The organism is Streptomyces ovatisporus (assembly GCF_042653885.1).
Taxonomy (GTDB): Bacteria; Actinomycetota; Actinomycetes; order Streptomycetales; family Streptomycetaceae; genus Streptomyces; species Streptomyces ovatisporus.
The window spans coordinates 340,946-397,947 of sequence record NZ_JBHSFH010000015.1; the positions used below are offsets into that span (position 1 = coordinate 340,946).

Below are 57,002 nucleotides of genomic sequence, written 5' to 3' on the forward strand. Positions count from 1 at the left end.
GCGGCGGCCACATCTACCTGGTGCCGCGCACCAGCGGTGAGCTGGTGATCGGTGCCACGAGTGAAGAGATGGGCTGGGACACCACCGTCACGGCGGGCGGCGTCTACGAACTGCTGCGCGACGCCCACGAACTCGTCCCCGGTCTGACCGAACTGCCGCTGACGGAGACTTGCGCCGGGCTGCGTCCCGCCTCGCCCGACAACGCACCGCTGCTGGGGCCCACGGCCCTGCCGGGTCTTCATCTGGCGACGGGGCACTACCGCAACGGCGTACTGCTCACGCCGGTCACCGGCGACGCCATGGGCGAACTGCTGACGACGGGCGAACTCCCCGAGCAGGTACGACCGTTCACACCCGCACGGTTCACACAGCGGCGTCCGGAGCGCACACCGCAGACAGCACCCGCATCCACCTGCAGCGAACCACAGGAGCAGTCAGCATGACGACCTCCCCGTCCCCCTCCGCGACAGTCACCGTCTCGGTGAACGGCGCGTACCGCGACGTCCCCCGCGGTCACACCCTCGGCGAGTTGGTCGCCTCGTTCACGACGGCGCCCTCCGGAGTCGCCGCCGCCGTGAACGAGGCCGTCGTCCCGCGCGGACAGTGGCCCGCACGGGAGCTCGCCGAAGGCGACCGCGTAGAAGTACTGACAGCCGTCCAGGGAGGCTGACCCGCCATGACAGACACCGCTTCCTTCCCCACGGCCGGCCCGGCCGCCCCGGCGTCCGGTGCGGCCGCCGGCCCCGCCGAGGACGCCGTAGCCGCATCCGCTGCCGGGGATCCGCTCGTCATGGGCGACCGCTCCTTCACCTCCCGGCTGATCATGGGGACGGGCGGCGCACCCAGCCTCGACGTCATGGAACGGTCCCTGCTGGCGTCGGGCACCGAGCTGACGACGGTCGCGATGCGCCGCCTCGACCCGGGCGTGCAGGGCTCCGTCCTGTCCGTCCTGCGGAAGCACGGCATCCAGGTCCTGCCGAACACCGCCGGCTGCTACACGGCCGGGGACGCCGTCCTCACCGCCCGCCTCGCCCGCGAGGCGCTGGGCACCGACTGGGTCAAGCTCGAAGTCATCGCCGACGAGCGCACCCTGCTGCCCGATCCGGTCGAACTCCTGGACGCAGCCGAGACGTTGGTCGACGACGGTTTCACTGTGCTGCCGTACACGAACGACGATCCGGTGCTGGCGCGCAAGCTGGAGGACGCCGGCTGCGCGGCGGTCATGCCGCTGGGCTCGCCGATCGGGTCGGGGCTCGGCATCCGCAATCCGCACAACTTCCAGCTGATCGCCGAGCGTGCCACCGTCCCCGTCGTGCTCGACGCAGGCGCAGGTACGGCCTCGGACGTCGCCTTCGCCATGGAGCTCGGCTGCGCGGCCGTGATGCTGGCCTCCGCGGTGACGCGGGCGCAGGAGCCCGTGGTGATGGCCGAGGCCATGCGACACGCGGTGGAGGCGGGCCGACTGGCCCGCAGGGCCGGGCGCATCCCGCGCCGCCATCACGCCGAGGCGTCCTCGCCGACGGAGGGCGTCGCGTCCTTCGACCCGGAGCGGCCCGCCTTCGGCGGCTGACACCCCCGCTGCGTGGACGCGCGGCACCTCCCACCGTTCTCCGCCGGGCGCCGGGCGCCGGGCGCGGGCGCCGGGCAGTCCGGCCTGCGCGCAGTGGGCAGCCGGTGGCCGACGAACATCGCTCGCCGGAGAATCCCTGCGGGCCCGGGAGGACCAGAAATCCCAGACGCCACGGAAGCGCTTTTCGGGCTTGAAACCCAAAAAGGGCAATACGGACTATCCGTGTCACCGTTCGGCTTCATTGCCCGTTCTGCGGCTCTCCGCGGATTTTCGTCCCCGGCGTGACTCGTAGACTCGTCGCGATGGATACGAGCCTTCAGGACCACTCCGGAGCGGCTGGGGAGACCCCGCCGATCGGCCAGGTGCTCGACGGCCGCTACCGCGTCGAGTCACGCGTCGCCGTCGGCGGCATGGCCACGGTCTACCGCGCCGTGGACCTCCGCCTCGACCGCGAGCTCGCCCTGAAGGTCATGCACCCCTCGCTCGCGGCGGACGCCGCCTTCGTGGACCGCTTCATCCGCGAGGCCAGATCCGTGGCCCGGCTCGCGCACCCCAACGTCGTCGGCGTCTACGACCAGGGCGCGGACGGCACGTACGTCTACCTGGCCATGGAATACGTGTCGGGCTGCACGCTCCGCGACGTACTGCGTGAGCGCGGCGCCCTGCAGCCCCGCGTCGCCCTCGACATCCTGGAGCCGATGCTGGCCGCGCTCGGCGCCGCCCACCACGCCGGGATGGTCCACCGCGACATGAAGCCCGAGAACGTGCTGATCGGCGGCGACGGCCGCGTCAAGGTCGCCGACTTCGGGCTCGTACGGGCCGTGGACAGCCAGACCTCCGTCGGAACCGACTCCATCCTCGGGACGGTCTCCTATCTCGCCCCCGAGCAGATCGAGCAGGGCACAGCCGACACCCGCACGGATCTCTACGCGTGCGGCGTGATGCTCTACGAGATGCTGACCGGCACGAAACCGCACGCGGGCGGGACGCCGGCCCAGGTCCTGTACCAGCACCTGCAGGAAGAGATGCCCGTCCCCTCGGCGTCCGTGCCGGGTCTCGCCCCCGGCCTCGACGCCCTCGTCGCACGGGCCACGGGACGCGATCCCGACAGCCGTCCGGACGACGCGGGCGCGATGCTCTCGGAGACCCGCACCATCCGGGCAGCGCTCGGGGACGACGAACTGGACGCCGTCCCACCGCAGGCCACAGGCGCCGGAGCGGGCCATGCCGGCCCCGAGGAGCGTACGAGCGTGCTCCCCCGCCCCGCGGACCGGTACGGGCCCTACGGCCGCGGCCCCGACGACGAACTCAACCGCACCGCCCGGTACGCCGCTCCCCCGCCCGTGGACCCGCCGCACGCCCACCACCACGGCGCACCCGAAGGCCGGCGCGCCGGAGGACGGGTCTTCCTCGTGACGCTCGCCGTGGTGCTGCTGATGCTGGTGGGAACAGGGGTCTGGTACATCAACTCCGGCCAGTTCACCCGGACTCCGGCCGTGCTGGACAAGACCGAGGCCGAGGCGCGGAAGGTGATGGACGGCTCCGGCCTCGACGTGAAGATCAGCAGGGACTACAGCGAGCGCATCGAGCGCGGGCACGTCATCGACACCAACCCGGACCCGGGCTCCCGCATCCGCAGGACGGGCACCGTCACCCTGGTCGTCTCGCGCGGCCCGGAGGTCGTGAAGGTCCCGGACCTGGCCGGTACGCCGCTGGCGGAGGCCAGGAGCAGGCTCAAGGACGCGGGCCTGGAGCCCGGCGTCGTGAAGCGGGAGTTCAGCGAGGAGACCGCACAGGGAGCCGTCGTCAGCACACAGCCCGGCATCGGCTCCGAGCAACGCCCCGGCTCGCCCGTCGCGCTCACCGTCTCCAAGGGCACCCCTGTCGAGGTGCCGGACGTGGTGGGGGACGACGAGGACCGTGCCCGCGAGGACCTCGAGGAAGAGGGGCTGAAGGTCCGGGTGGCGGACAGCCGCGTCTTCTCGGAGGAGGACGAGGGCACGGTCGCCCGACAGTCCCCGGCCGAGGACAGCGAAGCAGCCGAGGGCGACACCGTCACGATCACGATCTCCAAGGGCCCGGACCTGGTGGAGGTCCCCGACGTGGAGGACCTGGGCAAGGACAAGGCCCGCCGGAAGCTGAAGGACGCGGGCTTCGAGGTCACGGTGCGCCGCCTCTTCATCGGGGACAAGGTCTTCAACCAGTCGCCCGACGCCGGTGAGGAAGCTCCGCGCGGCTCCCGCGTGACCCTCTGGATGCGCTGAACCCGGCCGTACGCGCAGTGCGCGGACCGGGCCGCGGGCACCCGCCACTCCCCCGGTTCCGCCCCGGGGAACCGTGCCGTTTCCCTCCCAAGAGGCGGAAAAACGCCGCACACATGTGACACCCGACATAGGGCCCACATCACGTACGAGGGGCTTTAGTGCCTCCGCCGTCCCCCCATCTCGCCCGCGGAACACGGAAATGAGCGCCTTCCCGGCTCGGAACGCATCCCGGAAAAACGAGCCGGGATAGTACGTCACACCTTTGTGTTGTCTTTTACGAACCTCTAAGAATTGCCTTCGGTCGCACACGCCGGGGTCCCGAACCCGGCGTACACCGCCTTTCCCGGCCTCTGCGACGCACGCAATGTTGAAAGGTTCGCTCACAATGCCCAGCATTCTCGGCTACGTCCGCAACCCCAAGTTCACGCGTATCTCCGCCGCAGGTATATCGGCCGCCGGTGCGGCAGCCCTCGCCTTCGCCGTCGTTCCGGGCTCGTCGGACGCGGGCGACAAGTCCCAGTCCGCCGCGAAGAAGGTCACAGCTTCGCAGAGTTCCTCCAGTCCCGGCTCGCCCAAGGACAAGGCCGAGCTCGAGGCCGCCAAGCAGGGCACCCTGGACTCCGACGTCCAGCGCGCGGGCGACGTCGTCGCCGCCCAGAAGGAAGCCGTCGCCAAGCAGAAGTCCGTGGCCTCCGAGCGCGCGGCCGCCGTCGAGGACCAGGCCGCCAAGAAGGTCGCCGCCGCCGAGAAGGCCGAGCGGGAGCGCAAGGCCGAGGCCAAGGCCAAGGCCTCACGCGCCGCCAAGCGCGCCGCCGCCAAGCCGACCTACCCGAACAACCTCGACGGGTGGATCCGCGAGGCCATGGCCATCATGAAGAAGCACAACATCCCCGGCTCCTACGACGGCATCAAGCGGAACATCATCCGCGAGTCCGGCGGGAACCCCAACGCCGTCAACAACTGGGACATCAACGCCCAGAACGGCACCCCGTCCAAGGGCCTGCTGCAGACCATCAAGCCGACCTTCGACGCCTACCACGTCGAGGGCACCTCCTGGAACATGACGGACCCCGTCGCGAACATCGTCGCCGCCTGCAACTACGCGGCGGACCGCTACGGTTCGATGGACAACGTCAACTCGGCATACTGAGGGTGTGACGGACAAGCGACAGCGCAATCCCATTGGCGGCCACGTCCCCGTAGCAGGGGGGCTGGCCGCCTCTGGCATTTCTTACGCGGACGACATCGGCGCGGAAGCAGTTCAGGTATTCGTCGCCAACCCGCGCGGCTGGGCGACGACTTCCGGAAAACCCGACCAGGACGAGAAATTCCGCGGCGCCTGCCGCGAACGCGGAATTCCCGCATACATCCACGCGCCCTATCTCATCAATTTCGCATCGCACACCCCGGCGACGGCGGCCAACTCCGTCTCGTCACTGCGCCATTCGCTGCGCCGCGGCAGGGAAATCGGAGCACGGGGCGTCGTGGTGCACACCGGCGCCGCCACGGGCGGCCGCGCCCGCGAAACAGCGCTCGCCCAGGTGAAGTTGCTCCTTCGCCCGCTGCTGGACGGACTGACGCACGACGACGATCCGTGGCTGCTGCTGGAGCCGACTGCGGGGCAGGGAGCCTCGCTCTGCTCCCAAGTCGGCGACCTGGGGCCGTACTTCGAGGCCCTCGGTCATCACCCGCGGCTCGGCGTCTGCCTCGACACCTGCCACGTCTTCGCCGCCGGGCACGACCTGGCCGCACCGGGCGGAGTCAAGCGGACGCTCGACGAACTGGAAGCCGTGACGGGCCCCGGGCGCCTCAGGCTCATCCACGCGAACGACTCCAAGGACGTCGTCGGTGCGCACAAGGACCGGCATGCCAACATCGGCTCCGGCCACATCGGCACGGAGGCGTTCGCCGATCTCATGACGCACCCGTCGACCGAGGGCGTCCCGCTCGTCATCGAGACCCCCGGCCGGAAAGAGGGCCACGCGGCCGATGTGGCGCGGCTGAAGGAACTTCGGGGAGGCCGGGGCTGACCGGGCGGAGCAGGGTCGCGCGGTGGTGCACGCCTGACCCTGAGGGCCGGGGCGGGACGCCCTACAGCTCGGGCCCGTCGCCGGCTTCCTCCTGGTAGGAGTAGCGCTGTTCCCTCCACGGATCACCGATGTTGTGGTAGCCGCGCTCCTCCCAGAAGCCACGGCGGTCGGTGGTCATGTACTCCACGCCGCGCACCCACTTGGGGCCCTTCCACGCGTACAGCTGCGGGACCACGAGCCGGAGAGGGAAACCGTGCTCGGCCGTGAGGAGTTCGCCCGCGCGGTGGGTGGCGAAGAGCGTGGTGCCCGCCTCGAAGTCCGCCAGCCGCAGATTCGAGCTGAAGCCGTACTCGGCCCAGACCATGACGTGGGTGACGTCGCTCGCGGGCGGCGCCAGCTCCAGCACCTCACGGGCGAGCACACCGCCCCATTCGACGCCCGTCATGCTGAACTTGGTCACGCAGTGCAGATCGGCGACCACGGTCTCGTACGGCAGAGCCGTGAACTGCTCGTGGTCCCAGGAGTGCTTCTCGCCGTCCGCCGTCGCCCCGAAGACCCGGAAGTCCCACTTCTCGGGCCTGAACTTCGGCACCGGACCGTAGTGCGTGACCGGCCAGCCGCGCTGGAGACGCTGCCCCGGAGGAAGCGGTTGCTGCTCCTCCTCGCGACTCTCCGGCTGGCCCATGCCCCCATGGTGACAGACCCCGCCGCAGCCGCTTGCGCGCACCCCGTCCGCACGCTGTTCGACGCGTTTCCGCACGCCAATTCGGGCGAATTCGGTAAGCCTTCTCTTACTGGACCACGTCGCTGCACGGTGCGAGGATGCGCAGGCGCGCGCACGTACGTGATCTTTCTCCGATCCCTGGAAGGAGCCCGCAGCCATGCAGGGCGATCCCGAGGTCATCGAATTTCTCAATGAGCAGCTGACCGCGGAGCTGACGGCCATCAACCAGTACTTCCTGCACGCCAAGATGCAGGAGCACCACGGCTGGACGAAGCTCGCGAGGTACACCAGGGCCGAATCCTTCGACGAGATGCGTCACGCCGAGCGCCTCACCGACCGCATCCTCTTCCTCGACGGGCTGCCCAACTATCAACGGCTCTTCCATGTCAACGTCGGCCAGACGATCACCGAGATGTTCACGGCGGACCGGCAGATCGAGGTGGAGGCCATCGACCGCCTGCGGCGCGGCGTCGAAGTCATGCGAGCCAAGGGGGACATCACCTCGGCGAACATCTTCGAGGACATCCTGGCCGACGAGGAGCACCACATCGATTACCTGGACACCCAGCTCGAACTGATCGAGAAGCTGGGCGAGCCGCTCTACATCGCGCAGCTCATCGAGCAGGAAGCGCCGTCGGAAGGCTCGTCGGCAGGCTGAGCCGCGCAGACGGCCGAGGCCGGCGCCGGGCTGCGTCCGTCCCGCAGGGCTTCACGGACGAGCGTCCCGTGTCCGTCAGGGCACGGGACGCAGTGCTGAGCACCGCGGTCTATGCGGCTTCGGCGACTCCCGCCGTCTCCTCCTGGGCGCGGTAGGTGTCCGCCGTGATTGCGGCGGACGCGGCCACCGGCGCGGCCCCGGCGCCCTCCAGCTGCCTGCGCGGGCAGCCGCCGCGTCCGAGGAGGCCCTGGATGCGGCGTACGCACGATCCGCAGTCGGTTCCGGCCTTGCTGGCCGAGGCGATCTGGCGCGGTGTACAGGCTCCGGCCTCCGCATGCTCGCGGACCTGCCGCTCCGTGATTCCGAAGCAGGAGCAGACGTACACGCAGATCTCCCTTCCCGGGCCGACCGGGCGGCCTCGACTACCGCACCGGCTTAATGAGGTTAACCTAACCTTACCTGCCGCGCGCTGTCCAGAAACGCGGAATGGGGCCCGCATCACAGTGATGCGGGCCCCTCTCGGTGTGCGATCGTCACTGGTCCCGGTACATCTCCGCGACCAGGAAGGCCAGATCGAGGGACTGGCTGCGGTTGAGGCGCGGGTCGCAGGCCGTCTCGTAGCGCTGGTGCAGGTCGCCGACGAAGATCTCGTCACCGCCGCCCACGCACTCCGTCACGTCGTCACCCGTCAGTTCGACGTGGATGCCTCCGGGGTGGGTGCCGGAGCCCTTGTGGACCTCGAAGAAGCCCTTGACCTCGTCCAGGACGTCGTCGAAACGGCGGGTCTTGTGCCCGCTTGCCGCCTCGAAGGTGTTGCCGTGCATCGGGTCGCACACCCACACCACCTGCGCGCCGGAGGCGCTCACCTTCTCCACGAGGGTGGGCAGCCGGTCGCGGACCTTGTCGGCGCCCATGCGCGTGATGAAGGTGAGCCGTCCGGGCTCGCGGTCCGGGTCGAGACGGTCGATGAGGGTGAGCGCCTCTTCCGGTGTGGTCGTCGGGCCGAGCTTCACACCGACCGGGTTGCGCACCTGCGAGGCGAACTCGATGTGGGCGCCGTCCAGTTGACGTGTGCGCTCACCGATCCACACCATGTGCCCCGAGACGTCGTACAGCTTTCCGCTGCGCGAGTCCGTACGGGTCATGGCCGACTCGTAGTCGAGCAGGAGCGCCTCGTGCGAAGCGAAGAACTCGACGGTCTTCAGCTCCTCGGGGTCCGTGCCGCAGGCGTGCATGAACTTCAGCGCCTGGTCGATCTCGCGCGCCAGTGCCTCGTACCGCTGCCCGGACGGGGACCGCTTCACGAAGTCCTGGTTCCAGGCGTGCACCTGGCGCAGGTCTGCGTAGCCGCCGGTGGTGAAGGCACGCACCAGGTTCAGCGTGGACGCCGACGCCTGGTACATCCGCTTCAGCCGCTGCGGGTCCGGCCTGCGGGCCTCCTCGGTGAACTCGAAGCCGTTCACCGAATCGCCGCGGTAGGACGGAAGGGTCACGCCGTCACGCGTCTCGGTCGGCTTCGAACGCGGCTTGCTGTACTGCCCCGCGATGCGGCCGACCTTCACGACGGGGACGGACCCCGCGTAGGTCAGAACGGCGCCCATCTGGAGCAGCGTCTTCAGCTTGTTGCGGATGTTGTCCGCGCCGACCTGGTCGAATGCCTCCGCGCAGTCGCCGCCCTGGAGCAGGAACGCCTCGCCTCGCGCGACGGCACCCAGACGGGCACGCAGCTGGTCGCACTCGCCCGCGAAGACGAGAGGCGGATAGGACTCGAGCTCGGCGACGGTCTCGCGCAGAGCCTCTTGGTCCGGCCAGTCGGGCTGCTGCGCCGCGGGAAGGTCTCGCCAGGTGCGCGCACCGGCGTCGGGGTTGGCGTTCACATTCACGCGCCCCAGGTTACGGGGTCGTCCCGGCGGTTCCTCCGGACTGCCCGAGTGCTGAGACGGAAAGCACCCACGCGGCACGTCCTGCTGTAGGCTCCGCGCCATGCTCGCGCAGACCCTCCCCCTGCTTCCGCCGGAAGCACTCCCGACCGACTGGTGGTGGACCGCTCATCCGGCGGCCCACTGACTGCGCGCGCACCACGACAGACTGACGACGCGATGGCCGCCCGAGGGCGGCCATCGGTGTGTCTGCGGCCGTTCCTCCCCTGCCTGACATCGCAGTGACCAGGAAGGAACGAGGGTATGACCCACTCCACCGAGGTGCCCGGCTCCGCCGGGGAAGCGGACGGAGCCGTGAGCGGTCCCGCGGGCGGGTCCGCCGCCGCGGCCGAGCTCGTCCAGCGCCTGACGCACGAGAACGCTCCGCCCTTCGCGCTGCTGCGCCGGCGTACTCCCGGACGCGACGCGGAGACCGTCGAGGTCCTCACGGGACCGGTGCGGGAAGCGTCCCGGCTCGCCGAGATCCCCGACGGCGACCTGGGCGCCCTCGCGCTGGTGCCGTTCCGGCAGATCCGCGAACGCGGCTTCGGGGTCCGCGACGACGGGACGCCGCTGGCCGTCCTGCTTCCGCAGGAGGTCCACGAGCTGCCCGTGCGGGACGTCATGGCGGCCCTGCCCCGCGGTCCCGTACGGGTGGAGGACGGGGCCTTCGACGTCACCGACGACGCCTACGCGGAGACGGTCCGCCGCGTCGTCGAGGAGGAGATCGGCACGGGTGAGGGCGCCAACTTCGTGATCCGGCGCACCTACCGGGGGCGCGTCGACGGCTTCGGACGCGGCCACGCCCTCGCACTGTTCCGGCGCCTGCTGAGCGAGGAGAGAGGCGCGTACTGGACGTTCGTCGTGCACACCGGCGACCGGGTCCTGGCCGGCGCGAGCCCCGAGGTCCACGTGCGGGTGAGCGGCGGCACCGTGGTGATGAACCCCATCAGCGGCACCTACCGCTATCCGCCCGGGGGGCCTTCCGTGGAGGGCCTGCTCCGCTTCCTCGCCGACCGGAAGGAGAGCGAGGAGCTGTCGATGGTCGTCGACGAGGAGCTGAAGATGATGTGCGCTGTCGGAGACATGGGCGGGGTGGTGGTCGGCCCGCGCCTGAAGGAGATGGCGCACCTGGCGCACACGGAGTACGAGCTGCGGGGGCGCAGCACGCTGGACGTACGGGAGGTGCTGCGCGAGACGATGTTCGCCGCGACGGTGACCGGCTCCCCCGTGGAGAACGCCTGCCGCGTCATCGGACGTCACGAGCGGGACGGCCGGGGCTACTACGGGGGTGCGCTCGCGCTGGTCGGGCGCGACGCGGGAGGTTCGCAGACCCTCGACTCGCCCATCCTGATCAGGACGGCGGACATCGACGCCGGCAGCGGGCTGCTGCGGGTTCCCGTCGGTGCCACGCTCGTACGGGCCTCCGACCCGGCGGGCGAGGTCGCCGAGACGCACGCGAAGGCAGCCGCGGTGCTGAGCGCGCTGGGCGTACGCGAAGCACCCGCGACCAGGGGGCAGGAACCGCCGCGGCTGGCCGGCGACGCGCGGGTGCGGGCGGCGCTCCAGGCCCGTCGAACGGATCTCGCACCGTTCTGGCTGCGGATGCAGACCGCCGGAAGGCCGGGCCCGGTGAGCGCCGACGTACTGGTGGTGGACGGGGAGGACACCTTCACCTCCATGCTCGCCCACCTGCTGCGCACCACGGGCGCCCGCCGTCGAGGTGCGGCGGTACGACGAGCCGGGGCTGGTCCGGAGCGCACTCCGGCACGCGGGCCCTGTGGTGCTCGGCCCCGGTCCCGGTGATCCCCGTGAGACGTCCGGGCCGAAGATGCGTGTCCTGCGCGGACTGGCCGCCCTGCTGCTGCGCGAGCACCGGCACGGACTGCTGGGGGTCTGTCTGGGGCACGAACTGCTCGGCGCCGAGCTGGGGTTGGAGATCGTACGGAAGTCGCGGCCGTATCAGGGGGCGCAGGAGGAGATCGACCTGTTCGGCCGGCCGGAGACCGTGGGCTTCTACAACTCCTACGCCGTGCGCTGCGGGCCGGAGCACGGCGGAGGAGCGGCACCGGCCGGGGTCGAGATCAGCCGCGACGCGGCGAGCGGCGAGGTGCACGCGCTGCGCGGGCCGGGTTTCGCCGGTGTGCAGTTCCACCCGGAGTCGGTGCTGACCCTCGACGGACCGGGGATCGTGACGGAGCTGCTGCTGGGGCTCGTACCGGCCGTCCGGTCGGGCGATCGCTGAGGAGCGGGCCGGGCTCCGGTCCCGCCGCCGCAGCGAACCTGCGGCGGCGGGACGGCGGAGCGGCGGGACGGCGGAGCGGTGGCGGGTCCCGCGGACAGTCGGAGACAGCCGCCGGAAGCCGGAAGACGGCCGCCCGGCACCTCCGGCGTACGGAAGCCTTCCGCGCCGCGCTCAGCCGAAGAAGACGCTGGCCTCCTCGTACAGCTCCGGGTCGACCGTCTTCAGCTGCGCCGTCGCCTCCGCGATCGGAACCCGGACGATCCTGGTGCCTTCGAGCGCGACCATCTTCCCCCAGTCCTGGTCGCGCACCGCGTCGATGGCGTGCAGCCCGAAACGGGTGGCCAGCCAGCGGTCGAAGGGCGTCGGGGTGCCCCCGCGCTGGATGTGGCCCAGCACTGTCGTACGGGCCTCCTTGCCGGTGCGCCGCTCGATCTCCTTCGCCAGCCACTCGCCGACGCCGGAGAGCCGTACGTGGCCGAAGGAGTCGTGCGAGTCGTCCTTGAGGACCATGTCGCCGTCCTGGGGCATGGCGCCTTCGGCGATGACGACGATGGGGGCGTAGCTCGCCTTGAAGCGGGACTCGACGTAGCCGCAGACCTCGTCCACGTCGAAGCGCCGCTCGGGGATGAGGATGCAGTTGGCGCCGCCCGCGAGGCCGGAGTGCAGCGCGATCCAGCCCGCGTGCCGTCCCATCACCTCCACGACGAGGACCCGCATGTGGGACTCGGCCGTGGTGTGCAGCCGGTCGATGGCCTCGGTGGCGACGGTGACCGCGGTGTCGAAGCCGAAGGTGTAGTCGGTGGCGGACAGGTCGTTGTCGATCGTCTTGGGCACACCGATGCACTTGACGCCGAACTCGTCGGTGAGGCGGGCGGCGACGCCGAGGGTGTCCTCGCCGCCGATCGCGATGAGGGCGTCGATCTCGAGCTTGGCGAGGTTCTCCTGGATGCGGCGTACCCCGTTCTCCTCCTTGAAGGGGTTGGTACGTGAGGAGCCGAGGATCGTGCCGCCGCGGGGCAGGGTGCCGCGCACCGCCGGGATGTCGAGCGTGACGGTGTCCCCCTCCAGCGGGCCGCGCCAGCCGTCCCGGAAGCCGAGGAACTCGTAGTCGTACTTCTGGACGCCCTTACGGACGACGGCCCTCATGACGGCATTGAGCCCGGGGCAGTCGCCGCCCCCGGTCAGCACTCCGACCCGCATGGGATCTCCCTTCTCACCGCCGCGCGATGCGCGACTCCGTACGCAACTGCGCACACGCTAGCGGTGATCCACATCACATGGGATGGTGCGGCGTGGATCTTTTGCCGCCGGAAACGGAACGGGGCACCGGAGACCGGGAGCGGCACGCCCACGCCCCTCCACCGCGCGGCGGCGTTCCCGGGGCACACCGGCCGTACGGGCGGAGAGGGCTCATTCCTCGTCGAGACCCCGCTGGATCGCGTACCGCACCAGCTCGACGCGGTTGTGCAGCTGAAGCTTGCCCAGGGTGTTCTGCACGTGGTTCTGGACCGTGCGGTGCGAGATGACCAGACGCTCGGCGATCTGCCGGTAGCTCAGCCCCTTCGCGACCAGCCGCAGCACCTCGGTCTCCCGGTCGGTCAGGTGGGGCACGGCGGGCTCGTCCGGCCCGGCCGGCGGCGCCGGATCGGAGGCGAGCCTGCGGTACTCGCCGAGGACGAGCCCTGCGAGACCCGGAGTGAAGACGGGGTCGCCCACGGCGGTACGGCGTACCGCGTCCTGCAGCTCCTCCATGCTCGCCGACTTCACGAGGTAGCCGGTGGCGCCCGACTTCACCGCCTCCAGTACGTCCGCATGCTCGCCGCTCGCGGAGAGCACCAGCACACGCAGTTCGCTGCCCGCGCCGACCAGCCGGCGGCAGACCTCGACGCCCGGCAGGCCCGGCAGGTTCAGGTCGAGGACGAGGACGTCGGGTGCCGCGGCCCGCGCACGCCGCACCGCCTGCGGGCCGTCGCCCGCCGTGGCCACGACGTCGAAGCCGGCTTCGCCGAGGTCGCGGGCGACCGCGTCCCGCCACATCGGATGGTCGTCGACGACCATCACCTTGACTGGGCGCTGCTCCGGGCGCTGCTTCTCTTCTCCGTGCGCCTTGTCCGTCTTCTCCATCGTCCTGTCCCCCGACGTCGTCGCATCGTTCATGATTCCGCGGAACCCCCGGCCGCCCTCTTCGGCAGCCGCAGCTCCACCTCCGTGCCCTGACCGGGCACCGACACCAGCTCGGCGCTGCCGCCCAGCTCACGCATGCGCCCTCGGATCGACAGCGCGACGCCGAGTCTGCCCTCGGCCTCCGCGTCCGCCAGCCGCCCCTCGGGCAGTCCGGGGCCGTCGTCCCGTACGGTCACGAGCACCGCGTCCGGTTCGTCCTCCAGCGAGATCCACGCATGTGCGGGCCCCCCGGCGGGGGCCTTCGCATGGTGCCGCACATTGTCGAGGGCGGCACTGACAGCGGCGGCCAGTTCCCGCGCTGCGGGCTCGGGCAGCGGTACGGGCGCCCCCGGCTCGACGAAGGTGACACCGGCACCGGCGTGCCGGGAGAGCAGCGGACGCAGATCGCACTCGGGTCCGCCGGTGACGCCGCCCGCGCCGGTGCCGCCGGTGCCGCTGCCGCCGGTGCCGCCACCGCGGCCCGGACGGCGCTTCACCGACGGGCGGATTCGCCGTCCGCCCCCGCCGGAACCGCCCCGTGCGGCCCCCGCCGCCAGCGGCTCGTCCTGCTCCCGGCCGGGCGGGGAGCCCTGCGCCGGGACGAGGCCGCTCGATACGAGCGTGCGCAGCGCGACCTCCTGCTCCCCGGCCATCCGCCCCAGCTCGGCCGCCTCGCCGCCGAGGGCCGTGCCGCGGCGCTGCACCATGGCCAGGACCTGGAGGACGCTGTCGTGTATGTCGCGTGCCAGACGCTCCCGCTCGCGGGTGGCGGCCTCGATCTGCAGCGCCTGGGCCAGGGTGCGTTCACTCGCGCGGACGACCTCGACGACGTAGCCGATGCCGACGCTGGCCACGCAGACCAGCAGCACGTTGTGCAGGGTGGGCCGGGTCACTTCGCCCTGTTCGAGGATGTTGGCGATGCCCACCAGCACCGATGCCGCGCCCCCCCAGCGCCAGCCGCCCTTGAGTGAGAACGCCAGGACGGGTCCCGCCACCCAGATCGTCGGGATGGTCGGGTTCACCGCCCCCGCGGCGTCCACGTACACCGACAGCAGGATGCCGACGACCCCGAGGGCGATGTCGACTGCGAGGAAGCTCTTCGTGCAGCGCCGCGCCGAGGAGACCCGGGACAGGGTCGCCAGCGTCCAGACGGTGAGCACGCCCAGGTAGACGGCGCCCGGGACGGGGTGCCGGAAATGGTCGAGGGCCCACACGTAGACCGTGATCGCGTAGCCGACCGCCAGCAGCCGATAACCCGTCAGCGCATGCCACAACGGCTGTTCGACAGACATTCTGGTGACCAACTTCGCTGCCCCGCCCCCTGGTTGTGCCTGCTGTGCCGTCGTCCGCTCGCGTCGTTCCGTGTGCCGCTGTGCCGGTGTACCGGCTGTGCCTCTGTGCCGTGTGCGTGCGTCCTGCTGAGCCGCGAGCGGCACGTGCGCGTCCTACGCCGCTCTGTCCCGCTCGTTCCGCCGGGGCCCCGCTGCCGACGGGCCGCTGCTCGGCGAGTGTCCGGGCCCGGGGTTCGCCGGAGGCCCGTCGCTCTCCGATTCTCCCTGCCCGGGGCTCGTCCCGGCCCCCTCCGCCGTCTCCGTCTCCGTCCCCGCCGCCTCAGCCTTCGCCGCCTCCGCCTTCCGCCTGGCCTCTTCGGCCAGTTGCCGCTTGGCAGCGGTGGCGTACATGTCGACGTACTCCTGACCGGAGAGCCGCATGATCTCGTACATGACCTCGTCGGTGAGCGCCCGCTGGATGTAGCGGTCGTTCTCCATGCCCTGGTAGCGGCGGAAGTCGAGCGGCCTGCCGATGCGGATGCCCGGCCGCATCAGCCTGGGCACCACCTGACCGGGTGGCTGGATCTTTTCGGTGTCGATCATCGCGACGGGAAGTACGGGAGCTCCCGACCGCAACGCGACACGGGCCAGCCCTCCGGGCCTGCCGCGGTAGAGCCGGCCGTCCGGGGATCGCGTGCCCTCCGGGTAGATCCCGAACAGCTCGCCGCGGGAGAGGACTTCGAGCCCGCTGAGGATGGCGGCCTCCCCTGCGCCCCGCGCACCCGAGCGGTCCACCGGCAACTGCCCGACGCCTTTGAAGAAGGCCGCCGTGAGCTTGCCCTTCACGCCGGGGGAAGTGAAGTACTCGGCTTTCGCGATGAAGGTGACCTTGCGGTCCAGGACCGCGGGGAGGAAGAAGGAGTCCGAGAAGGACAGATGGTTGCTGGTGAGAATCGCCGGCCCGTCCTCCGGGACGTGCTCAAGCCCCTCGACCCAGGGCCGGAAGGCAAGCTTGAGCCCGTTGCCGACCGACAGTTTCATCGCTCCGTAGAACAACCGAGGACCTCCTGTTTCCGACATGGCGACCCTATCTCGCCATCCCGGAAGCAGCGCTCCTCCGTCAGGCACAGCGGAACTACCCGGTCTCCCGCCCCCGCGCGTAGGCTTGCAGAACCCGGCCCCAGGGGCGGGCGCCGTACTGCAGCACCGCACCGAGACGCCGACCGACTCGAGACCGACCGGCTGGAGGCCGACGTGTCCATCCTTCCCGGAGCCGAGCCCATGCGACATGACGGATCGGAGACGGGCGTCCTGGTCTGCCACGGCTTCACCGGCTCCCCGCAGTCCGTACGCCCGTGGGCCGACCATCTGGCGGCGCAGGGGCTGACGGTCTCGCTGCCGCTGCTGCCGGGGCACGGCACGCGCTGGGAGGACCTGGCCGTCACGGGCTGGCAGGACTGGTACGCGACGGTCGACCGCGAACTGCGGGACCTCGGCCGCCGCTGCGAACAGGTCTTCGTGTGCGGCCTGTCCATGGGCGGTGCCCTGGCCCTGCGCCTGGCGGCACGTCACGGCGACAAGGTGAGCGGCGTCGCCGTGGTCAATCCGGCCGTGACGTTCCCGCGGCTCCAGGGGTACGCGCTCCCGCTGGGCCGCTACGTGCTCCGCTCGGCCAAGGGCATCGTGAGCGACATCGCCAAACCCGGTGCGCAGGAGGTGGGTTACGAGCGGGTGCCGACCCACGCCGCGTACTCCGCACGGGACTTCTTCCGCCGTGTACTCGGCGAACTGCCGCAGGTCACCCAGCCGCTGCTGGTCATGCACAGCCGCGTCGACCACGTCGTGCCGCCGTCCGACTCGGCGCTGGTGCTCAGCAAGGTCTCCTCCAGCGACGTGACGGAGACCGTCCTCGAGGACAGCTTCCACGTGGCCACACTCGACCACGACGCGGAGCGCATCTTCGCCGACTCCTACGGATTCATCACCCGGCTCGCAGCGAGGAAGACAGCACGTGATGGAGCGTAATCCCGACGCGGAAGACCACGGCCCCGGCGAGGATCCCGAGACCGGACGGGATGATCCGGAGGCGGCGCTGCCGCTGGACGAGGCGGCCGCCTGGGAGCAGATCGTCGCCGGATACGGCGAGGCGCCCGAGGCCGGCGACCTGGCACCCGCGGGGGACGCCGGCGGCGATGCGCGAACCGCGGCCAGGCCCACCTCCAACGCGGGCTCCGGTACGGGCCCCGGCTCGGACGGTGAGGGCGACGGCGACGAGGGCGGCAAGGCCGTGCGCAGCTTCACCGTCTACTCGGCAGGGGCGGGACCGCGGGACTGGACGGCACCGGCGGCCGACGACGAGGACGGCAGCGGGAGCGCGGACGACGACGAGGGCCATTTCGTCCCGCCGGAGCCTCCGCCGCTGCCCCGGACGGACCCCACGACGAAGTTCGCGTGGCTCGGCGTCCTCGGCGGCCCCCTTCTGCTGATCTTCACGATCCTGTTCCAGCAGGAACTCACGTGGTGGATCACGACCCTCGGCGTCGGCGGCTTCCTGGGCGGCTTCGCCACCCTCGTCGCCCGGATGAGGGACGGCAGCGAAGAGGACGACTGGGACGACCCGGGGCGTGGCGCGGTGGTGTGACCGCGCAGCCGGAACGCACGCCCGGCCACCGCACTTCCCCCGATCACCGGCCTCAGGCTCCGGCGTCGGGCGGTACCCGCAGTGCGGCCAGTACGGGCAGGTGGTCCGTGGCGGCCCGCAGATCGGCCGCCGTGATCCCGGGGAGCCCGGCCGGCACACCGCAGCCGAGCACCTCGACGCCGCCGGAGGCGAGAACCGCGTCGATGCGCTGATGCGGGTCGTGCGGTGTCGAGGTGTGCTCCCCGCCCCAGGGCTCGACGGCCCAGCAGTCCTGCAGCCGGGATGCGAGCGCGCGGAACGTACGCCCCCGGGGCCGCTCGTTGAGGTCACCGGCGGCAACGGTGTGCTCCGTGCCCAGGGCGTCCAGCTGTTCGAGGAGCATGCGTCCCTGTGCCTGCCGTTCGTCGGTCTGCAGACTCAGATGGCAGCTCAGCACGCCGAGACGTGCGGACGCGCCGAAGCGCAGCACAGCCGTGGCGAAGCCCCGCCGGTGCAGTCCGGGCGTATGCGGGAGCAGCACGTCCTGCGTGCGCTCCACGACGGGGCGCAGCGTGCTCAGGATCATCGGCCCGGTTGCCGTCGCGCCGCCCGTCACGTACACCAGCCCGCTCTCACGGGCCAGCCACGCGGCGTGCTTGCGCCAGCGGAAGAAGCGCGGGGCTTCCTGGACGCACACGACGTCGGGGGCGCACGCCCGGATGACCCGGGCGAGCGCCCTCCTGTCGTCCCGCATGGAGCGGATGTTGTAGCTGAGCAGACGGACGACGGCGGAACCGTCGGTCTCGGCCCGTCCTGCGGGCAGATCCGCGAGCGTCATCGGGGCGGCTCTCATTTCTCGTCTCCACCGGCCGCCCGGCGACCGCGCCGGGGCGCCCCGGCCGTGCCGCTCAGCCAAGTACCTGCGGAATACCCGTCGTTCAGCCTTGCCGGGCGAGGTCCGCCACGCCCACCATGCCCGCCTTGCCGCCCAGCCGGGCCGCCAGCACCTCGGCGTGCGGCCGCCAGCGGCTGCCGACGAGCCAGCGGCGGTACGACTTGCGGATCGGGTCCAGCACCAGGTCGCCCTCGTCGGAGACGCCGCCACCGACGATGAAGGCACCCGGGTCGAAGAGGGAGGCGAGGTCCGCCAGTCCGGCACCCGCCCAACGGGCCAGCTCCCGGAAGGAGTCGACAGCTACGGGGCAGCCCCGACGGGCGGCCTCGCTGATGTGCTTGCCCTCCACCCCCTCGGGCGTTCCGTCGCCCAGCCCCAGCAGGATCGTGGCGTTCTCGGGCGTCGCGGTGGCGCGCTGCCGCGCGTAACGCACGAGGGCGCTGCCGGAGGCGTACTGCTCCCAGCAGCCCTGGTTGCCGCAGCCGCACAGCAGGCCGTCCGGCACCATGCGGATGTGACCGAACTCCGCGGCGACGCCGAAGCGTCCACGGTGCAGCTTCCCCCCGATGATGACGCCACCGCCGAGACCGGTGCCGATGGTGATGCAGACGACGTCCTCGTGGCCGGTGCCGATGCCGAACTTGTACTCGCCCCAGGCCGCGGCGTTCGCGTCGTTCTCGATGACGACGGGCAGGTCGATGCGCTGCTCGACCTTGTCCTTGAGCGCCTCGTGTCGCCAGGTCAGGTTCGGCGTGAACAGGACCGTGGCCCGCTTGTCGTCGACGTAGCCCGGCGCACCGATTCCGACGGCGTCCACCTCGTGCTCGGCGCTGGCGTCCCGTACCGCGTCGGCGATCGCGTCGATCACGCCGTCCGCAGTGGGCGGGGTGGGCACGGTGCTGGTTTCCAGAATCGTTCCGTGCTCATCGACCACGCCGGCTGCGATCTTGGTGCCGCCGATGTCGACGCCGATTGTGAGTCCCATGTGTCCCTCGGTCTTCCGGTCCTTCCCCGCCGCGGAACACCGTACCGGAGGCCGTGCGCCGCGCTTCCGTGCCCAGTGGCACGGTGGTCACCCGTCGTCGCCCGAACCCCGGCCGCTCCGTCCTCCGTCATCTCCGGGATGTTCCCGAGGGCCGGCGGCCCCGGGGCCCTGCGCACGCGGTGCGTCCTGACCTCCGGGCGTCCCGGACGTCCCGGGAGTTCCGGGGGTCCCGGTCTCCCGGGCCGGGGACTCCGCCGGGTCCTTGTCCAGGTCGATCCGCTCCAGGCCGGCCGCACCGCCGCCCTCCGGGCCTCCGGCAGTGAGCGCGGAGTCCGCGGGCGCGGCCGCACCGCCGCCCTCCGCCCGGCCGCCGGACTGCGCGTCGGTCCTGCCTGTTCCGGAAGTCCCGGAGGCTCCGGCCGTCCACCGCCCTTCGGCGTCCTGGACGGCCGCGCGGTAGGCCGCGAGCAACTCGCCGCCGGCTGCGGCGATGTGGTCGAAGACCCGCGGGTTGCGCTCGACGACCGGCTCGATGGCCGCCCTGGCCTGCGCGATCAGCTGCTGGGCCGCGCCCTGCGCGGCGGCGGAGGCGACCGTGCCGCCGAACGGCTTGCCCAGCTCGGCCACCCTCTCCGAGACCGCGTCCGCGAGCCGGCGCAGTTCCTCGGCCGCGCTCAGCGGCTGCTGTCCGTACTCCTCGCGGCGCCGGGCCTTCTCGGCGGCCAGGTCTTCCTCACAGGCCGTGGCCCAGGCGTCGGCCTCGGGCTCGCGGGGCTCGGCGGCATCGCTCATGGCGGCGGCTCCTACGGAGGAGAAGAAAGGCGGCAAGGAAGGCAGTCCACTCCCGACGTTACCCGAACGGGCGGACGGCGTAGAGAGCCGACCGCACGCCCGTGCAGGCGGGAGCGGCCGGGGGCCCCACGCCCGCACCGTCCGCCCCGCAGGCTCCGGGCGGCACGTCCGGCAGCACGTTTCCGCGCCGGCCCGGGACCGCCCGGGGCCGGCGTCAGCTCCGGGGTTCCTCCGGCCACAGCGCCGGGTCGGGTTCGCAGCGCACCCGCAGCACTCCCTGCTCCAGCGCGGCGCCCGCCACACGGCACCGGCGCAGAGCGGACGGCAGCGCGACGACGCGCCGGTACGGGCCCGCGCTGAGGATCAGCTCGTCACCGCGCCGTACGAGGTCCAGCTCGTCCTTGCGCACGGCCGGCAGGGGCAGGTGCCACACGAGCAGCCCCTCCTGCGCGAGCCGGTTCTCGACGTGGGCGTCCCGGCCGCTTCCGCCGCCGGGACCGGCTCCCGCCTCGTGGAGCCCGGCAGCCGCGGCGATGTGCTCCAGGTCGTCGACACCGAGAGGGTCGCGCCCCAGATGCGGCACCTCGACGAGCGGTACGTCCTGCGTCTCGCACTCGGCGCGCAGCGCCCCCAGGACGTCCTGCTGCCGGGCGGACAGCGCCGCCAGCCAGGGATCCGAACTCCTCAGCGGCAGAAGACGGTTGGCCATCACCGCCCCCAACGGCAGCCCGTACAGGCCCACTCCGGCCCGCGCGAGGCGGAGCGCCTCGGCCGGCAGCGTCCCCGGTTCGGCGACGAGCCGGACGGATGTCCCGGGCGCCTCCAGCATCTCCTCGACGGCCGCGAGTTCACGTTCCCAGTGCGCCGTCGTCCCGTACAGCGCGGCCGTCGGCATCGGCACGCCCACGAGCTGGGCCAGCGCGGGCCGCAGAGCACGGGCGGCCTGCCGTTCGGGCGGCAGCAGCCTGCGCAGGTAGCGGCGCAACTGGCCCGGAAGGGCGAGCAACTGGAGCGCTGCCGGGGTGGACGGCAGATCGACGACGAGCGTGTCCCAGGCTCCCACCGTGTGCGCGGCCCGCAGGGTGCGCAGCAGCGCGAACGCCTCCGCACCGGGGAGTTCGGTCAGTTCGTCCTCGTCCAGGGCTTCGGCGCCGAGCATTCCCAGCGCCGGCCGGAGCCGCTCCTGGAGCGCGCTTCCACCGCTGCGGAACTGCTCCCCGGAGTCGATACGGGCGACCCACAACCGCCCTTCGGTGGCGGACACTTCGACGGGACCGGCCGCCGCCGGAGAGGCACCGGACGCGCCGGACGCCGCATCGGCCGCCGACTGCGGCAGGCCGAGCACCGGAGCCAGCACCGCGGGCGGTTCGCCGCTGAGCAGCAGCGTCCGCATCCCGCCGCGGGCCTCCGCCAGCGCGCTCGCGGCGGCGACGGTCGTGCGTCCCGCGCCGCCCGGCCCGGTGATCAGGAGCGTACGCACCGGAGAACGCCGGGACTGCTGCCCCGGCGGGGCCTCCACCCGGTGTTCTCCCTCGCGCCCGCCCTCGTGCTCCGCCCGGTGCACGGCGGCTGCGGCTGCGCCGTCCTCTTCCGAGCCGTCCTCTTCCGAGCCGTCCGCGGCCGGCCGGACCACTCCGGCCTCAGCCTTTGGCGTCGCCCGGACCGGCAGCCGCGCCACCGCCCGATTCGACGCGCTTCTTCAGCCCCGACAGCGCACGGTCGATGATGACCTTCTCCGCCTTGCGCTTGATCATCCCGAGCATCGGGATCTTGACGTCCACCGTCAGCTGGTAGGTCACCTCGGTACGTTCACCGCCCGCGAGCGGCGTGAGGCGGTAGACGCCGTCGAGGGAGCGCAGCATCTGCGACTTCACCAGCGACCAGCGGACCTCGTGCTCCCCGGTCCACTCGTAGGCCAAAGTGTGCTCGTCCTTGATGGCTCCGGCGTCCAGCAGCAGACGTACCTGCTCGGCTCGTCCGGCCTCGTCCTCGGAGAGGACTTCGGCCTCCTTCACCTCGTCCGTCCACTCCGGATAGCGCGCGAAGTCGGAGATCACCCCCATCACGGCAGCGGGCGCTGCATCGATGGTGATGTTCGAACTGGTGTGTTCCGCCATCGCCGTGGCTCCTCCATTGCTGCAAGCTGGCCCCCGATTGCCGCTCGAAGGCTACCGTGCGTGCTCGGGTGCCGACGTAGGGGCCGGGCCTTTCGCGGTGACCGCACGCCACGGGCCCGGCCCCCTTCACCACTCCAGGACCCAGGGGACGCCGGTGGCGTTGAAGTGCCCCACGTTCACGCACTCCGTCCGCCCGACCCGCATCCGCCGAACCAGCGGCTGGTGCACGTGTCCGAAGAGGTGGTACCGGGGACGTACGGCGTGAACCGCCTCCAGCAGTGCCTCACTGCCCCGCTCGAAGCGCCGGGCGACCGTGTCGTAGCACAACTCCGGTACCGCGGGCGGTATGTGGGAGCAGAGCACGTCGACCGAGCCGAGTGCCGCCACCTTCTCGGCGTACGTCTCCTCATCGATCTCGTACGGCGTGCGCATCGGCGTCCGCAGCCCCCCGCCCACGAAGCCGAAGCGCAGCCCGCCGATCTCGGCCGTCCCGCCGTCGAGGACGGTGGTGCCCTCCTCCGCGTACTCCGGCCACAGCGGCGGCATGTCGACGTTGCCGTACGTGGCGTACGTAGGAGTCGGGAAGGCCGCGAACAGCTCGGCGTACTGCGCGCGGACCGCCGCCTCCGTGGCTGCGGCGCGGTCGATGCCGTCCCAGAGCCGGGCTGAGAACTCCCGCGCCTCCGCGAACCGGCCCTCCGTGCGCAACTGGACGAGGTGGTCCGTGTTTTCGACTCCGAACAGGTCCGGGAATATCCCGCGGGAGTGGTCCGCGTAGTCGAGATAGAGGATGAGGTCGCCCAGGCAGACGAGTGCGTCGGCACCGTCACCCGCCGTGGCCAGGTCCCGGCTGTTGCCGTGTACGTCACTGACTACGTGGACTCGCATGAGCTCACCCTAGGCCGGACGGCGGCCTCCGCGGCACCCGTCACCGGAGCCCCGCCCCACCTGCGGTTACTTTTCCGTCACCACCCGAAGGGATTAGGCTGCCGCCGACAGACCGGAGTCGTGTGACGCAGCAGACATCTCGGTGACAACCCCTATCCCGCCGCCCCTACCCGTGGGTAACGTCCGGGCCGTCATTCAATCAGGATCCCCCCACAGGTCTTGATCCGTGCCGCTGGAGGCCGCTTCTCGGCGGCCACCGTGTCCGGCGCCGACGAGGAGCAACAGTCTTGCGCGAGTTCAGCCTTCCGGCCCTCTACGAGGTGCCGGCCGACGGAAATCTGACGGATCTCATCCGCCGTAACGCGGCTCAGCATCCCGAAGTGCCCGTCGTCGCACGCAAGCAGGACGGGGAGTGGACGGACGTCAGTGCCGCCGGCTTCCTGGCCGAGGTGCAGGCTGCCGCCAAGGGTCTGATCGCCGCCGGTGTCGAGCCGGGCGACCGCGTGGCTCTGATGTCCCGCACTCGCTACGAGTGGACACTGCTGGACTTCGCCGTCTGGAGCGCCGGAGCCGTCACCGTGCCTGTGTACGAGACGAGTTCGCCGGAGCAGATCGCCTGGATCCTCGGCGACTCGGGCGCGGTGGCGTGCCTGGTGGAGACCGCCGCGCACTCCAAGGCCGTCGAATCCGTACGCGACCGGCTCCCCGCGCTCGAGCACGTCTGGCAGATCGAACCGCCGCAGACCGGCGGCCGGACGGACGGCGCGGTAGCGCGGCTGACCGCCGACGGCGCCGACATCGCGGACTCGACGGTCCAGGCCCGCGGCTCCACCGCGAACGCCGACTCCCCCGCCACCATCGTCTACACCTCCGGCACCACCGGGCGCCCCAAGGGCTGCGTGCTCACCCACCGCAGCTTCTTCGCGGAGTGCGGGAACGTCGTCGAGCGGCTGCGGCCCATGTTCCGTACGGGCGAGTCCTCCGTGCTCCTCTTCCTCCCCACGGCCCATGTATTCGGACGGCTCGTGCAGGTGGCGGCCGTGATGGCGCCCATCAAGCTGGGCCACGTCGCCGACGTGAAGACGCTCACCGACGAACTCGGGGCCTTCCGGCCGACGATGGTGCTGGGCGTTCCCCGTGTCTTCGAGAAGGTCTTCAACTCCGCCCGTGCCCACGCCCATTCGAGCGGCAAGGGCAAGATCTTCGACAGGGCGGCGGAGACGGCGATCGCCTACAGCCGCGCCCTGGACGACCCCGCGGGCCCGTCGCTGCAACTCAGGCTCCGCCACAAGCTGTTCGACCTGCTGGTCTACGACAAGCTGCGCGACGTGCTGGGCGGACGCGCCACCCACGCGATCTCGGGCGGCGCTCCGCTGGGCGAACGCCTCGGGCACTTCTACCGCGGCATCGGGTTCACGGTGCTGGAGGGCTACGGCCTCACGGAGTCCTGCGCGGCCACGTCCTTCAATCCGTACGACCGGCAGAAGATCGGCACCGTCGGCCAGCCCCTCCCCGGCTCCGTGATCCGCATCGCCGACGACAACGAGGTGCTGCTGCACGGCGAACACCTCTTCACCGGCTACTGGAACAACGAGGAGGCCACGCGGGAGGCCCTCGCCGACGGCTGGTTCCACACCGGCGACCTGGGCACGCTCGACGCGGACGGCTACCTCACCATCACCGGGCGCAAGAAGGAGATCCTGGTGACGGCGGGCGGCAAGAACATCGCCCCCTCGGTCATCGAGGACCACATCCGCGGGCACGCACTGGTCGCCGAATGCATGGTCGTCGGCGACGGCCGCCCCTTCGTCGGCGCCCTGCTCACCGTGGACGAGGAGTTCCTGCCGCGGTGGGCGGAGGAGAACGGCAAGTCGGATCTCGCCCCTGAGGCCCTGCTGCGGGACGCCGACCTGCTGGCGGAGCTGCAGAGGGCGGTCGACGGGGGCAACGCCCTGGTCTCCCGGGCCGAGTCCGTACGCAAGTTCCGGGTGCTGGACACCCAGTTCACCGAGGAGTCGGGGCACATCACCCCGTCGCTGAAGCTCAAGCGGGGCGTGGTGGCGAAGGACTTCGCGGACGAGATCGAGGCGCTGTACGTCTGACGGCCCGCCGTCACTGCGCGGCGGCGCCCGTCATGGCGTCCCCGGGCGTTCGATCACGGTCGGGACGCGGCGGGGGCCTGCCGCGTCCTTGGACCTGACGGAACCCGCCGGCCCGGTGCGGGTGCGGGTGGGGCGCCCTCTCGAACTCCTCGCGCGGTGCCGCTCGCCGTGCGGCACACGGTTCAGAGCAGGGCCTTCAGCTGCTCGGCCAGCGCGTCCCAGCGCCAGCGTTCCACCACCCACTCCCTGCCCTTCTCGCCCATACGGGCCCGCAGGGCGGGGTCCTTCAACAGCGCGCCGACACGCTCGGCCGTCTCTTCCGGTGAGCCGCCCCGTACGACCCAGCCCGTCTCCCCGTCCAGCACCGCGTCGGGCGCGCCGCCCGAGTCGCCGGCGACGACGGGCAGTCCGGTCGCGGAGGCCTCCAGGTAGACGATGCCGAGCCCTTCGACGTCGAGACCCTTGCGGCGGGTGCGGCACGGCATCGCGAAGACGTCCCCGGCACCGAAGTGGGCGGGCAGCTCGTCCCAGGGGACGGCACCGGTGAAGCGCACCGCGTCGGCCACCCCTGTGGAAGCTGCGAGCTTCTCCAGATCCTCGCGGTACGGGCCGCCGCCCACGATCAGCAGGACGGCGTCCGGCACTTCGGCGAGGATGCGGGGCATCGCGCGGATCAGCGTGTCCTGCCCCTTGCGCGGCACCAGCCGGGAGACGCACACGACCACCGGCCGCTCGGCCAGGCCGAGTTCGGCCCGTACCGCGTCGCCTCCCGACCCGGGGTGGAAGGTCTTCTCGTCGACGCCGGGCGGCAGTTGCACCATGCGGGCGGCTGCCTGAGGTGTCAGGGCGCGCGCGATCCGGGAGCGGGTGTACTCGCCGAGGTGGGTGAGCGTGTCCGTGCCCTCCCCGATACGGCGCAACAAGTGCCGGGAGACGGGAAGTTGGGCCCAGGCGGCCTCGTGCCCGTGGGTCGTGGCGACGAGCCGCCGGGCCCCTGCCCTGCGCAGCGCCGGCGCCATCAGGCCCAAGGGCGCGGCGGCGCCGAACCAGACGGAGCCGCAGCCGTGTTCGCGCAGCAGACCGGCGGCACGCCGGGTGACCCTCGGCGTGGGCAGCAGCACAGCCGCACGGTCCCGCACGACGGTGAAGGGCTGTTCCGCGTCGAACCGGGCCGTCTCCGCCGCTCCCTCCGGACCGCGCTTGGAGGTGGAGGCGTAGACGACGACCCGCGAGGGGTCCAGACGCAGCGCCATGCTGTGCAGGAATGCCTCGATGCCGCCCGCCCGGGGCGGGAAGTCGTTAGTGACGATCAGGGTCTTTCGCATCGACGCCGACAGTACCGTCCGGGTGACGCCCGGCGCCCCGCCCCCTGACAGCGGCATGAACGGCCGTACCCGCACGGCATGATGTCGCGGGCAGCGAGCAGGCACATATGAGCGAAGGCGGCGGGAGCCGCGCGAGGGAGACGACAGGGCGGACATGACGGACAGCACGACAGCGCGCACCCCCAGGCCGGCAGACGACGACGTGCCCGGTCCCGGAATCGGCAGCACCGGCGGGGCTCGCGCCGCCGGCGGCGGCAGAGACGGTGCGAGTGGCAGCGGGGGCGCCCACCGGCGCCGGGACAGCCGGACCACTCGGACCGGCCGGGCCGGCCGGGCCGGCCGGGAAGACCGGGACCGCCAGGAGCGCCGGGAGCGCCGGCTCCGTCTCGCAAGCTCTCTCCTCGCACCCGCCGCGCTGTGGATCGTCACCCGTGCGGTCCTGCTGCTGTGCGTCTTCAAAGTGGTCACACTGCCGGGTCCCGACTTCACCAACGACGTCGAGGCGATCTACCAGGGCTGGTTCGGCGTACTGAAGGAGGGCACCTTCCCGCAGGACGACGTCACCTGGCAGTACCCGCCCGCCGCCGCCCTCGCGGTCCTCTCACCCGCGCTGCTGCCCTTCCTCGACTACCCGTCGGCTTTCTATCTGCTGGCGTGCGCTGCCGACGCCGTCGTCTTCGCGCTGCTGACGCGCTACTCGGCGCGTCCCGGCATGCGCCGCGCAGGGCTGTGGGGCTGGGTCGCCGGGGTCGCGCTGCTCGGTCCCACCGCGTACGCCCGCTACGACCTGATGGTCACCGCCGTCGCCGTCGCCGCGCTGCTCGCCGCCGCCCGGCATCCGCGGACAGCCGGGGCGCTGGCCGCCTTCGGGGCGATGCTGAAGGTGTGGCCGGGACTGCTGCTGCTCGGTACACCGCGCGATCGCGCCTTCCGGTCGGCGTGGACGAGCGCCGCCATCACGGGCGCACTCGTCCTGGGCGTCTTCGCCGTCTCGATGCCGGGCGCCTTCGCCTTCCTCGGCTTCCAGCAGAGCAGGGGCACCGAGGTGGAGTCGCTGGGCGCCCTCGTCTTCCACGTGGCACGGCAGTTCGGGTGGGAGGGGCAGGTGCTGCTCAACTACGGCTCGATGGAGTTCATCGGCCCGTACGTGAACCTCGTCAGCGACGCCGCGCTGGTCCTGACCGGCGCCGCCTTCGCCTGGCTGCTGCTGTGGCGGCTGTGCGCCGTCGAATGGGCCCCCTCCACCCCGGCGGACGCCGCCCTGACCGCCGTGCTGCTCTTCACGACGACCAGCCGCGTCATCAGCCCGCAGTACATGATCTGGCTGGTCGGCCTGGCGGCGGTCTGCCTGACGCTGCGTACCACCTGCCAGGCGCTGCCGTCCGTACTGGTGCTGGTCGCTACCGGTGTGACGCTGCTGGAGTTCCCGCTGGGCTTCGGTCACGTCGTCGAGAGCGACTGGGAGGGTGTCGCCCTGCTGGTGGTGCGCAACGGGCTGCTGGTGGCCGCTTCGCTTCTCGCGTGCCTGCGTCTGTGGCGTACGACGCGGGCGGGGACGGCGCGGGGTACGCGGGCCGCGGCGGGAGAAGAGACGAAGGCTGCGGACGTCACGACAGTTCGTCCCGCACGTACGAACGCCACCGCTCGGTGAACTCGCGCAGCGTGAGGCCCAGTTCGGCTCGCATGGCGCGGTCGACGCGGGCGCGCTCCTCCTTCGGCCGGGCGCTGCCTGAGCCGGCGGAGTCGCCCGGGCCGGCGGAGTCCCCGACCCGCAGGTAGAAGTCGAGCAGCCTCTCCCCGCCCCACTCCTCCGCGATGAACCGGCACGCGAGCCAGCCGCCCTCGTACGCCCGTCCCAGCGCCTCGGGGTCGTTGCCGAACTCGAACTCGCGGTCCGAGGGCAGTTCACGCGGCAGCTTCCCCGCCGCGGCGGCGCGGGCGAGTTCCGCCGCGGCGCTCCTCGGCGTACGGCCGGTGCCGCGGTAGCCGATCCAGTCGGCGAGGCCCTCGGAGAGCCACATGGGTGTGAGGGGACCCGTGTGGGTGCGGGTCGCGACGTGCACCGTCTCGTGGGTGACGACGACCTGCCGCCCCTCCTCGCTCAGTTCGCCGTATGCCTCGGGGTTGACCACGATCCGGTCCGCGGGCGCGTTCACGGACTCGCCCGCCTCGCCCGTGGTGACCGCCGCGATGCCCTCGTAGGACGAGGCGGGCGCGTCGAGCAGCTGCGCCATGCGCCGCAGCGAGGCGGGGGCCTCCACCACGACCCGGTCCGGCCAGGGGCGCGTCCACACCTCGTCGACCTGGGAGACCGCCCGGTCGGCGTCCTGCGCGAGCCGGCGCAGTTCTTCCCGGGAGCGGCCGACTCCGAGCACGGAGCTGTGGTCTCCGCGTACCACTGCGATCTCGCCCTGCTCCCACAACTGCACTTCGCTGCCGGGCAGTTCGGCGCTGACGTACCACCGGCCGCCGCGCTCGACGAATGCGAGCCGCTCGGTGGCGGTGACCGGGGCGCGGTCGTCGCCTCGCAGCCGGTAGCGCAGGCGCACCTGCGCCTCGACGCGGCTGCCGCCGTCCTGTCCCCCGCCGGCCTCCGTGGCCCCCGTGGCCCCCGTGTCCCGCAGTTCGGAGGTCTGGTAGGTCCACTGTGTGAGCCGCAGCCGCTGGAGGTTGTCGAACACCTCGCGCTGCGCCGCGCGGTAGCGTCCGGCATGCGGATCGACCTCCGCCAGATACCGGCTCTCGTGTCCGCCGCGCACGGCCGACGCCTGCCGCTCCAGAACTCGCTGGATCTCCGCCCGTTCACGGTCCGCACCGTCGTCGGAGCCGCCGGGCCCGCAGCCGCACACCGCCGCCAGCAGTACGCCCGTCACCACCGGCGCGACGGCCCTCAGCCGCTCGCGGGGCGGTGCGCCGGGCCGGCCGTCCGCGCGGACCGGGCCGGGCGGGCTGCTCCCGCCGGCCGCATGGCCGCATGCGTCACGCCACTGTCCAGGACCGCCCACGTGGTCGATCGTACGGGCGCCGCCGCGACCCGGTCCGCGTCAGGTGCCGTCGGCGGGCAGGGCGTCCACGCCGCCCGCACCGGTCCCCGCCCGCACAACGCCGCACGGCGCGGCGCGGCGGCGCGGGGAGGCCGTCCGGCTCCCGTCGGCTCAGGGACGGGTGACGGCGGAGACCGGCATCATGTTCACCGGGTCGTAGCGCACCGGGGCGCCGGGATGCGGTGCGTGCACGACCTGTCCGCCCCCGACGTACATCCCGACGTGGCTGGCGTCGTCGCGGTAGATCACCAGGTCGCCGGGGCGTGCCTGGCTCAGGGGCACCTGCCGCCCGGCCGACCGCTGGCCCTGCGACGTACGCGGAATCCCCGTGCCCGCCCGGCCGTACGCCCACTGCGTGAGCCCCGAACAGTCGAAGGACCGGGGACCGGCGGCGCCCCACACGTACGGCAACCCGACAGCGGACCGGGCGGCGGCGACTGCGGCCGCGGCGCGGTGCGAGGACGCAGATCCGCCGCCGGGCGAGAAGGACTCCCCGCGCCCACGGGCCCGCGACGCCCGCTCGCGTTCCGCGCGCTCCTCGGGCGTGAGCTCGGCCAGCAGGTGCCGCGCCGCCGCGAGCCGCTTCTGCACGGCCTTCTTGTGCTGCTTCAACTCCGTGCGGCGGCGCTCCAGTTCGGCGAGCTTCATGCCCGCCTCGGCCCGCTGCTGCTTGAGCGAACGCTGCGCGCTGCGCAGCCTCGTCAGTTTCTCCTGCTGGCGGCTTCCGATGCGGTCGAGGGTGGCGGCTCTCTCCAGGTAGCCGTCGGGGTCCGCCGTGAGCATCAGCGCGACGCCGGGGTCGACGCCGCCCGAGCGGTACTGCGCCCCCGCGAACGAAGCCAGCGCCGCGCGCAGCCGGTTCACCTGGGCCTGTCTGCGGGCGGCCCGCTCCTGCGCGTACTCGACCTGCTTGCGCAGTCGGGCGGCGCGCTCGGCAGCCGCGTTGTACTTCTCCGTGGACTTCTCGGCCTGTTCGTAGAGCCTGTCGATGCGGGTGCCGGCAGCGCGGGCCGAGGAGGCGGTGCCGTGACCGTCGTCGGGACGGGCGCCCGCCGGTGCTGCGGGGGTCAGCGCCGCGGCGGCGCCCGCGACCGCTGTCAGGAGGACGACCCTCGTAGGCCAACTGCCGCCGGACCTGGCGGGTTTTCGGTGGGACCGGTACGAGACCACTGCGGACGAGCTCCTTCCGTGAGGGCATGTCCTGAGAGTCCCGCACCTGCGTCGAGCGCCCTTACGGGTTGCCGGAGCGGCTTCAGCACACACCCTGGTCGAACTGCGCGGCGAATCTAGCCGCACAGCGAGGAAGGATTCACGCACCGCGCACGGCACGGAAGTCGGCCGGAACGCGGCGACCCCGCCGATGACGCAGGTCACCGACGGGGTCGAGGGTCATCACGGCACATTCGTCATCACCCGGACGAACGACACTGCGGGGCGCCTGTGCTGACGTCCCCGGTGCCGGGCCGGGAGGGGCGTGCCGCGGAAGCGGTCAGCCGATCCGCACGCCGAACTGGAAGGGCATGTTGTTGATCGACTCGTAGCGCACACCGGCGCCCGGCTTCGGGGCGTGCAGGATCTGCCCGTTGCCCGCGTAGAAGCCGACGTGGTGCTGGTCGCCGTAGAAGATGACCAGGTCACCGGGGGCGAGTTGGCCTCGGCCGATCTGCGTCCCGGCCTTCGCCTGGTCCTGGGATATCCGGGGAAGCGAGACGCCGGCCTGGCTGTACGCCCAGGAGGTCAGCCCGGAGCAGTCGAAGGAGCTCGGGCCGGTCGCGCCCCACACGTAGGGCGCACCGATCTTGCTCTTCGCCGCGGAGAGCGCGGCGGCGGCGCGCTGCGAAGCGGAGGCGTCGCCGCCCAGGTCGACGCGCGAGCTGGCAGCGCGGTCGGCGCGCGCCTGCTGCGCGGCGAGACGCGCACGCTCGTCCGCCGTGAGCGTGTTGAGGAGCTTGCGGGCCTCGGAGAGCTTGGCCTGGATCTTCTTCTTCTTCTCGCCGAGCTCCTTACGGGTGTCGGCGAGGTCATCGAGCTTGTCCGAGGCTTCCTTGCGCTGCTGCGCCAGGTCGCGCTGCTTGCCCTGGATCTTCTTCAGGGCCTCGGCCTGCTTGGTGCTCAACTGGTCGAGCGTGGAGGCCTTGTCGAGGTAGCTGTCCGGGTCGGAGGAGAGGAAGAGCTGCACGGACGGGTCGACGCCGCCGGTGCGGTACTGCGCGGTGGCCATCGAACCGAGGCCGTTGCGCATGTCGTTGAGGTCGTCCTGACCGCGCGCCACGCTGTCCTGCAGGTTGTCCACCTGCTCTTCCAGCTTCTTCTGCTTCTCCTTGGCGCCGTTGTACTTCTCGGTTGCGCCTTCGGCGTCCTCGTAGAGCTTGTCGACCTTCTCCTTGACCTCCTTCTCGGAGGCCTTGGGTTCGGCTTGCGCCGCCTGCGTGGTGAGAGCGACGGCCGCTGCTGCGGTCGCCGTGAGCACGGACACGCGACGAGTGCGGCGGGGCTGCTTGGGACGACGGTGGGACGCCACTGGGGCGAGCTCCTTCTTCCTCAGCCGCCTGCCGGACTGACACTCCGGCCCCACGTCGCCGGCGGCTCGGTGGAGAGAGGCGGTCCCCCGCTGCCGCCCCGGATGGACGTCAACCTCGCGGAGGTTCGGGGCCAGACATTAGCCACGGGTATTCGTCGGATCAAATCACTCTGGGAAAAAACCCGTCACACAACCGGATTCTTTACTCAGTTCGCACAGCGAGCGATGGGGAAGTCACACAGTGGTGCGAACAGAGTCCTCACGCCCCTGTGTTGACCTTCACACGTCGTTCACCGGTACGCGGCAGCCCCACGGGCCCCGGCGGTTTCACCGCCCTCCCTCGCCGGGGCCCCTTTCTCACAGAACGGTGTGAGTTTCAACTCGTCGGGCCCGCCCCGCACCTGGAGCCGCGGCGGGGGTCGAGCGGAGTCAGCACCCCCAGCCGCGCCTCCACGGCGGCCGCCGCGTCCAGACATGTGTCCTCCCGGTACGGACGGCCGATCACCTGTACACCCGTGGGGAGTTCACCGGCGAGACCCGTGGGCACCGCCACTGCGGGGACGCCCGCGAAGCTGGTGGCGGTGCACAAGCGCAGTGCCGAGGTGACGAGTTCGTGGCCCGCCTCGTCGCGCGACTCCAGGCCGGGCTCGACCGGCGTCTCGGTGAAGACGGGGCCGAGCACGAGGGGGTACCGGTCCAGGAAGTCCGCCCACGAACGCCGGATGTTCAGCCGCAGACCCACGAGACGCATGTACTCGCTCAGTCCGGCCGTCCCGGTTCGCGCCATGCCCATCCCGAGGTAGCGGTCGCCACCCTGCCCGAGCAGCGGGGCGACCGCCGGCCATGCCTCCGCGAACTCCGTCATCAGCCATCTTCCGTACGCCTCGACCGTCTCCGCCAGTCTCGGCACGTCCTCGACCCTCTCGACGGCGTAACCCGCGTCCGCCAGCGCCTCCTCGGCGCGTCCGACGGCCCGCCGCACCTCGGGGTGGACCCCCAGGCCGCCCGGGTCGGTGACGACGGCCACACGCACCGGCCCGTCGAGGGGTTCACCGCGCGTCGGAACGGGCACCGCACGCGGATCGGAGACGTCTGCGCCCGCCAACACCTCGAAAGCGAGCCGCAGATCGGCCACGGTGCGCGCCAACGGGCCGTCGACGACGATCTGCTGGGCCCCGGGCGGCGGGTCGTCCGGTCCCATCCGGTGATCGGCGGCGAACCGCCCGCACGTCGGCTTCAGTCCGGCGACCCCGCAGAAGGAGGCCGGGACGCGGACGGAGCCGCCCGCGTCGTTGCCGAGGCCCAGCCCGGCCATGCCGCAGGCCACGGCGACCCCGTCGCCGCCGCTGGAGCCGCCGGGCGTGCGCCCGGGGTCCCACGGGTTGAGGGTCTCACCGAAGAGCTCGCTGCGAGGGTGCATGCCCGCGAGCGTGAGCGTAGGCATGTTGCTGTGCCCGACCGGGATCGCCCCGGCGGCGCGCAGACGGGCCACTGGCGGCGCGTCGCGCTCCGCGACGAGGTTCCGGAACCGGGCGGCCCCGTGCGTGGTCGGCACTCCGCCGACGGCGATGCTCTCCTTCACCGTGAAGCACACCCCGGCCAGCGGACCCGTTTCCTCGCCCCGGGCCCGTCTGCGGTCCAGGTCCGCCGCGTCCCGGCGGGCGCTCGAGGCCAGCAGCCGCGTGATCGCGTTCACCGCGGGGCCGGTTTCGGCGATGCGCGCGAGGTGACTCTCGACGATCTCCGCGGCCGACGTCTCGCCGTCCCGCACGGCTGCGGCCTGCCGCGCCGCCGGCTGCGCCCACCAGTCGCCCGTGATCCCGTCCATGACACCCTCCCGCTTTCCGATGCACTTGCATCGGAACGGTACCCTCGAAGCGATACGGGCGCATCGGAAAAGGGACGAGAAGGGGTGGGGCGGCGGTGCCGAAGCAGGTGGACCACGAAGGCAGACGGTCCCGGATCGCGGATGCGGTGTGTCTGCTGGCCGACGAGAGCGGGCTGGAAGGCGTCACCCTCCGGGACGTGGCGGCCCGTGCCGGGGTCTCCATGGGTGCCGTCCAGCGCTGCTTCGCCACCAAGGAGCAGATGCTCGTCTTCGCCGTGCGGCACATCGGTGCCCGCGTCCGCGACCGGAGCCGTGCCCGGCTGACGAGCAGCCCCGCGCAGTCCGTCAGAACCGCTCTCGGACACGCCCTCTCGGAGATGTCGCTGCTGCGGGAGGAGAACCGCGCGGAGGCCCGTGTCTGGCTGGCGTTCGTCGCGAAGGCGGCGGTGAGTCCCTCGCTGGCCGCCGAACTGCGGTCCGGCTACGCACAGTTCCACGACACTGTGGCGGCTCTGCTGCGGGAGGCCACGGGCCGCACCGATCCGCACGTCCAGGCCCGTACGCTCCTCGCGCTGGCGGACGGCCTGACCACGCATGTGCTCGTGGGTCACCTCAGCAGCGACGCCGCGCAGCAGACGCTCGACGCCCATCTGCGGACCCTGTGGGACGACGCCCCCGCCGAGTGACGGTCCGGTGGACGGCTGCCGGCGGCTGTCCCCCGGCGGTTACGCGGACGTGCCCGCCCGCCGTCCGGCACGCGCCGTCACGTGCGTCCGAGGCGCCGGAGCAGGAGAGCCGATGCCACCGGCCGGGCGCCCGCCGCCGCGCTGTCGTCCGCCACTTCGCGGTCGGAGGAGACGACCACCACCGGACGGCCCGGCGGTTCCGCCCGCACGAGCTGCCGGATCAGTTCGTCCGCTGTCTGCCCCGGCTTGCTGAAGAGCACCCGCACCCCGCGCGGCGGCGCGAGCAGTACGGGTGCGGCAAGTTCGGCCCCGTCGAAGACGCAGGTGACCTCGGCACCGGACTGGGCGGCGAGCCCTGCGAGGCCGCCCAGGAGACGCAGCCGCTGCTTGTCCAGCGGCATCGTCGGATAACCGGTCTTGGTGACGTTGTAGCCGTCGACGACCAGATGCGCCTGCGGCAGAGCGAGGAGCTGGTCGAGCAGTTCGGGGTCCGTCTCGGACAGTGCGCGAGCTGCGATGTCACGCGGCGTCATACGGCCCGGCTCGACGGCGTCGACGGTCTCGGCGGGACGGCTCTCCGTGGGCGGCAGCGCCAACTCGCGCCGCAGTCCCTGCGCGGCGTCCAGCACCGTGTCCAGCAGCAGACGGACCCGCATGTCCTCCAGGCTGCGCCCCTCGCGGGCAGCCCGACGCCCCGCCTCCAGCGCCGACTCGGTCTCGGCGAGCCGGGTGCGCAGCCGCCGGCTCTCACTGTCGGCGGCCGTCTTCTCGGCGGCCGCGGCCGAGCGCAGCGCCTCCAGGTCCGCCCGCAGCTTCCGTGCGGCGGCCTCTCCGCGTTTCACGTCGCTCTGCGCGCTGCGCAACTTCCGCTGGGTGGCCTCCAGTTCCCTGCGGAGCAACTCGACTTCGCCACGTCCGCGCTCCGCCTCGGTACGCGCGGCGGTACGGGCGGCGGCCAGTTCGCTGCGGAGCCGGGCGAGTTCACGCTGAGCCTCCTCCCCCGCCTGCTCGGCCTGCGCCCGCTGGGCCTCCTCCCCCGCTGCCGCGACGAGCTTCGGCCAGTCCGACGGGCGCAGTACGTACGCCACCGCCGCCACATCGACCGGGTCCGCGGCGGGCGGCGGAGTGGCCGAGGAGAGCGCCTCGGTCAGGTCCGGGAAGCGCTCGCGCAGTTGCTCGGCGATCCGCTCGCGGAAGGCCGCGTCCTTCTCCAGGGACGTGGCCATCGCGTTGGCGGCGAACTTGGTACGGCGCTGCGGGGTGAAGCGGGCGTACTGGCGCAGCGGGACGGGAAGTTCGGTGACCGTCAGACCGCCGAGCGCGTCCCCGGTGAGGGCCACGACGCGACGGCGCACCTTGTCGGGCAGCGGACGGTCCATGACCTCGCCCGGCCCCGTACCGGAACCCGAATCCGGACCAGAACCAGTACCGGAACCGGAATCCGGACCAGAACCAGAACCGGAATCCGGAGGGGACCCGGAACCGGAATCCGCGTGCGACTCCGGCGCGGCATCCGACGTCGACGGCTCACGCTCCCCGCCGCCGCCCGTCGCTTCCACCACCGTCACACCCGCCGTTTCTCAGACCTCTGCGCCCGGCCGGTCGACGAGCTCGACCTGGTCGGCAGTGTCGCACCACCGGCAGCGCACGGACTCGATGCTCTCACTGAGCACCTCCTGCTCCTCGACCCTGGACTCACCGGCCAGATCCAGATGGACGTACTCCACGACCCTGCTCGAACGGGTCACGTCGAAGCGCGTCAGGTTGCCGCAAAGCGTGCAGCGCCACCGGGTTCCTGCTGTGGGCCTGGGGACCGCCATTGCCTCGACCTCATTCCTTCGAGCGTTCACGGGCTTCGGTGCGGTGCGTGCACGCCTCCGTCGGTAACCCGACGGAGGCGCGGCAGTGCTTGCCGTAACCCTAAGACCTGCCGCCCGTCCCCGTGTGTCGAGGAGTCTGCCCAGTGACCGAGCCATCATGATCCGCCTCATGCCGAAGCACCCCGTGCTGACCTGTACGCTCATCGCCCTCTGCTGCCTGGTCTTCCTCATCAGCCCGGCCTCCGGCTTCCTGCCTGTCCACGGCACCGGCGCTTCGCTGCACCGTGCTCAGGCCGACTGGTTCCAGCGATGGGGTGTGCTGCCCCGCACCCTGTGGGACAGCGCCGCTCTCCGGCCGCTCCTCACCCCTCTCACCGCGCTCTTCCTGCACGCGGACTGGCTGCACCTGCTCGGCAACATGCTCTTCCTGTACGTATTCGGAGGCCCGGTCGAGATGCGTATGGGCCCTTTCCGCTTCGCCCTGTGCTATCTGAGCGTCGGCTACATCGCCATGCTCTGCTACGCCGCGGCCCACCACCACTCGGACCAGACGCTCGTCGGGGCCTCCGGTGCCGTCTCCGGGACGCTCGGAGCCTTCCTCTACCTCTACCCGAAGGCACGGGTGACCAGCGTCTTCCCCTTTCTCCTCTTTCTGCCGCTGCGCTTCCCGGCCTGGCTGGTGCTGGTCTTCTGGCTGACGCTGCAGTGGATCGCCACGCGGCAGGACGGCGACGGGCCGGGCGTCGCGTACCTCGCCCACGTGGTCGGATTCACGCTCGGCTTCCTCTACGCCTGGCTCCGATTCCGTACGGCTACAGTGGGCACGCCCGCTCCGGCGACCCAGGGAGAGTCCACACCGTGATCACCTCGATCGTGCTCATCAAGACCAGCACCGACCGCATCCCCGAGATCGCCGAACAGATCGCGGCGCTGGAGAGCGTCAGCGAGGTCTACTCGGTCACCGGTGCCCACGATCTGATCGCCCTTGTGCGCGTGGCACAGCACGACGACCTGGCGGACATCATCCCCGGCAAGATCAGCAAGGTGCCGGGGGTGCTGTCGACGGAGACCCACATCGCCTTCCGCACCTACTCGCAGCACGACCTGGAGTCGGCGTTCGCCATCGGGCTCGACTCCTGACGCCTCAGTACGGGAACGTCACCCTTCCCGGGACCACGCCCCCTGAGCGTCCCGCACGGCCTGCGGCGCCCGCGGACCTCGCGCTCCCTGCCCGCGTCCTGGTCCCGGCAGGCGCCGGGTTCCCCTCACTCGCCGCATCCGCTGCCGCACGTCCGTCCGGTACGCAGCGCCCGTCCTCCGTGCGGTAGTGCCACCGCGCCCCGTTGCGCACGAGTTCACGCACTGCCCGGACGAAGCGTTCCACGTGCTCGTCCGGCGTTCCCGCGCCGAAGCTGACCCGCACGGCGGCGAGCGACGCCCCGCCACCCGTCCCCTGTGCTCCGCACCCGCCGCGTTCGTCACTCCCGGCGCCCAGCAGCGTGCGGACGAGCGGGTGCGCGCAGAAGAGGCCGTCGCGTACGCCGATGCCGTACTCCGCGGAGAGTGCTGCGGCGAAGTGCGAGCTGTTCCAGCCCTCGACCACGAAGGAGACCACACCCACCCTGCCGTCGGCCGCCTCGCCCGGGTCGCCGGCGCCGAAGAGCGAGAGCACCTCCACCTCGGGGACCTCGGCCAGCGCGGTGAGCAGCCGCGCGGTCAACTTGCGCTCGCGGGCGACCAGTCGGCCGAAGCCGGCCTCCGTCAGTGCCCTGCACGCCGAGGCGATGGCGAAGGCACCGATGACGTTCGGGGATCCGGCCTCGTGCCGGGCGTGGCCGCTCTGCCACTCCACCGACACACCGCCGCCCGGTTCCCGTACGACACTCCGGCTGGCGCCCCCGCCCGCCAGGTACGGCTCCGCCGCCCGCAGCCAGTCGGAGCGGCCCGCGAGAACGCCCGCGCCGAAGGGCGCGTACAGCTTGTGCCCCGAGAACGCCACCCAGTCGACGCCCAGTTCACCGATGTCGACGGGGTGGTGCGGAGCGAGCTGCGCGGCGTCCAGCACGATGCGCGCGCCGTGCCGGTGCGCGGCTTCGGCAAGCTGCCTGACGGGCCAGATCTCCCCGGTGACGTTCGAAGCCCCCGTCACGCACACCAACTTCGGGCCCGCGGGCTCGGCGTGCAGTCGCTCCTCCAGCGCCGCGACGGCCCGCCCGGGCGAGCGCGGCGTGTCGAGCCACGTCGTCCGCAGTCCCCTCCAGGGGAGCAGCGCCGCATGGTGCTCGCTCTCGAAGACGTACACGCGGGTGCCCTCGGGCAAGGCGGACGCCAGCAGGTTCAGCGAGTCCGTCGTGGAGCGCGTGAAGACGACGTCGTCCGTCTCGCGGCAGCCGACGAAGCGCGCCACCGTCGCCCTGCTCTCCTCGAAGAGCGCCGTGGAGTGCTGCGAGAGGTGGCCGGCGCCGCGGTGCACGCTGCCGTAGTACGGGGCGTAGGCGGCCACTTCGTCCCAGACCCGCTGCAGGACGGGGGCGCTCGCGGCGTAGTCCAGTGCCGCGTAGGCGGCTTCGCCGCCCGTGACGAGCGGGACGCGCACGTCCAGGCCGAGCACGGGCAGCGCGGGACACCCGGAGCCGCCGCCTGCGGACGCGTCGAACGGGCCGGGACGTGTGCCGGGAGCCGCCGGGACGGCGGAGGGACGGAACGCGGGGGCGGGAACGGCGGACGCGACGTGCTGACTCACGGAGAACTCCCTCAGGACCAGGGATCCCTGGCCGGGGCCCGCCACGGGCGGGACAGCGGGATCCGTGCTTGCCGCACGACCTTGCTGTCGTACGGCCCGGTCATCACCCGGGGCACCCCACCACGGAAAGGAGGGTTGCCGGACAGCGGGCCGGGGCCTTGATCGCTGTCACTCGTGACCTGGCCGGGAGTATGGCACACAGCTTCGGCGTCGCCGTCCGGCAGTCCGCATCGCGGACGGGACCGCCCGACGGTCGTCGCCCCGGCTCCCGGAGGAACGGCGGGTCGGCGCCACGTCCGGCTGCCGGGCGCCCCGGGGCGTCGTCCCGCCCGCCCTGCGACGTGCGGGCAGGACGACGGCACCCGGTCCGTCACATGTGGCTCGCTGCCACCCAGCGCTCCAGCGCCGCGCGGGCCGCGCCGCTGTCCACCGACTCGGCCGCCCGCACCATCGCCGCGGCGATCTGCTCGGCCAGCGGGGCCTCCCCCGGTTCGAGGGCGACGAGTGCCGCCGCCGAGTTCAACAGCACGGCGTCGCGTACGGCGCCCTGCTCACCGTCGAGCACCCGCCTCGCCACATCGGCGTTGTACGCCGCGTCCGCCCCGCGCAGCGCTTCGACGGGCACGATGTCGAGCCCCACGTCGCGGGGGTCGAACGACTCCTGCCGCACCGCGCCGTCCCGTACGACCCACACCGTGGAGGTGGCCGTGGTCGTCAGTTCGTCCAGCCCGTCGTCCCCGCGGAAGACGAGGGCGGAGGAGCCGCGTTCGGCGAGCACGCCCGCCATGATCGGTGCCATCCGGGCGTTCGCCACGCCGGTCGCCTGAGCCTGTACGCGTGCGGGGTTCGTCAGCGGGCCGAGGAAGTTGAACGAGGTCGGAATGCCCAACTCGCCCCGGGCGTTTGCCACATGACGCAGTGAGGGGTGGAACTTCACGGCGAAGCAGAAGGTGATGCCCGCCTCCGAGGCCACCTCCGCGACCCGCTGGGGGCTCAGCTCCAGGTTGACGCCCAGTTTCTCCAGCACGTCCGTGGCACCGCTGGCGCTGGAGGCCGCGCGGTTGCCGTGCTTGACGACCTTCGCGCCGCAGCCGGCCACGACGATGGCGGACATGGTGGAGATGTTGACCGTCTTCGCGCGGTCGCCGCCCGTACCGACGATGTCGACCGTGGGCCCGGGGACCTCGATCACGTTGGCGTGCGCGTACATCGCCCGTACGAGACCGGTGATCTCATCGACCGTCTCGCCCTTCGCCCGCAACGCCACCGCGAAGCCCGCGATCTGCGCGTCGCTCGCCTCGCCGCGCATGATGCGGTCCATCGCCCATGCGGTGGCCTCGGCGTCCAGGTCCTCGCCGGCGAGCAGCGAAGTCAGTACGTCCGGCCAGTTGTGGGAACCCCCGGGGGCACCTCCCAGGCCGGAGGCGCTGGGGGCGGGAGAGCCGGAAGACGGAACGGCACTCATGATCCCTCCTGAGGTCCTGGAATCGGCAGAGAACGGACGTCCACCCCCGGCGCCCGCGGCTTCCGCAGGCAGCGAACGCGGCCGGCGGCGCGCACCACGAAGGCACGGGCTGGAGACCCGGCCGGGCGACTCCGGTATGCGGAGATTCCGGCCGAGCCCCCACCCTAGCCGCCTGACGCCCCGGCCAGGACATCACCCGGATACGGGCCGTGACTCGCACCCCGCACGCCGGACACCCGCGCACGCCCGAGGGGCCGGGCTCCCCTCGGGAAGCCCGGCCCCTCGTGTGCGACGACGCTGCCCCTCGGAGCAGCGGCCCCTCAGTGGTGGCCGTGGCCGCTGGTGATCTCCCGGTACTCCTCGGCGGTCGGCTTCGGAATCTGAGCCTGCTCGCCGTAGTAGCCCTTCGAGAACCGCGCGCGCAGCTTCTGGGCGCGGCCGACCTTGCGCTGGACGCCGTTCTCGTCGGTCTCCGGACCGATCTCGTACGGCTTGTGCTGCTCGTGCGCGGTGAGCGTGTGCAGCTGCTCCTGCGAGAGCTGCTCGTGCACCTCGACGAACTCGCCGTGCGGGAGCCGCTTGATGATGCCGGACTCGCGTCCGTGCAGCACCTTCTCCTTGTCCCTGCGCTGAAGTCCCAGGCAGATCCGCCGGGTGACGAAGAAGACCACGACCGGCACCACGAAGAAGGCGATGCGCACGAACCAGGTGATCGAGTTGATCGACAGGTCGAAGTGCGTCGCCACCAGGTCGTTCCCGCCGCCGATCAGCATGACCGTGTACCAGGCGATCCAGGCGCAGCCGAAGGCCGTACGGGTCGGGGCGTTCCGCGGCCGGTCCGCGATGTGGTGCTCCCGCTTGTCGCCCGTCACCCACGACTCGATGAACGGGTAGACGGCGATCGCGGCGAGCACCAGCGGGAAGACCATCAGCGGAATGAAGACACCCAGTACGAGGGTGTGGTCCCACAGGTGGATCTCCCAGCCCGGCATGATGCGGATCAGGCCCTCGGAGAAGCCCATGTACCAGTCGGGCTGCGCGTTCGTGGACACCTGGTCCGGACGGTACGGGCCCAGCACCCAGATGGGGTTGACGGTGAACGTCGCCGCGATGACGGAGATGACACCGAAGACGAGGAAGAAGAAGCCTCCCGCCTTGGCCATGTACACCGGCAGCAGCGGCATTCCGACGACGTTCTTGTTCGTACGGCCGGGACCCGCGAACTGCGTGTGCTTGTGGTAGAAGACCAGGATCAGGTGGGCCACCAGCAGGCCCAGCATGATGCCCGGCAGCAGCAGCACGTGGACGGAGAAGAACCGCGCCACGAAGTCGTGTCCGGGGAACTCGCCTCCGAAGAGGAACATCGACAGGTACGTGCCGACGATCGGCACGGACAGGACCGCGCCCTCCATGAACCGCACGCCCGTGCCCGAGAGCAGGTCGTCCGGCAGGGAGTATCCGGTGAAGCCGGTGAACATGCCCAGCACGAACAGCAGGAAGCCGAACAGCCAGTTGATCTCGCGCGGCTTGCGGAAGGCGCCGGTGAAGAAGACGCGCATCATGTGCACGAACATCGCACCGAGGAAGATCAGCGCGGCCCAGTGGTGGATCTGCCGGACGAGCAGACCGCCGCGCACGTCGAAGCTGATGTCCAGCGTGGAGGCGAACGCCTCCGACACGAGCTGGCCCTGCATCGGCACGTAACTGCCGTGGTACTCCACCTCGTTCATCGACGGGTGGAAGAACAGCGTCAGGTACACGCCGGTCAGGATGATGATGATGAAGCTGTAGAGCGCGACCTCACCCAGCATGAAGGACCAGTGGTCCGGGAAGATCTTGCGCATGTTGGCCTTGGCGAGGCTGTAGATGCCCAGCCGGCCGTCCGCCCAGTCGGCGACCCTTTCACCTGCGGGTGCCTGCTTCTTCGCGGCGGTGCTCTCGCTTGTAGTACTCATGCTCGACGCTCCCAGTAGGCCGGGCCCACGGGTTCTTCGAAGTCGCCCTGAGCTTCGAGGAATCCTTCGTTGTTGACGCTGATCTTCAGCTGCGGCAGCGCGTGGCCGGCCGGGCCGAAGATCACTCGCGCACCGTCCGACAGGTCGAAGGTCGACTGGTGGCACGGGCAGAGCACATGGTGCGTCTGCTGCTCATACAGGCTGACAGGACAGCCGACGTGCGTACAGATCTTGGAGTACGCGACGATGCCCTCGTGGGACCAGTCCAGCTCCCGCTTGTCCTTGATGTCCTCGGGCTCGAGGCGGACGAGCATCAGGGCCGCCTTGGCGATCTCCTTCTGGAACTCCTCGTCGTGCTCGTCCAGGCCCTCCGGCATGGCGAACGTCAGCGAACCGACGGTGATGTCCTCGGGACGGAGCGGCTCGTGCGTGTTCTCGTTGACCAGCAGCTTGCCCTTGGACCACAGGGTGTGCTCGAGCTTGTCCTCGGGCAGCGGACCGAGGTCGCGCAGCAGTACGACACCGGAGAGCGGAACGAGCGCCAGCGCGCCGAACATCGTCCTGCGGATGAGCGGACGCCGTCCGAGCGCGGACTCCTTGGCACCCTGCCGGAAGTCGTCCATGACCTTCGCGCGGGTCTCCGGCTCGGCCGCGACCGGGTGCCGCTCGTCGACCAGTTCGTGGTCCGACATCAGGGTGCGCGCCCAGTGGACCGCGCCCGCGCCGATGCAGAAGAGCGCGACGCCCAGCGTCGTGCCGAGTGCGAAGTTCAGCGCACCGATGTTGCCGATCGGCCAGATGTGCACGTACTTGTCGACCGGCACGGTCACAAAGCTGGCGATGAAGCCCAGCGTGGCCAGCATGGACACCGTGAAGAGCATGGCCACGACGCGCTCGGAGCGCTTCGCCGCCTCCTCGTCCACGTCCTGGATGCGGGGCTCGTGCGGCGGCATACCGGGGTCGGCGAACGGGTTGTCCGCCGTGGCCACCGCACCGTTGCCGTTCTCCTGGGCGCTGGGCAGATTCTCGTCAGACACGTTCTCGTGTGATCCAGTCTCGCTCATGACTTCCTGGCCTTTGCGGTCCGAGCCGCGACCCAGACGGCGACGACGATGAGCGCGCCGAGCCCGAAGATCCAGGCGAACAGGCCCTCGGCGACCGGTCCGAGACCGCCCAGCTTGTAACCGCCGGGCTGCTCGGAGTCCTTGCTGTTCACCGTCTTCAGGTAGGCCGCGATGTCCCTCTTGTCCTGCTCGGGCAGCACCTTGTCGGGGAAGGACGGCATGTTCTGCGGGCCGGTCTGCATGGCCTCGTAGATGTGCTTGGGCGCGACGTCCTCGAGACCCGGGGCGTACTTGCCGTGCGTGAGAGCGCCGCCTTCACCCGTGAAGTTGTGGCACTGGGCACAGTTCGTACGGAAGAGCTGACCGCCGTTCGCGACGTCCGCGCCGCTCGGGTCGTACTGGCCCTTGGTGGGCGTGACAGGACCGGAGCCCAACGAGGCGACGTACGCGGCGAGCTGGTTGATCTCGTCCTGGCTGTAGATCTTCTTCTTCTCGGGCACCTGCGCGCCCGGCTGCTGCGCGGGCATACGGCCGGTGCCGACCTGGAAGTCCACAGCAGCGGAACCGACACCCACCAGGCTCGGGCCGTCGCTGGTGCCCTGGCCGCCCGTCCCGTGGCAACTGGAGCAGCCGGTGGCGTAGAGCTTCTTGCCCTCTTCGATGGCGAGGGACTGGCTCGAGGCCTGTTCGGCCTTCGCTTCGCCTGCGGGGGCGAACGCGGCGTACAGCCCCCCGGTGGCCGCCAGCGCGAAGAGTAGGACGACGAGCGCCGCCAGCGGATGGCGCCGTCGTGCGGAGAGCTTTTTCACGGATTACCCCGGTGTCAGGATCTTCTGCGTCGATGCTTCTGTTGGTGTCTGTCACTGTCCGGGACGGGCCCGGACCGTCGCCCGACCGGTTACTTGATCAGGTAGATCGTGGCGAAGAGGCCGATCCAGACGACATCGACGAAGTGCCAGTAGTAGGACACGACGATGGCCGCAGTGGCCTGCTGATGAGTGAAGCGCTTGGCCGCGTACGTCCTGCCGAGCAGGAGCAGGAACGCGATGAGCCCACCCGTGACGTGCATCCCGTGGAAGCCGGTGGTCAGGTAGAACACCGACCCGTAGGGATCCGAGGAGAGCGAGATGCCGTCCTTCTCGACCAGCTCCGTGTACTCGAAGACCTGGCCGCCGATGAAGACGGCGCCCATCACGAACGTGACGATGAACCAGCCCCGGAGCTTCTTCACGTCACCGCGCTCGGCCGCGAACACGCCGAGCTGACAGGTGAGCGAGGAGAGCACCAGGATCGTGGTGTTCGTCGCCGAGAACGGGATGTTCAGGGCCTCGGCATGTTCCTTCCAGTAGTCCGCACCCGTCACGGACCGCAGGGTGAAGTACATCGCGAAGAGGGCCGCGAAGAACATCAGCTCGGAACTCAGCCAGATGATGGTTCCGACGCTGGTGAGGTTCGGCCGGTTGACCGACGGGTGCGCGTGCCCTGTTTCTGCTGCAGTTGCTGTCGCCACGATCGACATTATGTCGGTCGCTCATCCGGCCCTTACTGCCGGGGTCCCGTTCGGTGTGTCCGGGCGGTTCCCGCCGCTCCGGAAAGCCCTTCGGCAGGCGTATGCGCCGGTGTTGAGCCGCGATGCGAGGGAGTAACATCCGCGCAGCGGCTCCACCGGCCGCGAAAGCCCGAACCGGGGACGGTTCCCGCCGGACCCTTACGTGAAAACGCGAGACCCTCAAGCGGAGGAACAATGCAGCCGACCGCCACGGTGCTGGTCTACAGCGACGACGCCAACACCCGCGAGCAGGTCCGGCTCGCCGCCGGCCGCCGGCCTGCCTCCGACGTACCCGCCGTCGAGTACGTGGAGTGCGCGACGCTTCCCGCCCTCCTGAGCACGCTGGAGAAGCAGCACGTCGACGTGTGCATCCTGGACGGCGAGACCGCGCCCGCCGGAGGCATGGGCGTGTGCCGGCAGATCAAGGACGAGATCTTCGACTGCCCGCCCGTCCTGCTCCTGATCGGACGCCCCCAGGACGCCTGGCTCGCCTCCTGGAGCCGTGCGGAGCGGGCCGTCTCCCACCCGATCGACCCGATCGCCCTCGCGGGCGCGCTGGCGGACCTGCTGCGCGAGAACAACGGGGCGCAGGCCGAGGTCCAGCCGCTGTGAACCGGTGAGCACACAGCCGTGACCGGCCCCGGGGCGCGCGCCCCGGGGCCGGCTGCTGTCAGCGTGGCCGCCCTCAGACCTGCGGGCGGAGCCTGCTGACGTCGGCGGAGCTGCCGCCGCTGTCCTGGGCGCCGGGGCGTAGTGAGCTTCCCTCCTTCCACTTCTTCCAGGACAGGTTCCAGTCCCCGAAGCCGTTGCCGAAGGGAGCCATCCGCTCGCCTTCGGAGTTGACGTGGGTGACGGGCACTCCCGGACGTACGAGGTCGAAGAACCACTGGGCGTTGCCCGTGCTCATGCCCGTGCAGCCGTGGCTGCTGTTGGAGACGCCGTGCGATCCGGACGACCAGGGGGCCGCGTGCACGTACTCGCCGCTCCAGGTCAGCCGGGTGGCCCAGTGGACGCCGAGGTCGTAGGACTCCCCGCCGCCGATGCCGACGCTGCTGCTGCGCATCCGCACGAACGACTCACGGCCGAGGACCACCTTGGTGCCGTTGCGGGTCTCGAAGCCCGACTTGCCGGTGGTGATCGGGATCTCCTTGACGACCTTGCCGTTCTTCTTGACCTTCATGCTCAGGCCGGAGGCATCGGCGAGGGCCTCCACGCGGTTGCCCGTCTTCAGCCGCAGCGACTCGGCCTTGTCGCCGTAGAGCCCCTTGCGGACCTTGAGGCCGTTCAGGCGGCTGCTGACGCTGATGGTGGAGTGCGCGGGCCAGTACTCCTTGGGGCGGTAGTGCAGTTCCTTGCTGTCCACCCAGTGCCAGGAGCCCTCCACATGGGGGCTGGACTTCACCGTCAGCGCACGTTCGACGATCCGGCGCTGTGCGGGGCTCTTGACCTTGTGGCTCAGTTCCGCGGTCACGGGCTGGGCCACGCCGTACGTGCCGCTGTCCGGGCCGAAGGTGACCCCGAGGCGCTTCGCGTGGGCGGGCTTGGTCTGGAAGTTCAGAGTCCGGCGGCCCTGCTCGCCCTCTCCGTTCTCGGTGCTGATGCGGACGGTGTAACGCACGCCCGCGGCCAGAGGTGTGGTGCTCTGCCAGCGGGTGCCGTCCTCGGAGAGCTTGCCGCTGAGGAAGCGGCCGGCGGTGTCGACGGCGGTGACGTCGGCTATTCGCCCCTCGTTGGAGGTCACCTTCAGGGGGCGTGAGGGGTCGATCGTGCTGCCCTCCTCGCCCGCGCTCACCGATATCTGATTGCTGGCGTCGTACGGGGCTCCCGCCAGCGGGTTGCCGTCGCTTCCGGCGCACGAGGTGAGGCCGACCGCGAGCGGAGCGAGTGTCAGGGCACATCCGGCCGAAATCCGGCGCTTTGTCTTCGATGAGTGATTCATAGGCCCAAGGTAGGAACTGACGCGGTCTTGGGCCTGTTGGGCGCAGGCAAACGGGTCGGCCCCCGGACAACACCGGGGGCCGACCCGTCTGCGGACTGCCTCTGCCGCGAACCTTACTGAGTGCGGTTCTCGCCGTGGTAGTACTCGAAGACCCATCCGAACAGGCCGACGAGCAGCACCGGCGCCGAGACGTACACCAGCCACCACCCGAAGGCCACGCCGAGGAACGCGAAGGCGGCGCCGAGTCCGAGGGTGAGCGGCTGCCAGCTGTGCGGGCTGAAGAAGCCCAGCTCACCGGCGTCGTCCGCGACGTCGGCCTCCTTGTTGTCCTGCGCGCCGGCGTCCACCCGGCGCGCTGTGAACGCCAGGTAGTAGCCGATCATCACGGCGAGACCGAAGGCGAGGAACAGCCCCGTCGTACCGACGGGCTCCTTCGACCAGGCGCCGTAGACGATCGCCGTGGCCAGCAGGAAGACGCCCAGGCCGAGGAAAATCTTCCCCTGGATCTTCACTTTCCGTCCTCCTTACCGCCGACGAGCGTCCGCTCGCCCGCCGCTTCGTACTCCCCGAGCTGGTCGAGGGCCGCTACCTCGGGGTGGTGCAGGTCGAAGGCAGGCGACTCGGAACGGATACGCGGCAGCGAGAGGAAGTTGTGCCGCGGGGGCGGGCAGCTCGTCGCCCATTCGAGCGACCGGCCGTAGCCCCACGGGTCGTCGACCTCGACCTTCTTGCCGTGCTTGGCCGTCTTCCAGACGTTGTAGAGGAACGGCAGGATCGACAGGCCCAGCAGGAAGGAGCTGATCGTCGACAGGGTGTTCAGAGCGGTGAAACCGTCCACGGCCAGGTAGTCCGAATAGCGGCGCGGCATGCCCTCGACACCCAGCCAGTGCTGCACGAGGAAAGTGCCGTGGAAGCCGATGAAGAGCGTCCAGAAAGTGATCTTGCCGAGCCGCTCGTCGAGAATCTTTCCGGTGAACTTCGGCCACCAGAAGTGGAAGCCGGCGAACATCGCGAAGACCACCGTGCCGAACACGACGTAGTGGAAGTGGGCCACCACGAAGTAGGTGTCGGAGACGTGGAAGTCCATCGGGGGCGAGGCCAGGATGACGCCTGTCAGGCCGCCGAAGAGGAACGTGACCAGGAACCCGATGGTCCACAGCATCGGCGTCTCGAAGGACAGAGAGCCCTTCCACATGGTGCCGATCCAGTTGAAGAACTTCACGCCCGTCGGTACCGCGATCAAGAACGTCATGAAGGCGAAGAAGGGCAGCAGCACCCCACCCGTGACGTACATGTGGTGCGCCCAGACCGTCACCGAGAGGCCGGCGATGGCGATGGTCGCCGCGATGAGGCTGATGTAGCCGAACATCGGCTTGCGGCTGAAGACGGGGACGATCTCCGAGACGATGCCGAAGAACGGCAACGCGATGATGTACACCTCTGGATGGCCGAAGAACCAGAAGAGGTGCTGCCAGAGCAACGCGCCGCCGTTCGCCGCGTCGAAGACATGGGCACCGAACTTGCGGTCGGCCTCCAGCGCGAAGAGCGCGGCGGCGAGGACCGGGAAGGCCAGCAGCACCAGCACACCGGTGAGCAGCACGTTCCAGGTGAAGATCGGCATGCGGAACATCGTCATGCCGGGTGCGCGCATGCAGATGATCGTGGTGATGAAGTTGACCGAGCCGAGGATCGTCCCGAAACCGGAGAGCGCGAGACCCATGATCCACAGGTCGGCGCCGATGCCGGGCGAGCGGATCGCGTCCGAGAGCGGCGAGTAGGCGAACCAGCCGAAGTCCGCGGCGCCCTGCGGGGTGAGGAAACCGCCGACCGCGATGAGCGAACCGAAGAGGTACAGCCAGTACGCCAGCATGTTCAGCCGCGGGAACGCCACATCGGGTGAACCGATCTGCAGCGGCATGATCCAGTTCGCGAAGCCCGCGAAGAGCGGGGTGGCGAACATCAGCAGCATGATCGTGCCGTGCATGGTGAACGCCTGGTTGAACTGCTCGTTCGACATCACCTGGAGGCCGGGACGGGCGAGTTCGGCGCGCATGAGCAGCGCCATGACGCCGCCGATGCAGAAGAAGACGAAGGACGTGACGAAGTACAGCGTCCCGATCTTCTTGTGGTCCGTGGTGGTCAGCCAGTCGACCACCGCGGCTCCGGGCGTCTTCTGTCGTACGGGTGGTGCTGCCTCAGCCGTCGTGGCGGCACCCTGGGTGTCGTTGAGGATGCTCACGGGTTATTCGTCTCCGCATTCTTGGCGCCGCCAGTGGTGGGGGTGCCCGACGGGATGTAGCCGGTCTGGCCCTTCTCGGCCAGGTCCTCCAGGTGCTTCTGGTAGCGCTCCGGGGAGACGACCTTGACGTTGAAGAGCATCCGCGAGTGGTCGACGCCGCACAGCTCGGCGCACTTGCCCATGTAGGTGCCCTCCTTGCTGGGGGTCACCTCGAAGCGGTTCACGTGGCCGGGGATGACGTCCTGCTTCATCAGGAACGGCACGACCCAGAAGGAGTGGATGACGTCGCGGGAGGTCAGGATGAACTGGACCTTCTCACCCTTCGGCAGCCAGAGCGTCGGGCCCGGGTTGCCGTTCTGCGGGTTCTTCTCGCCGGGGGTGCCCACCGCGTAGACGCCGTCGGCGCCCTCGGGGAAGCTCTTCGTCATCCTGTCGGGGATGGCGGAGAGTTCCTTGTCCCCTGTGTTGGAGGTGGAGGCGTCGCCGTCCACGTCCTCGATGTAGTTGAAGCCCCAGCTCCACTGATAGCCGACGACGTTGACCACGTGCGCCGGCTTCTCCGTCGTCGCCAGGAGCTTGGTCTCGTCCCGCGCGGTGAAGTAGAAGAGCACCGCCACGATGATGATGGGCACGACCGTGTACAGAGCCTCGATGGGCATGTTGTACCGGGTCTGCGGGGGGACCTCCACCTTGGTCCTGGAGCGCCGGTGGAAGACGACGCTCCACAGGATCAGGCCCCAGACCAGTACGCCCACGGCGAGCGCCGCTGCCCACGACCCCTGCCAGAGGGAGAGGATCCGCGGGGCCTCGTCCGTGACCGGGGTGGGCATGCCGAGGCGGGGGAAGTCCTTGGATGTGCAACCGGTAGCGGTCGCCAGGACCAGGCCCGCGGCGAGCGCCTGCTGCGGCTTCCGCCGCATCGGGCGCCGCGACATGGGGGTACCGCCCCCGCCCTTCGGGCGGTGGGGGAGGTCGGAGCCGTTGGGACTCACGTAGCGCCTTCCCGAGAGTCTCGCCCGCCCATCCGGGCTCGGCCGTGTTGCAGGTCGGGCGCGGGCCCTGGCGCGGGCAGGGGTTTGGATGTTTATGCGGGGCAAACCTTACTGGACCGTTCCCGGGCTCCTGCGGGGAGGGTCCCCAACGCGCCGCGAGGCCCCTGCCAGCACCGGAAGGCGGCGCCGCGGCGGGAGGCGGCAGGGCGAAGACGGGCCGCACGGGGCGCGGTTGGGCGCGTGGAGGTGGACGGCCGTGGTGCTGCGTGCGGAGCGCGTCCCCGCTCCGGCGCGTGCCGCTCACCGCGCCTGCCCCTGACGCGGCGTCGGGACGGAGCGTCCCGCAGTACCGCGGTAGTGACGCGGCGAGGAGCCTCCCGCGGCGGCCGGCTCCCGGAGGCACATGCACCGCAAGGAGCCGCGGGAGGCACCGCAGACACACAGGACACACGGACCGCAGGAGCCCGCAGCAGCCGCGCCGGTCTCACGGGAACAGAGTTAGCGTTCCTCTGTGCCCTACTTCGATGCCGCATCGTCCGTTCCTCTGCACCCCGTCGCCCGCCAGGCCCTGGCCGCGTCCCTGGACGAGGGGTGGGCGGACCCCTCGCGACTGCACCGGGAGGGGCGGCGGGCGCGGTTGCTGCTGGACGCCGCGCGTGAGACCGCCGCGGAGGCCGTGGGATGCCGTCCCGACGAGCTGGTTTTCACCCCCTCGGGTACCGGCGCTCTGCACAGGGGAATCGCGGGCGCCCTCGCGGGGCGGCGCCGCGTGGGACGGCGGCTGGCCGTCTCCGCCGTGGAGCACTCGGCGGTCCTGCACGCGGCCTCAGCCCACCGGGAGGAGGGCGGCTCCGTCACCGAGGTCCCCGTGGACCGCAGGGGACGCGTCTCCGCAGCCGCGTACGAGGAGGCGCTGACCGAGGAGACGGCGCTGGCCTGTCTCCAGTCCGCCAACCACGAGACCGGCACCGTGCAGCCCGTCGCCGAGATCGCCGGGCTGTGCGCGGAGGCCGGCGTACCGCTGCTCGTGGACGCCGCGCAGTCGCTGGCCTGGGACCGCCCCGGGGGAGGCTGGTCGCTCCTGGCGGGCAGCGCGCACAAGTGGGGCGGTCCGCCGGGGGTGGGGCTCCTCGCGGTACGCAAGGGGGTGCGCTTCGCCGCACCGCCACCGGCGGACGAACGCGAACAGGGTCGCAGCCCGGGCTTCGAGAACATCCCCGCGATCGTGGCGGCGGCGGCCTCCCTGCGTGCCGTACGCGCGGACGCGGATGCCGTGGCGGCCCGGCTCCGCCCGCTGATCGAGCGTGTCCGCGCCGAGGTCCCGCGGGCGGTACCGGACGTGGAGGTCGTCGGTGACCCGGTGCACCGGCTGCCGCATGTCGTGACGTTCTCCTGCCTCTACGTGGACGGCGAGGCGCTGCTGCACGCGCTCGACCGTGCCGGCTTCTCGGTCTCCTCGGGCTCCTCGTGCACGTCCAGCACGCTGACGCCCAGTCACGTCCTGCTGGCCATGGGAGTGCTGTCGGAGGGCAACATCCGGCTGTCGCTGCCCCCGACGCCCGAAGAGTCGGTCGAGGCGGACGTCGAGCGGTTCCTCCAGGTGCTGCCGGAGGCTGTACGCGAAGTGCGTGAGCAGTTGAACGCGCCCGCCGTGCCACGGGAGCGGGCCGCGGGGTACGACGCCGCCGTTCAGGACGCCGCCGTTCAGGACGCCGCGGTTCAGGACGAGGGGACGAACCACCACGCGGCCCGCTACGAGGAGCAGCGGACGGTCCCCGCAGAGGGCGCGAGAGAGCTGACCGTCGACGCGCTGGGGACGCTGTGCCCCATGCCCGTCATCGAACTGGCGAGGAACTTCGACGACGTGCCCGTCGGGGGTGTGATCACAGTCCTCGCGGACGACGAGGCGGCTCGCGTCGACATTCCGGCCTGGTGCGAGATGCGCGGGCAGGAGTATCTGGGCGCGCAGGGCACCCGGTACCGCGTCCGCCGCCTGAGCTGAGCACGGGTGCGGAGGCGGGACCGGAGGTCGCAAGCGGAAGGGGCGGCCCGCTGCCGGGCCGCCCCTCGCCGTCGTCTCTCGCTGTCCGCTCAGTCGCGCAGGTGCGCGGTGACCTCCGCGGCGGCGTCCTCGCCGTAGCGCTTGGTGAAACGCTCCAGGAAGTGCGCCCGGCGCAGCTCGTACTCCTGGGTGCCCACCGTCTCGATGACGAGCGTGGCCAGCATGCAGCCGACCTGGGCTGCGCGCTCCAGGCTCACTCCCCAGGCGAGGCCGGAGAGGAAGCCCGCGCGGAAGGCGTCACCGACACCGGTGGGGTCGGCCTTGGCCTCCTCCTTCGGCACGCCGACCTCGATGGTCTCCTTGCCCTCACGCTCGATGCGGACGCCCTTGGCGCCCAGCGTGACGACCCGGGTACCGACCTTGGCCAGTATCTCCTTGTCGCTCCAGCCGGTCTTGGCCTCGATGAGCTCCTTCTCGTACTCGTTCGAGAAGAGGTACGTGGCGCCCTCCATGAGGGTGCGGATGTCCTCGCCCTCCATGCGCGCGATCTGCTGCGAGAAGTCCGCGGCGAAGGGGATGCCCCGCTTGCGGCACTCCTCCGTGTGACGGGTCATCGCCTCGGGGTCGTCCGCGCTGATGCACACGAGGTCGAGACCGCCCACACGGTCGGCCACGGTCTGGAGTTCGATCTGGCGGGCCTCGCTCATGGCTCCGGTGTAGAAGGAGCCGATCTGGTTGTGCGCCTCGTCGGTGGTGCACACGAAGCGGGCGGTGTGCTTCAGCTCGGAGATGTGGACGGACTCGGTGTCCACGCCGTGCCGCTCGAGCCAGGCGCGGTACTCCTCGAAGTCCTCCCCCGCGGCGCCGACGAGGATCGGGTTCGCCCCGAGCTGCCCCATGCCGAAGGCGATGTTGGCGCCCACGCCGCCCCGCCTGATGTCGAGGGTGTCGACGAGGAACGAGAGGGAGACGGTGTGCAGCTGGTCGGCGACCAGCTGGTCGGAGAACCGACCGGGGAACGTCATCAGGTGGTCATTCGCGATGGAGCCGGTGACTGCGATACGCACGGCGAAAACTGCTCCTGTCGGAGGACGCTGTCGGATGGCAACATCACGCTACCCGCTCGGCCCTCGTATCCGAACAGGACGGAACTACCCGATAGTAGGGCCTTCCGGGCCCCTCACCTGCTGCGTAGCGTCGGAGGATGCAGAACCTGACGCAGAACCTCACGCAGGACCTCCCCCTGAGCCGTCCGCACGACAGGCTGCGGAGCACCTCGGCGGAACCCGAGTCGATGGACGAGCTGCGCAGTGACTGCGCCCGCATGGCGCCGCACTGGACGGGTCCCATTTCCCCCTCCGCCACGCCCTCTTGGGGCGCCTCGCACCCCGCACGCCGGGTGGGGCAGGCGTCCTCGGCGGGACGGAACGGGACGGCGGGGTCGTACGGGACTCCGCAAGGGGTGCGCGTGCCTGCTTCCTCCGCACGGCTGCTGGACGGCATGTCCGAGTACGGCCTCTGGTGAACGGTCGCGGCCTCCCGTGAAGTGACCGGCAGCCGGACGGCCGGTCCCGCGGGCCGAGGTCAGCCGCAGGCCGGAGGACCGCGCGGGGAACCAGCTGGGCTCCGCCTCCGTCACACACATGTCCCTTGCATGCAGGGTCGGGACCTGAAGTGATGAGCGGAGCCGAAGGAGCATTGCCGTGAACACCGACAAGTCCCCCGCCGACGGTGGGGGTTCCCCTTCCGCAGACGTACGGCCCGGGCGGCACGGCCGCCGGCAGCTGTCCGTCGTCACGGTGGCGGCGGCCGTACTGCTGGCCGGCGGTGGTGGCGCGTACTGGGCCTCGACCGCAGGTGACGGCGGCGATTCCGGACCCGGCACCTCCGGGCCTCCGAAGCTGGCGCTGGACGGAATCTCGGCGCAGGGCGGCCCCGGCGAGGACGACGGAGCCGGCAACGGCATCGCACCCGGCGAGCCGAACCCCAACGCCCAGACGTACCGCGCGAACGGAAACTTGCCGGACGGCCCTGACGCGGCCAGCGTCTACCGCACGCCCGGCAGCGTCCCGCGCTCCGCGGTCTCCGCGCTCGCCGAGAGCCTCGACGTGCCCGGCGAGCCGCAGAAGAAGGACGGGCGGTGGCTCGTCAACAAGGACGGAAAGTCCGGCGGCGGCGGACTGACGCTCACCGTGAACGACGAGCGCCTGGCCGGCAACTGGACGTACCAGACGTCGGATTCGCCCGTCATGCCGTGCGGGAAGCCGCTGCCGACGGTGCCCGGCGGCGACGCCGTGCCGTCCGGGGGACAGGCGGAGCGGCCCGGCTCCTGCCCGGCCATGCCCGGTTCCGGCGAGGGCGACCCGGTCTCGGAGAAGAAGGCGAAGGACGCCGTGCGGCCGGTGCTGAAGACGCTGAAGCTCCAGGACGCCGAGCTGGACGCAACCGTGACGACCGGTTCGCTGCGCATGGTGAGCGTGACGCCCGAGGTGGGCGGCATGCCGACCAAAGACTGGAACAGCACGTTCACCGTCGGCAAGGACGGCAGGATCGTCCGCGGGCACGGAAACATCGGCGAGCTGAACGAGGGCCCCTCGTACCCGGTGATGTCGGCGAAGGAGACGCTGAAGCACCTCAACGAGCAGGGCGCCACGGGCCCGGGCAGCGGCTCCGGAACCGTACGTGAACCGGCACCCGCCCCCAAGGCGGACGACAAGCCGGGCAAGGACGAAGCCGCCCCGGGCAAGCCGCTGAAGGTGACGGGCGCCGAATTCGGACTGGTGACGCGCTACTCGGTCGGCAAGCCGGTGCTCGTACCGTCGTGGATCTACGAGGTGGAACTGCCGGGCGGCGACCAGAAGGCCGGCGTGGCCCACCCCGCGGTGCGGCCCGAGTACCTCAAGCCCGCCAAGCCGCCGAAGCCCGGGGCGGATCCGGACGCGTCCGACGGTTCGGGGCAGGCGCAAAAGCCCGGCGAGAAGCCTGACTCCGGCACCCCCGTACAGGCCGTGAAGTCCTACAAGGTGGACGGACGCACGGTGAAGCTGACCTTCTGGGGCGGTGTCTGCGACAAGTACACGGCCAGCGCCGAGGAGTCCGGGAAGTCGGTGAAGGTGACCGTGCGGCCCGAGAAGTCCGACCCGGACAAGGTCTGCGTGAAGATGGCCAAGCCCCAGACGGTCGAGGTCGAACTCGAGAAGGAGCTCGGCGACCGGAAGGTCGTGGACACGCAGGACGGTGAGGGCGTACCGAAGGCCGGATGAGGCCGTCGGCAGCCCCGCGGGCGAGAGGTCCGCGAGGAATTTCGCGGGCGGGACCCTTGAGCGGCCCCCGGAGGGGCACAAGCGACGAGAACCGGAGCTGAGGGAGAACGGGGGCAGGAACGACGGAGGCGGCGGACCCCTGGTGGGGGGAGTCCGCCGCCTCCGTCCTTTTCAGCTCCGGCAGTTCGGGCCCGGATCGTCAGGACCGGGACCGGCCTCCGGCCGGGGGCCGGAGGGCTGCTCAGTTGAAGGAGTCACCGCAGGCGCAGGAGCCCGTGGCGTTGGGGTTGTCGATCGTGAAGCCCTGCTTCTCGATGGTGTCGACGAAGTCGATGGAGGCTCCGCCCAGGTACGGGGCGCTCATGCGGTCGGTGACGACCTTGACGCCGTCGAAGTCCTTGACCACGTCGCCGTCGAGTGAGCGCTCGTCGAAGAAGAGCTGGTACCGCAGGCCGGAACAGCCACCCGGCTGGACGGCGACCCGCAGCGCCAGGTCGTCACGACCTTCCTGCTCCAGCAGGTTCTTGACCTTCGCCGCGGCGGCGTCGGACAGAATGATGCCGTCGCTCACAGCGGTCTCGTCCGATACGGACATCTGCTTCTCTCCCGGGTTGTTCGGACTGCTCTGCCGCCAGCTGAAACCGGCGGCGTCCCGGATTCATTCCAGGGCCGGCACGTTCATTTTCCGTTGTTCTCGGTCCTCATGCTCCCACACGGCCGGAGCGAGTGGGAATGCGTCACATCGACGCGAACGCCATCGTCAAAGTGACGTGAAGCAGTTATGATTAATAGCGTCAATTAGACGAAAAGCCGCTTGCGGCGCTAGAGAAAGGGTGGGTGCCGTGACCGCCCAGCCACTGGACGTACAGCCGACGCCACTCGCGCTGCTGCTGCTCGGCCGCGAGTCCGACCCCGGCAGTGAGCGTGGCGTCGACTGCCCCGGCGACCTGCCGGCCCCCTCGGACCCCGGCCTGGTCGAGCGGGCGCGTGCCGCGAAGGCGAAGCTCGGCGAACGGGTCTTCGTGCTCGGGCACCACTACCAGCGGGACGAGGTCATCGAGTTCGCCGACGTGACGGGCGACTCCTTCAAACTGGCGCGGGACGCGGCGGCACGGCCGGAGGCCGAGTACATCGTCTTCTGCGGCGTGCACTTCATGGCCGAGTCGGCCGACATCCTCACCTCCGCCGAGCAGCAGGTCGTCCTGCCGGACCTGGCAGCGGGCTGCTCCATGGCCGACATGGCCACGGCCGAACAGGTCGCCGAGTGCTGGGACGTGCTCACCGAGGCCGGTGTCGCGGACGTCACAGTGCCCGTCTCGTACAT

The 57,002-nt window shown here is 71.0% G+C and carries 49 protein-coding genes, 3 pseudogenes and 1 riboswitch (2 of these 53 running past the window's edge); of the genes and pseudogenes, 20 read left to right on the forward strand and 32 right to left on the reverse strand.

The window, feature by feature from the left end; all coding sequences use genetic code 11:
- The 6 genes from thiO to ACFPA8_RS25565 form a co-directional block, all read left to right on the forward strand.
- A protein-coding gene (gene thiO / locus ACFPA8_RS25540; RefSeq protein ID WP_386452220.1) for a glycine oxidase ThiO crosses the window boundary here: on the forward strand, positions 1 to 443 show its 3' portion. Its footprint begins 880 nt before the window's first position; the window shows 443 of its 1,323 coding nt (coding positions 881–1,323); the start codon falls outside the window, past its left edge; its stop codon occupies positions 441 to 443.
- Positions 440 to 670, forward strand: coding sequence for a sulfur carrier protein ThiS (gene thiS / locus ACFPA8_RS25545; protein WP_386452222.1), 231 nt, complete (start codon positions 440 to 442; stop codon positions 668 to 670). Before thiO ends, thiS begins: the two co-directional genes overlap by 4 nt.
- A gap of 120 nt (positions 671 to 790) precedes the next feature.
- Complete coding sequence (locus ACFPA8_RS25550) at positions 791 to 1,570, forward strand: thiazole synthase (protein ID WP_386452370.1); 780 nt, start codon at positions 791 to 793, stop codon at positions 1,568 to 1,570.
- 302 nt (positions 1,571 to 1,872) lie between these two features.
- Positions 1,873 to 3,834 (forward strand): Stk1 family PASTA domain-containing Ser/Thr kinase, encoded by a 1,962-nt coding sequence (pknB, locus tag ACFPA8_RS25555; protein ID WP_386452224.1) that lies wholly within the window; start codon positions 1,873 to 1,875, stop codon positions 3,832 to 3,834.
- A gap of 385 nt (positions 3,835 to 4,219) precedes the next feature.
- Positions 4,220 to 4,984, forward strand: coding sequence for a transglycosylase SLT domain-containing protein (locus ACFPA8_RS25560; protein ID WP_386452225.1), 765 nt, complete (start codon positions 4,220 to 4,222; stop codon positions 4,982 to 4,984).
- Positions 4,985 to 4,988: 4 nt separating this feature from the next.
- On the forward strand, positions 4,989 to 5,864 hold the full coding sequence (locus ACFPA8_RS25565; RefSeq protein ID WP_386452226.1) for a deoxyribonuclease IV: 876 nt from the start codon (positions 4,989 to 4,991) through the stop codon (positions 5,862 to 5,864).
- A gap of 61 nt (positions 5,865 to 5,925) precedes the next feature.
- Here the strand turns inward: ACFPA8_RS25565 and ACFPA8_RS25570 are convergent, their stop codons facing one another.
- Positions 5,926 to 6,549 (reverse strand): sulfite oxidase-like oxidoreductase, encoded by a 624-nt coding sequence (locus tag ACFPA8_RS25570; RefSeq protein ID WP_386452228.1) that lies wholly within the window; start codon positions 6,547 to 6,549, stop codon positions 5,926 to 5,928.
- A gap of 196 nt (positions 6,550 to 6,745) precedes the next feature.
- Between ACFPA8_RS25570 and bfr the strand changes: the two genes are divergently transcribed.
- Complete coding sequence (bfr, locus tag ACFPA8_RS25575) at positions 6,746 to 7,246, forward strand: bacterioferritin (RefSeq protein WP_386452230.1); 501 nt, start codon at positions 6,746 to 6,748, stop codon at positions 7,244 to 7,246.
- A 109-nt stretch (positions 7,247 to 7,355) separates the two neighbouring features.
- On the opposite strand, the gene ACFPA8_RS25580 is transcribed toward bfr, so the two are convergent.
- Both ACFPA8_RS25580 and ACFPA8_RS25585 read right to left on the reverse strand, forming a co-directional pair.
- The gene (locus ACFPA8_RS25580) at positions 7,356 to 7,631 is read right to left on the reverse strand and encodes a (2Fe-2S)-binding protein (protein WP_386452231.1); all 276 of its coding nucleotides are present in this window, start codon (positions 7,629 to 7,631) and stop codon (positions 7,356 to 7,358) included.
- A gap of 148 nt (positions 7,632 to 7,779) precedes the next feature.
- The gene (locus tag ACFPA8_RS25585; RefSeq protein WP_386452233.1) at positions 7,780 to 9,129 is read right to left on the reverse strand and encodes a class II 3-deoxy-7-phosphoheptulonate synthase; all 1,350 of its coding nucleotides are present in this window, start codon (positions 9,127 to 9,129) and stop codon (positions 7,780 to 7,782) included.
- A gap of 300 nt (positions 9,130 to 9,429) precedes the next feature.
- Between ACFPA8_RS25585 and ACFPA8_RS25590 the strand changes: the two are divergent.
- Positions 9,430 to 11,410: pseudogene (locus tag ACFPA8_RS25590) on the forward strand (anthranilate synthase family protein).
- Between the two features lie 171 nt (positions 11,411 to 11,581).
- Here ACFPA8_RS25590 and ACFPA8_RS25595 read toward each other — a convergent pair.
- The 4 genes from ACFPA8_RS25595 to ACFPA8_RS25610 form a co-directional block, all read right to left on the reverse strand.
- On the reverse strand, positions 11,582 to 12,610 hold the full coding sequence (locus ACFPA8_RS25595; protein ID WP_386452234.1) for a 6-phosphofructokinase: 1,029 nt from the start codon (positions 12,608 to 12,610) through the stop codon (positions 11,582 to 11,584).
- 210 nt (positions 12,611 to 12,820) lie between these two features.
- Positions 12,821 to 13,534 (reverse strand): response regulator, encoded by a 714-nt coding sequence (locus ACFPA8_RS25600; RefSeq protein WP_386452372.1) that lies wholly within the window; start codon positions 13,532 to 13,534, stop codon positions 12,821 to 12,823.
- Positions 13,535 to 13,563: 29 nt separating this feature from the next.
- Complete coding sequence (gene macS / locus ACFPA8_RS25605; RefSeq protein ID WP_386452236.1) at positions 13,564 to 14,865, reverse strand: MacS family sensor histidine kinase; 1,302 nt, start codon at positions 14,863 to 14,865, stop codon at positions 13,564 to 13,566.
- A 153-nt stretch (positions 14,866 to 15,018) separates the two neighbouring features.
- Positions 15,019 to 15,885 (reverse strand): lysophospholipid acyltransferase family protein, encoded by an 867-nt coding sequence (locus tag ACFPA8_RS25610; RefSeq protein WP_386452238.1) that lies wholly within the window; start codon positions 15,883 to 15,885, stop codon positions 15,019 to 15,021.
- A gap of 213 nt (positions 15,886 to 16,098) precedes the next feature.
- Here ACFPA8_RS25610 and ACFPA8_RS25615 point away from each other — a divergent pair, with 213 nt between their 5' ends.
- Complete coding sequence (locus ACFPA8_RS25615; RefSeq protein ID WP_386452240.1) at positions 16,099 to 16,869, forward strand: alpha/beta hydrolase; 771 nt, start codon at positions 16,099 to 16,101, stop codon at positions 16,867 to 16,869.
- A complete protein-coding gene (locus ACFPA8_RS25620) occupies positions 16,856 to 17,485 on the forward strand; it encodes a hypothetical protein (protein ID WP_417801326.1) in 630 nt (209 codons plus the stop codon). Before ACFPA8_RS25615 ends, ACFPA8_RS25620 begins: the two co-directional genes overlap by 14 nt.
- 52 nt (positions 17,486 to 17,537) lie before the next feature.
- Here the strand turns inward: ACFPA8_RS25620 and ACFPA8_RS25625 are convergent, their stop codons facing one another.
- The 6 genes and pseudogenes from ACFPA8_RS25625 to ACFPA8_RS25650 form a co-directional block, all read right to left on the reverse strand.
- Entirely contained in the window at positions 17,538 to 18,317 is a 780-nt protein-coding gene (locus ACFPA8_RS25625) for an endonuclease/exonuclease/phosphatase family protein (RefSeq protein WP_386452243.1), read from the reverse strand.
- 85 nt (positions 18,318 to 18,402) lie between these two features.
- Positions 18,403 to 19,344 (reverse strand): ROK family glucokinase, encoded by a 942-nt coding sequence (locus ACFPA8_RS25630; protein ID WP_386452245.1) that lies wholly within the window; start codon positions 19,342 to 19,344, stop codon positions 18,403 to 18,405.
- A 264-nt stretch (positions 19,345 to 19,608) separates the two neighbouring features.
- A pseudogene (locus ACFPA8_RS25635) lies at positions 19,609 to 20,136 on the reverse strand (DUF5304 family protein); the annotation flags it as partial.
- Positions 20,137 to 20,350: 214 nt separating this feature from the next.
- On the reverse strand, positions 20,351 to 21,769 hold the full coding sequence (locus tag ACFPA8_RS25640; RefSeq protein ID WP_386452247.1) for an ArsA family ATPase: 1,419 nt from the start codon (positions 21,767 to 21,769) through the stop codon (positions 20,351 to 20,353).
- Positions 21,770 to 21,776: 7 nt separating this feature from the next.
- Positions 21,777 to 22,253 (reverse strand): SRPBCC family protein, encoded by a 477-nt coding sequence (locus ACFPA8_RS25645; protein ID WP_386452248.1) that lies wholly within the window; start codon positions 22,251 to 22,253, stop codon positions 21,777 to 21,779.
- Between the two features lie 126 nt (positions 22,254 to 22,379).
- On the reverse strand, positions 22,380 to 23,141 hold the full coding sequence (locus tag ACFPA8_RS25650; protein ID WP_386452250.1) for a metallophosphoesterase family protein: 762 nt from the start codon (positions 23,139 to 23,141) through the stop codon (positions 22,380 to 22,382).
- A 287-nt stretch (positions 23,142 to 23,428) separates the two neighbouring features.
- Here ACFPA8_RS25650 and ACFPA8_RS25655 point away from each other — a divergent pair, with 287 nt between their 5' ends.
- Positions 23,429 to 25,243: an AMP-dependent synthetase/ligase gene (locus tag ACFPA8_RS25655; RefSeq protein WP_386452252.1), complete on the forward strand. Its 1,815-nt coding sequence runs from the start codon at positions 23,429 to 23,431 to the stop codon at positions 25,241 to 25,243.
- Between the two features lie 182 nt (positions 25,244 to 25,425).
- Here the strand turns inward: ACFPA8_RS25655 and ACFPA8_RS25660 are convergent, their stop codons facing one another.
- Complete coding sequence (locus ACFPA8_RS25660) at positions 25,426 to 26,568, reverse strand: glycosyltransferase family 4 protein (protein WP_386452253.1); 1,143 nt, start codon at positions 26,566 to 26,568, stop codon at positions 25,426 to 25,428.
- A gap of 154 nt (positions 26,569 to 26,722) precedes the next feature.
- On the opposite strand from ACFPA8_RS25660, the gene ACFPA8_RS25665 reads away from it, so the two are divergent.
- Entirely contained in the window at positions 26,723 to 28,219 is a 1,497-nt protein-coding gene (locus tag ACFPA8_RS25665) for a glycosyltransferase 87 family protein (protein WP_386452255.1), read from the forward strand.
- Here ACFPA8_RS25665 and ACFPA8_RS25670 read toward each other — a convergent pair.
- From ACFPA8_RS25670 to ACFPA8_RS25685, 4 genes are all read right to left on the reverse strand, one after another.
- Positions 28,176 to 29,573, reverse strand: coding sequence for a hypothetical protein (locus ACFPA8_RS25670; protein ID WP_386452256.1), 1,398 nt, complete (start codon positions 29,571 to 29,573; stop codon positions 28,176 to 28,178). The genes ACFPA8_RS25665 and ACFPA8_RS25670 overlap by 44 nt on opposite strands.
- 150 nt (positions 29,574 to 29,723) lie before the next feature.
- The gene (locus ACFPA8_RS25675) at positions 29,724 to 30,782 is read right to left on the reverse strand and encodes a C40 family peptidase (RefSeq protein ID WP_386452258.1); all 1,059 of its coding nucleotides are present in this window, start codon (positions 30,780 to 30,782) and stop codon (positions 29,724 to 29,726) included.
- Between the two features lie 319 nt (positions 30,783 to 31,101).
- Positions 31,102 to 32,133, reverse strand: a complete 1,032-nt coding sequence (locus ACFPA8_RS25680; RefSeq protein ID WP_386452260.1) for a C40 family peptidase — start codon at positions 32,131 to 32,133, stop codon at positions 31,102 to 31,104.
- Positions 32,134 to 32,509: 376 nt separating this feature from the next.
- Positions 32,510 to 33,961: an amidase gene (locus ACFPA8_RS25685; RefSeq protein ID WP_386452262.1), complete on the reverse strand. Its 1,452-nt coding sequence runs from the start codon at positions 33,959 to 33,961 to the stop codon at positions 32,510 to 32,512.
- Between the two features lie 95 nt (positions 33,962 to 34,056).
- On the opposite strand from ACFPA8_RS25685, the gene ACFPA8_RS25690 reads away from it, so the two are divergent.
- The gene (locus tag ACFPA8_RS25690) at positions 34,057 to 34,647 is read left to right on the forward strand and encodes a TetR/AcrR family transcriptional regulator (RefSeq protein WP_386452264.1); all 591 of its coding nucleotides are present in this window, start codon (positions 34,057 to 34,059) and stop codon (positions 34,645 to 34,647) included.
- Positions 34,648 to 34,724: 77 nt separating this feature from the next.
- On the opposite strand, the gene ACFPA8_RS25695 is transcribed toward ACFPA8_RS25690, so the two are convergent.
- Positions 34,725 to 36,026: an NYN domain-containing protein gene (locus ACFPA8_RS25695; protein WP_386452266.1), complete on the reverse strand. Its 1,302-nt coding sequence runs from the start codon at positions 36,024 to 36,026 to the stop codon at positions 34,725 to 34,727.
- Between the two features lie 201 nt (positions 36,027 to 36,227).
- Entirely contained in the window at positions 36,228 to 36,467 is a 240-nt protein-coding gene (locus ACFPA8_RS25700) for a hypothetical protein (RefSeq protein WP_386452267.1), read from the reverse strand.
- 169 nt (positions 36,468 to 36,636) lie between these two features.
- Between ACFPA8_RS25700 and ACFPA8_RS25705 the strand changes: the two genes are divergently transcribed.
- Both ACFPA8_RS25705 and ACFPA8_RS25710 read left to right on the forward strand, forming a co-directional pair.
- Positions 36,637 to 37,329 carry a rhomboid family intramembrane serine protease gene (locus tag ACFPA8_RS25705; RefSeq protein WP_386452269.1) on the forward strand — a complete coding sequence of 231 codons (693 nt, stop codon included), beginning with the start codon at positions 36,637 to 36,639 and terminating at the stop codon, positions 37,327 to 37,329.
- Positions 37,326 to 37,607, forward strand: coding sequence for an Lrp/AsnC family transcriptional regulator (locus ACFPA8_RS25710; protein ID WP_386452271.1), 282 nt, complete (start codon positions 37,326 to 37,328; stop codon positions 37,605 to 37,607). The genes ACFPA8_RS25705 and ACFPA8_RS25710 overlap by 4 nt, the downstream gene beginning before the upstream one ends.
- Before the next feature lie 139 nt (positions 37,608 to 37,746).
- Here the strand turns inward: ACFPA8_RS25710 and ACFPA8_RS25715 are convergent.
- The 6 genes and pseudogenes from ACFPA8_RS25715 to ctaE all read right to left on the reverse strand — a co-directional run.
- A pseudogene (locus ACFPA8_RS25715) lies at positions 37,747 to 39,084 on the reverse strand (aminotransferase class V-fold PLP-dependent enzyme); the annotation flags it as partial.
- 185 nt (positions 39,085 to 39,269) lie between these two features.
- Positions 39,270 to 39,390, reverse strand: a riboswitch (SAM riboswitch).
- Positions 39,391 to 39,580: 190 nt separating this feature from the next.
- On the reverse strand, positions 39,581 to 40,675 hold the full coding sequence (gene trpD, locus ACFPA8_RS25720; RefSeq protein ID WP_386452273.1) for an anthranilate phosphoribosyltransferase: 1,095 nt from the start codon (positions 40,673 to 40,675) through the stop codon (positions 39,581 to 39,583).
- 320 nt (positions 40,676 to 40,995) lie between these two features.
- Positions 40,996 to 42,630 carry a cytochrome bc1 complex cytochrome b subunit gene (gene qcrB, locus ACFPA8_RS25725; RefSeq protein WP_386452275.1) on the reverse strand — a complete coding sequence of 545 codons (1,635 nt, stop codon included), beginning with the start codon at positions 42,628 to 42,630 and terminating at the stop codon, positions 40,996 to 40,998.
- Positions 42,627 to 43,694: a cytochrome bc1 complex Rieske iron-sulfur subunit gene (qcrA, locus tag ACFPA8_RS25730; RefSeq protein ID WP_386452277.1), complete on the reverse strand. Its 1,068-nt coding sequence runs from the start codon at positions 43,692 to 43,694 to the stop codon at positions 42,627 to 42,629. The genes qcrB and qcrA overlap by 4 nt, the downstream gene beginning before the upstream one ends.
- The gene (qcrC, locus tag ACFPA8_RS25735; protein ID WP_386452278.1) at positions 43,691 to 44,503 is read right to left on the reverse strand and encodes a cytochrome bc1 complex diheme cytochrome c subunit; all 813 of its coding nucleotides are present in this window, start codon (positions 44,501 to 44,503) and stop codon (positions 43,691 to 43,693) included. Before qcrC ends, qcrA begins: the two co-directional genes overlap by 4 nt.
- A gap of 89 nt (positions 44,504 to 44,592) precedes the next feature.
- Positions 44,593 to 45,213: an aa3-type cytochrome oxidase subunit III gene (gene ctaE, locus ACFPA8_RS25740; protein WP_386452280.1), complete on the reverse strand. Its 621-nt coding sequence runs from the start codon at positions 45,211 to 45,213 to the stop codon at positions 44,593 to 44,595.
- A gap of 225 nt (positions 45,214 to 45,438) precedes the next feature.
- On the opposite strand from ctaE, the gene ACFPA8_RS25745 reads away from it, so the two are divergent.
- Positions 45,439 to 45,855 carry a hypothetical protein gene (locus ACFPA8_RS25745; protein ID WP_386452282.1) on the forward strand — a complete coding sequence of 139 codons (417 nt, stop codon included), beginning with the start codon at positions 45,439 to 45,441 and terminating at the stop codon, positions 45,853 to 45,855.
- 73 nt (positions 45,856 to 45,928) lie between these two features.
- Here ACFPA8_RS25745 and ACFPA8_RS25750 read toward each other — a convergent pair whose 3' ends face one another.
- The 4 genes from ACFPA8_RS25750 to ctaC form a co-directional block, all read right to left on the reverse strand.
- Positions 45,929 to 47,182, reverse strand: coding sequence for a L,D-transpeptidase (locus tag ACFPA8_RS25750; RefSeq protein WP_386452284.1), 1,254 nt, complete (start codon positions 47,180 to 47,182; stop codon positions 45,929 to 45,931).
- A gap of 113 nt (positions 47,183 to 47,295) precedes the next feature.
- Complete coding sequence (locus ACFPA8_RS25755; RefSeq protein ID WP_386452286.1) at positions 47,296 to 47,694, reverse strand: cytochrome c oxidase subunit 4; 399 nt, start codon at positions 47,692 to 47,694, stop codon at positions 47,296 to 47,298.
- Positions 47,691 to 49,421, reverse strand: a complete 1,731-nt coding sequence (ctaD, locus tag ACFPA8_RS25760; RefSeq protein ID WP_386452288.1) for an aa3-type cytochrome oxidase subunit I — start codon at positions 49,419 to 49,421, stop codon at positions 47,691 to 47,693. Before ctaD ends, ACFPA8_RS25755 begins: the two co-directional genes overlap by 4 nt.
- Positions 49,418 to 50,413, reverse strand: a complete 996-nt coding sequence (gene ctaC / locus ACFPA8_RS25765) for an aa3-type cytochrome oxidase subunit II (RefSeq protein WP_386452290.1) — start codon at positions 50,411 to 50,413, stop codon at positions 49,418 to 49,420. Before ctaC ends, ctaD begins: the two co-directional genes overlap by 4 nt.
- A gap of 511 nt (positions 50,414 to 50,924) precedes the next feature.
- On the opposite strand from ctaC, the gene ACFPA8_RS25770 reads away from it, so the two are divergent.
- Positions 50,925 to 52,415, forward strand: coding sequence for a cysteine desulfurase/sulfurtransferase TusA family protein (locus tag ACFPA8_RS25770; protein WP_386452292.1), 1,491 nt, complete (start codon positions 50,925 to 50,927; stop codon positions 52,413 to 52,415).
- Positions 52,416 to 52,504: 89 nt separating this feature from the next.
- On the opposite strand, the gene ACFPA8_RS25775 is transcribed toward ACFPA8_RS25770, so the two are convergent.
- Positions 52,505 to 53,482, reverse strand: a complete 978-nt coding sequence (locus ACFPA8_RS25775) for a carbohydrate kinase family protein (protein ID WP_386452293.1) — start codon at positions 53,480 to 53,482, stop codon at positions 52,505 to 52,507.
- 137 nt (positions 53,483 to 53,619) lie between these two features.
- On the opposite strand from ACFPA8_RS25775, the gene ACFPA8_RS25780 reads away from it, so the two are divergent.
- Positions 53,620 to 53,940, forward strand: a complete 321-nt coding sequence (locus tag ACFPA8_RS25780; protein WP_386452295.1) for a hypothetical protein — start codon at positions 53,620 to 53,622, stop codon at positions 53,938 to 53,940.
- A gap of 178 nt (positions 53,941 to 54,118) precedes the next feature.
- Complete coding sequence (locus tag ACFPA8_RS25785; protein ID WP_386452297.1) at positions 54,119 to 55,678, forward strand: hypothetical protein; 1,560 nt, start codon at positions 54,119 to 54,121, stop codon at positions 55,676 to 55,678.
- Positions 55,679 to 55,919: 241 nt separating this feature from the next.
- Here the strand turns inward: ACFPA8_RS25785 and ACFPA8_RS25790 are convergent, their stop codons facing one another.
- Positions 55,920 to 56,273 (reverse strand): HesB/IscA family protein, encoded by a 354-nt coding sequence (locus ACFPA8_RS25790; RefSeq protein ID WP_045864091.1) that lies wholly within the window; start codon positions 56,271 to 56,273, stop codon positions 55,920 to 55,922.
- A 247-nt stretch (positions 56,274 to 56,520) separates the two neighbouring features.
- Here ACFPA8_RS25790 and nadA point away from each other — a divergent pair, with 247 nt between their 5' ends.
- Positions 56,521 to 57,002: the beginning of a quinolinate synthase NadA gene (gene nadA / locus ACFPA8_RS25795; protein WP_386452298.1), read on the forward strand. It continues 760 nt past the right edge of the window; 482 of the gene's 1,242 nt are visible here — the first part of the coding sequence; it begins with the start codon at positions 56,521 to 56,523; its stop codon lies off the right edge, out of view.

Coding starts and splice junctions, on each gene's coding strand:
- thiS (WP_386452222.1), top strand. CDS start 440: ATGACGACCTCCCCGTCCCCCTCCGCGACAGTCACCGTCTCGGTGAAC.
- ACFPA8_RS25550 (WP_386452370.1), top strand. CDS start 791: ATGGGCGACCGCTCCTTCACCTCCCGGCTGATCATGGGGACGGGCGGC.
- pknB (WP_386452224.1), top strand. CDS start 1,873: ATGGATACGAGCCTTCAGGACCACTCCGGAGCGGCTGGGGAGACCCCG.
- ACFPA8_RS25560 (WP_386452225.1), top strand. CDS start 4,220: ATGCCCAGCATTCTCGGCTACGTCCGCAACCCCAAGTTCACGCGTATC.
- ACFPA8_RS25570 (WP_386452228.1), bottom strand. CDS start 6,549: ATGGGCCAGCCGGAGAGTCGCGAGGAGGAGCAGCAACCGCTTCCTCCG.
- bfr (WP_386452230.1), top strand. CDS start 6,746: ATGCAGGGCGATCCCGAGGTCATCGAATTTCTCAATGAGCAGCTGACC.
- ACFPA8_RS25595 (WP_386452234.1), bottom strand. CDS start 12,610: ATGCGGGTCGGAGTGCTGACCGGGGGCGGCGACTGCCCCGGGCTCAAT.
- ACFPA8_RS25600 (WP_386452372.1), bottom strand. CDS start 13,534: ATGGAGAAGACGGACAAGGCGCACGGAGAAGAGAAGCAGCGCCCGGAG.
- macS (WP_386452236.1), bottom strand. CDS start 14,865: ATGTCTGTCGAACAGCCGTTGTGGCATGCGCTGACGGGTTATCGGCTG.
- ACFPA8_RS25610 (WP_386452238.1), bottom strand. CDS start 15,885: ATGAAACTGTCGGTCGGCAACGGGCTCAAGCTTGCCTTCCGGCCCTGG.
- ACFPA8_RS25625 (WP_386452243.1), bottom strand. CDS start 18,317: ATGAGAGCCGCCCCGATGACGCTCGCGGATCTGCCCGCAGGACGGGCC.
- ACFPA8_RS25630 (WP_386452245.1), bottom strand. CDS start 19,344: ATGGGACTCACAATCGGCGTCGACATCGGCGGCACCAAGATCGCAGCC.
- ACFPA8_RS25645 (WP_386452248.1), bottom strand. CDS start 22,253: ATGGCGGAACACACCAGTTCGAACATCACCATCGATGCAGCGCCCGCT.
- ACFPA8_RS25650 (WP_386452250.1), bottom strand. CDS start 23,141: ATGCGAGTCCACGTAGTCAGTGACGTACACGGCAACAGCCGGGACCTG.
- ACFPA8_RS25660 (WP_386452253.1), bottom strand. CDS start 26,568: ATGCGAAAGACCCTGATCGTCACTAACGACTTCCCGCCCCGGGCGGGC.
- ACFPA8_RS25665 (WP_386452255.1), top strand. CDS start 26,723: ATGACGGACAGCACGACAGCGCGCACCCCCAGGCCGGCAGACGACGAC.
- ACFPA8_RS25685 (WP_386452262.1), bottom strand. CDS start 33,961: ATGGACGGGATCACGGGCGACTGGTGGGCGCAGCCGGCGGCGCGGCAG.
- ACFPA8_RS25695 (WP_386452266.1), bottom strand. CDS start 36,026: ATGGACCGTCCGCTGCCCGACAAGGTGCGCCGTCGCGTCGTGGCCCTC.
- ACFPA8_RS25700 (WP_386452267.1), bottom strand. CDS start 36,467: ATGGCGGTCCCCAGGCCCACAGCAGGAACCCGGTGGCGCTGCACGCTT.
- ACFPA8_RS25705 (WP_386452269.1), top strand. CDS start 36,637: ATGCCGAAGCACCCCGTGCTGACCTGTACGCTCATCGCCCTCTGCTGC.
- trpD (WP_386452273.1), bottom strand. CDS start 40,675: ATGAGTGCCGTTCCGTCTTCCGGCTCTCCCGCCCCCAGCGCCTCCGGC.
- qcrB (WP_386452275.1), bottom strand. CDS start 42,630: ATGAGTACTACAAGCGAGAGCACCGCCGCGAAGAAGCAGGCACCCGCA.
- qcrA (WP_386452277.1), bottom strand. CDS start 43,694: ATGAGCGAGACTGGATCACACGAGAACGTGTCTGACGAGAATCTGCCC.
- ctaE (WP_386452280.1), bottom strand. CDS start 45,213: ATGTCGATCGTGGCGACAGCAACTGCAGCAGAAACAGGGCACGCGCAC.
- ACFPA8_RS25745 (WP_386452282.1), top strand. CDS start 45,439: ATGCAGCCGACCGCCACGGTGCTGGTCTACAGCGACGACGCCAACACC.
- ACFPA8_RS25750 (WP_386452284.1), bottom strand. CDS start 47,182: ATGAATCACTCATCGAAGACAAAGCGCCGGATTTCGGCCGGATGTGCC.
- ACFPA8_RS25780 (WP_386452295.1), top strand. CDS start 53,620: ATGCAGAACCTGACGCAGAACCTCACGCAGGACCTCCCCCTGAGCCGT.
- ACFPA8_RS25790 (WP_045864091.1), bottom strand. CDS start 56,273: ATGTCCGTATCGGACGAGACCGCTGTGAGCGACGGCATCATTCTGTCC.